Here is a 57,671-nt window from a genome sequence, read left to right as displayed (position 1 = left end):
AAGCTACTATTAACTTGATAGAGTTAATAGTTTAGAAAGGAGGAAAACTAACATAATAGAGTTATATAAGGAGGTTAGATAATGAAAAACAAGGCTATCGTAATTTTCATTGCTCTTCTAATGATTCTAATTTCACCGATGGCGATAGCAGCTTCTGAGAAAGACCCCGACAGACACCAAGACATTACACTGAACGTAATGACCTTTAACATTCATGCAGGAATTGGAAGTAATGGATTGTACGATATCGACCATACTGCCGAAACAATTCGAAGTTCTGGAGCAGATGTAATTGGATTGCAGGAAGTGGATGTCAATTGGGGGTATCGCAGTAACTTTCAGGATCAGGTTGAATACCTGGCTGAAAAGTTGGATATGCATGCCTTCTTCGCTCCAATTTATAATCAAGATCCACTAAATGAAGGTGAACCACGAAGAAAATATGGACTAGCTGTTTTAAGTAAATACCCTATTATCGATTCAGAAAATCACGAAATAACAAGACTTTCGACACAAGATGCTGTGCCTGAACCAAGTCTTGCTCCTGGATTTCCTGGCGTTACGCTAAATGTGAAAGGTATCAACGTTTCCTTTTATGTAACACACCTGGATTACCGAGGAGACCCGTATATTCGAGAAATGCAAGTAGATGACATGCTAAACATTATTTCCGAACAAAAAAATACCTTTCTAGTCGGAGACATGAACGCAACACCTGATGCACTTGAGCTGCAGCCGCTTTTTAACAGGTTTAATGATGCTTGGACCGAAGCGGGAAGCGGAAGTGGCGATACCTATCCAGAGACTTCACCAGAAAAACGTATTGATTATATTTTCACATCCCAAGATCTAAGTCCAACAAACACCCAAGTGATAGACACTGAAGCTTCTGATCACTTACCTGTAATGACAGAGGTAGTCTTAACACGAGATAACTAGATTAAAAGGAGTGAAATTTTAATGAAGAAACGATTGTTTGCGATCCTTTCCAGTTTTATGCTTGTTTTAATGTGTTTTCCAATGACAAGTTTTGCAAATGGCTGGGACGATCCAACCCATCCTGGCTGGGGTGACGGTGAAAAAGTAAAGCATGGATGGATTGTTAACAAAATAAACCATATGACATTGGAAGAAAAAATTGGCCAGTTATTCGTCATTCATATGTACGGTAAAACCCCGACAGACCCTGATTATGAAGACACAAACTTACGGATGAACCGAGGGGCCAAGAATTTTAAAAAAGCCATCGAAAAATATCATATTGGCGGTGTAATCTATTTCAATTGGACAGGTAATATTGGAACGCCGATTGATACAACACAGGTTAATGCGCTATCAAATGGTTTACAAGATATAGCGATGGATCAGCGTATGCCAATTCCGTTATTTATATCGACGGACCAGGAAGGTGGAATTGTACAGCGAATTACAAGTCCCGGTACAGTGTTTCCTGGAAATATGGCACTTGGAGCCACGAGGTCTACCGAATACGCTGCACAATCTGCAGCTATTATGGGCGAGGAATTAAGCAGTCTTGGTATTAACATGAACTTTGCCCCGGTAGCTGATGTAAATGTTAATCCGGAGAATCCGGTTATCGGTGTTCGCTCATTTAGTGAAGATCCGGATCTGGTATCTGACTTAACGGTTGCCCAGGTGCAGGCATATGAAGACCAAAAGGTAATACCAACAGCTAAGCACTTTCCAGGTCATGGAGATACAGCAGTTGATTCTCATTATGGATTGCCGATTATTAACCACGATTTAGAGACGCTCCATAATGTTGACTTAAAGCCATTTCAAGCAGCAATAGACAATGGTATAGATGCAATTATGACTGCCCATATCGTTGTTCCGGCACTTGATGATTCAGGTCTGCCAGCAACGCTATCTAAGCCAATTTTACAGGGGCTTTTACGTGAGGAAATGGGCTTTGAGGGGTTGATAGTTACCGACAGCTTAGGCATGTCAGGTGCCAATGTCGTTGAACCAGACCGAGTTGCTGTCGAAGCATTTAAGGCTGGAAATGATATTTTACTAAACCCACCGAACGTAGAAGTGGCCTATAATGCAGTGCTAGAAGCAGTTCAAAGTGGAGAAATTAGTGAGAATCGTGTGAATCAATCTGTGTACCGAATACTAAAAGCCAAAATGGAGAAGGGCTTATTCGGAGTTACGTATACGGATCCAAGTGAAGTTGAAAACATTGGTACAGAAGAAAATTTGGCAAAAGCAACCGAAATTGCAAATAAAAGTATTACACTTGTCAAAAATGAAAACAATTTATTGCCTTTGCAGGATGACAGCAGTTTATTTATAACGGGTCCTTCTGCAGGAGATCCTGATTACCTCTCTGATCTGCTTAGGGAAAAAGGGTACGATTCTAGTGATTACGCAACAAACACAAGTCCAAGCACTAATCAAATCGCTGAAGCAACTTCCAGAGCAGCGGATGCTGATAAAATCATTGTGACAACGTATACTGCAAATACGAATAATGCTCAACAGCGTTTAGTAGAATCCCTGATGGAAACAGGTAAGCCAGTCATCGTAACAGCGGTTCGTAATCCATATGACATAATGGCGTTTCCAGAGGTGGATGGCTACTTAGCTACGTACGGTAACCGTGACGTATCTATCGAAGCACTAGCCCGAGTGCTAAGTGGTGAGGTTAATCCAGAAGGGAAATTACCGGTAACAATTCCGGGATTATATGAGTTTGGGGATTATCTCAGTTATTAACTAAAAAGGGCTCCCTGTATTTCTAGCTGCAATCTAAACTGTTTAGGGTTAATTTGGACTTTAAAAAAGACTGTCCTTAAAAAAGCACGGATGATCTAAACTAATTCACAAATTTAATTAGTTTTCAATAAAAGGAGTCTTGCACAATAAGACAAATTTGTTGAAGATTAAATTGTAAATTTTAGGGGTGAGTAGTATTCTTCGGTTATAACTATTGATTGGGAAATTTTCAGTAAGTTTTGGTGATGCTTTTAATCTTGATATAGAGCATAATAATGGTATACTAAGAAATATAGGAGAAATATGGAAGGTGGAACTGGATTTGCCAACATACTTGTAATGGTTTAGTAACTAAATAGTACATTTCTTTTTTGAATTATTATTCAACGACGGGAGAAGTGTGCCTATTTTTAGCCATTACAGGGAACGCAGGATAGTCAGTTGTTTTACTTCCAGCGGGATACCTGTAAGGTATTCCGCTTTTTTATGGGAAATTTTCTCCATCAACCGTTTTTTGCGTTCCTCTGAATAAATAGGAGGAACTGCTGTATGAATATTAATAATTTGTTCACTTATGAGATCATTGCTCAGGAAACACCTTATATAAAACGAAATTGCAGTAAATGTAAAACGAACACAGAATTTTATTGTAGTGAGAAATTCAGGGTAAATGCGAATCAGAAAATAGTTGATATATGGCTTATTTATAACTGTATACATTGTGAGGGAACTTGGAATTACCCTATTTTATCGAGAGTAAATATTAATAAAATTGACTCTTGGCTAATTCAAAAATTTATGAATAATGATAACGAGACAATCTGGTACTATGCTTTTCAAATCAATAAGTTAAGAAAACTATGTAGTGATGTAAATACAGATATACGATATGAGTTAAGAAAAGAAAAACTTGATTTACTATCTAACGAGGTTACTATTAGATTTTGCTATAAACATGATTTTGGTCTTAGAATAGATAAGCTAATAGCAAAAATTCTTGGCATTTCAAGGTCAAAATTAAATAGATTGTCTCAGAATGGAACCATTGTACTGAATCCAAACATAAATATGAAGAGCAAAGTTATAGATGATTTACAAGTTACAATTATTGGTGATTGGTACCAAGGTGATCATCAATAGTTCATTATCACTGTTATTAGAAGAAGCTAAAAGTTAAACAAGGCGATTATAAAAACTTGATCCGTAATCGTGCCTATCAGGAATAAGAATCGGGGTTCTATCTTTCGGAAATGGTCATAATTGTGGAGTAAGGAAGGTAATTAGATGAAATTGTAACTTATGCCAGAACAATACGACTGCAAATGAAGGTTTGACCAAAGCGATTATCTTTTAAAGGATTAAATTGGAGGGAATAGAAAATGGATGAAAAGACACTTTTGTTACAACAATGGGCAAGCTGCTTAGATGAAGAAGATTGGTTTCCACCACTTGAAAAAGTGCTAGAGGATATTACTCTAGAACAGGCAATTTGGAAACCAGCTGACGGGTCAATGAATTCCATTTGGGAATTAGTGTGTCATTTGCTTTTCTTTGAAAAGAGATTTCTGATGCGCTTTCTTGGCGAAACAGCGAATGAACCACTGGCAGAAAATAATGATTCTACATTTCAATTACCAAATGAGACGTTAGAAAATTGGAAGGAAACAAAACAAGAATACTTTTATGTTCACCGTGAACTTGGAAAAATACTAGCAGAATCAGACCATGACGATATGTATAGACAAATCCCAAAAGAAGATTATCCATTAGTACTTGAACTGAAGAGTTTAGCAATGCACGACGCATATCATATTGGGCAAATTGTGTTCCTTAGTAAAATGCAAGGAGCTTGGCCAGAGAAACGAAGTTTTTAAAAAAGCTTCACCATTATAAAGCGCTATTTTAAAAGGCGAAGGGCTAGTTTATCAGTTTTCTACTGAGAAACTAGCCCTTTTTAATCTCATGAAATACATACGTATGTTAAATAACACTTCTTTGACGTTATCCCATTGGTGAAAACATTGCAAAAAGTGGTAAACCTCGTGATAATCATGACAAGGACGTCATTAAAATGTTTTTATAAGCTTAGCTGAATCATAAAAATAACTAGAAAAGCGCCCAATCGTTTAAAGTCTTCCCCAAAAAGATTCGTTCTGAGGTACAACTTCAGCTGTCTGTGCAAAATTCAGACCCTTAGCGAACCACGGAAACCTCTGGCACCATAGTAGGATTCTGCTCCATTATGGTACGTGAAAACGTGTCCAAAGCGATAATCACAAAAAAGGGCACCGCCAAGTTCTCTAATATCAGAGGGTGTCTGTACCCAACTCGACGTTTTCTTATCAAAATTTTCAAGTTTCTGCAAATCCCGATATTCTTCTTCTGTTAAAAGTTCAACGCCCATATCGACTGCCATATCAATAGCGTTATTTTCTGGTTTATGTTTTTTCCTCGACTCCAGCGCTTCGCGGTCGTAACAAATGCTTCTGCGACCTTTAGGACTTTCCGTTGAACAATCATAGAAAATGTACTCGTCCTTCTTTTTATCATGACCAACAACATCCGGTTCACCGGCAGTTTTTTCCATTTCATTGAGCGACCATAATTTTTCAGGATTAGTATCCAGCTTTGCTTGGACATCAGTCCATTCAATGCCTTCATGGCGGTGCATGTTTTTCTCGAAGCGCGCTTTCAATGCTTGGAGTAATTCTTCACGTTGTTCTAGTGACAACTCTCGTTTATTACTCATGTTAATTTCCCCCCTTAATCATAATGGTTAATAAGTCATTTAAATAATTGTGTAAGTTCAGTTTACAATAATTGATTAAGTAAATCCATTCCTCCACAATCTGCCCAAAATCGGCACGGTAGATTAAAGTGCTAGGTTCTTACTGCATAAGTGCAACTAAGAAAAGCTTGCACCCCAGAGTATAAGGGGTTCTAAGAAAGCAAAATACGATTTCATAAGAAGCCCTTTAACGAATGCCGAGTTTTCTAAAGGTTTCATTTTGGACCTATTAGGCTAGCAGCCAGGCCAACGATTCCATAAAGTATAAATGAAAGAACAAAACCCCACGCTTCAATAAACATTCCAGCGAATAATGAACCTATTACTTGCCCCACTGCCAAGAGTAAAAATGGAACCCCAATACCTAATGATGCATTCGTAATAAATACACGAATTCCCCAGACGAGAAGGCCCCGGTTAAGAATATATAGGCGCAACCGAAGATTCCAGCCGATAGGTAAGTCATTGTAAAAGAGAGAATTATCGATGATGATGCAATCGACACACTCCCTAACTTGTAAGCTAACGGCAGTCCCCCTTGTTCAATTAGAGAACCAGAAAACCCTCCAAGCACACCAAATTGCCCTATAATGACCTAAAACTCAGAAAGCTGCCAAGTACTATAATCTCCAGCCACTTCAATAAAAGTTCTGGAAAATGTCCAAAAGGCCGCTGTGGAAATTCCCAGGGTAAGCGATGCATGGCTCCTTTAACTCATCGTATAGAGAGGTTCCCTTTTTTAAACATCATACTCGAGCTTGCCTCGACTTTCGGAATCGCTCGGAAATTTCATATCAATATCAGAAATGTCGAGATAGCATAAATCAAATACGTCAGTCTCCAGCTTGGTGCTAGTAAAATTGCTCCCAATCCAGAAAGGACTATGCCAAAACTTGTTACTCCTACAATGTAGTAATTATCGGTCCTTCCTTTGTAAGAATAATTGTATGTTCGTATTGAGCCACATAGCTTTCATCGGTTAGGGAGGTCCATCCATCTTTGGACTGGAAAACTTCCTCTTCAAATGTCGAGATAAAAGGCTCAAAGGCAATTACCGTACCATCTTTTAAAATTTCGTTATCCCAGCGAGAGAAGTAATTGAAAATATGTTCTGGTGCTTCGTGAATCGAGCGCCCAACCCCGTGTCCAGTAAGATTTTTTATAACAGTTAAGCCGTGCTGTTTTGCTACATTGTGTACAGCTTTTCCGAGAGCGCTTTTTTTCGAACCTGGTTTTGCTTTCTCAAGTCCAGTGTCGAATGCTTCTTTAGCAACGTCACATATTTTCTGTAAAATTGCCTCTCCTTTCCCAACAACAAAAGAAATTCCAGTATCTGCGAAATACCCGTTTTTAGAACCTGAAACATCAATATTTACAAGGTTTCCTTCTTGAATTATCCGGTCCCTTGGAATGCCGTGCGCCACTTCTTCATTTATGCTAATGCATGTATACCCAGGGAAATCGTATTCTCCTTTTGGTGCAGATTGGGCTCCTGCTTTTTCAAAAATCTTCCCCGCAATTTCATCGAGTTCTTTTGTAGTAATACCAGGTTTCGTACATTGGACTAATTTATCTCGAATTGCTCCACAAATTTCACCAATTTCTCTTAATCCATTAAAATCTTCTTCAGTTTTTGCAATCATCGCATATTCACCCTTTTAAAAGCATTATATAATTATCATTTCATTTAGGTTCTATCATAAACGGAACGGCTTTTTCTTCAACAAAAAGCCCTATTGCGGTCGACAAAATTTTTGAAAGTCAATTAAGTGTGCCGTCAAGACACCATGCCAAATATTATAATCCCAGCACCTTAATCGTTCTGGCAATATTCTCAGCTAGTTGTTCTGTATACTGCTCTGCATTAGCAAGTGCTGTCTCTAATGGAACCACACTTGGTACAATTGAGTAGAGTGCATCAATCCCGTGGTCATAAACAACTTGATAATCTTCTCCAAGTGAACCAGCTAAACCGATGACAGGAATGTGTTGCTTTTTTGCGATTTTGGCAACGCCAATTGGTGTCTTTCCGTAAATTGACTGATTATCTATTTTACCTTCACCGGTGATGACTAGTGTAGCCTGTTCCATGTGTTTTTCTAAATCGACTGCATCGATGACAATATCAATTCCTCGTTTTAGGTCGGCTTCTAAAAAGGCTAGTAAACCTGCGCCAAGGCCGCCAGCCGCACCTGATCCTGGAATTGTCTCAACGTCTTTATTTAAGTCACGTTTTAGAATTTGTGCGTAATGGGTGAGATTTTGATCTAACGTCGCAATCATCTCTTCAGTCGCACCCTTTTGCTGGCCGAATACAGCAGACGCACCATGCTCGCCAGTCAGAGGATTATCCACGTCACAAGCAACATCAACTTGTACCTGCTGCAATCTTGGGTCCAGGTTTGTGGTGTCGATTGAATGAATTTTATATAATTCACCGCCACCAAAACCTATCGGTAGTCCGTCTGAATCGAGAAGACTGGCACCCAGCGCTTGAGCCATTCCTGCTCCACCATCATTCGTTGCACTTCCACCTATTCCAATAATCAAATGTTTTACACCAAGGTTTAGTGCAGCGAGAATTAGTTCTCCTGTACCTTTTGTTGTTGCGATCAATGGATTTCTGTTTTCTTTTTGTACGAGGTGAAGACCTGAAGCTGCAGCCATCTCAATCACGGCTGTTTCGCCATCACCCGTAAGCCCGTAAAATGCTTCAACAGGGTAGCCAACTGGTCCTGTTACGGTTTCACTGATGATTTTCCCGTTTGTTGTATCTACGAGTGATTGAACGGTTCCCTCACCCCCGTCAGCCATGGGGACTTTCACATATGTTGCTTCAGGAATAATTTTTTTAAAACCATTTTCAATTGCATTGGCAGCAGTTAGTGCTGACATACTTTCCTTGAAAGAATCCGGAGCAATTACGACTTTCATCTTATTCACATCCCTTTGGTAAACAGCAGACACCCAGTGAAAGAGTGGGTGTCTTGTACGTTTTTGCTGGTTATGTATAAAACATTACTATTAAAAAATCTGTATATCCTGCATTGCCCGATCGATCGTAATAGTTTCGGCATGGTGAAAGGAGGCAAAGCTCTCTATTGCTTCCTTTAAATTATTACGCAGTTGTGGCGTCATGTTCACATTATGCTCTATTTGTAGCAGACGAACATTCAAGTGTTGATTTTCTCTGTCCAGGCCTGGATCAATGCGTCCAATTAAACGGTCTCCGGCAAGGATTGGCATGGCATAATATCCATACTTGCGTTTGGCTTTTGGTGTATATACTTCCCATTTATAGGAGAAGTCAAAAAGATCTACCAATCGCTCCCTGCGCCAGAGCAAGTTATCCAGTGGCGGAAGAAATCGGATTGGCACATCGTCTGTTGAGGATTCCTCTTTAGGTGTGAGTTTTTCATGTTTTTTTAGTAAGTCTAAATCATCAGCTAGAATATAATATTGCCGGTGAACATCATCCATTTCTAATGGAATAATTGATCCAGTTTCCACTCGCTTTGTAATCGCTTCTCGACGTTGTGCTGCACTCATTTTTTGCCAGCCCAGACGGGGATCACCCGCATCAAAGACACGATAGGCCTGCATATATTTTTCCAAAAGGGCTTCATTCGATTCAACGCTATCCATCTTGTCAGCTTCCTGTAGCAGGTTCTTCGGTATTGTCCGTTCCGTTAGATCGAAGAAACGTTCACTTCCAACTCTACTGACGACACGGATTATTCCTGTATCAAGGAGCTGATTCAAGGCATGAGAGGTCTCTTTGGTATTTGGAGATTTATTATCCCATGCGCCGTGAACACGATTCTCAGCCTTGAAAGCTCGCGAAGGAAGCGGACCCTCTCGCCGCAGCTTATCGAGCACATCATCCACAACAGATCCTAGTTTATCCAGTTCTTCTTTCGACTGATTTTGGAAGCGAAGTCGGGTCGCTTCAAATTTTGGGTAGTCTTCCATTGGGATCGTACATGCGGCATTTGCCCAGTACTCGAATAATTGACCTTGTGCTAATAAATCATCTAATATTTCTGGCTGATAATCGGGAACTCGAGCGGCTAAGACAAGATGCTGGTTACGTGCAACGGAGGCAACTGCATCAAGCTGTACACATTCAAGCTGCCGGATTATCTGCAATGTCTCTTCTTTAGCGGGATTCTCCTTCTGTGAAAGGAGGTGCTGCTTATCAAGCAGAAAACGGCGGACAGTACGCCGGTTTGTATGGTATGACTTCATCTGATTTCCTCCATTCTAATCATTACTATCAAGTCTTCTGTCACAAACGTCAAACAATGGACACCCCTCACATATCGGAACAGCCTTACAATGAACCTTTGCATGCTCAACCAGCAAAGCATGAAATTCATTAAATAACCCCAGATCTTGTGGAACTACTTCTTCCACCTGTTTTCGAAATGTATCATAGGATCTTGGCATATCGAATCCGATCCGGTAAAAAATTCTTCTGGCATATGCATCGACAACAAATACTGGTTTATCAAAAGCATAAAGCAGCATGACATCAGCAGTTTCACGACCGATACCATTAATGCTGAGCAGTTCGTTTCTTAGCTGATGCTTGTCTATTTTTTTGACCGCGTCAGTATCGTAGTTATAGGATTTATACCATTCCAGAAAAGCCTTAATTCGTTTTGACTTGATATTAAAGAAACCACTCGACCGGATTAACTGGGCAAGCTCTTCTGTTGTTAACTTTTCCATACGATTCGGACCCAAAAAAGGTTTTACCTTTTCCAGTGCTTTTTCCACATTACGCCAGCTTGTATTCTGTACTAGAATCGAGCCAATCATCATTTCAAAGGGCGTATCGGCAGGCCACCAGTTTTGCGGGCCGTAATAGTCTAACAATTTATCATAGACTAATTGATAATTTCGTGTCATCATTAGCTGCTTTCCAGCCTAAGTAATTTCTCTTTCATTGCAATGCCACCACGATAGCCAGTCATTTTCCCGCTTTTACTAATCACCCGGTGACAAGGTACAACAATTAATAAGGGATTCGCTCCAACTGCTGTTCCTACTGCACGTACTGAATCAGGCCTGCCGATAGCTTCTGATATATCTGTGTATGTCTTTGTTTCACCAAATGGTATGTTTTGTAATTCAGCCCATACTGACTCCTGAAACGCTGTGCCAATTAAATCGATGGGTAAATCAATATTTTTCCGTTCACCGTTTAAATAGTCTACTACTTGTTCAGCATATACAGATACTTTATTCCAGTCTTCTACTAGATGGGCTTTAGGCCGTTTACTATTAAACCAGCTCTTCATTTCACTAAATCTTCCATTATGTGAACCAACAAAACAAAGACCGGTGTCTGTTGCCGCAAGATAAAGGCACCAATCATCAGTATTAATGTGGCCATAATATACCACATTTTCTTCATTATATTTCATGACGTAACACCTCATTTTCATTACTTTTTCGGAATTCTCGTGGTGTCTGTTCCGTTCGTTTTTTAAACAATGTTGCAAAATGTGCAGCATTAGGAACTCCTATTAACGTGCAAATTTCATGAATCGATTTATCCGTTTTTTTGAGATAAAATATTGCTTTTTCCATCCGAATTGTTTGCATAAATTCTATTGGTGTAATACCATTTATCCGCTTGAATACGCGATGTAGATGATAAGGACTGCCGTGGCATCCTTCTGCAATAATATTCAATGTTAAGTGTTCAAAAAAATGTTCTCTTATAAATGCCTCTGCCTGAAGGACCCATTCCTCATCCGGCAGCCGGTATCCCGCTGATTTACACCGTTTACACGGTCTAAATCCCGCCGCCAATGCTTCATCCGCATTATAGAAAATCGTTACATTATCAAAATTAGGAATACGAGATTTGCAGGAAGGTCTGCAAAAGATTTTCGTCGTTCTGACAGCATAAAAAAATTGATCATCAAAATTCTCGTCATTTTCACGAATAGCTTTCCACTGCTCAGTTGTTAATACTGAGTTATTAGCTGTAACCATCACGATCCACCTCCACCATTATTATAACTCATATTCGTTACAAAACAGTCTATTTTGAATGGAAAAGCAAGATATCGAAAGTTGTTGGATTTTAATAAGACGGACAGAAAATAATAGAAAAATAAGAATTATGTAGAAAGTGGGGAGGAGGTGAATGTATGCGCATAAGACCATTAGTATATAGTTGCATAATGGTACTGGCGGTATTTCTACTCCCAGCCGATACTTTAGCGAATAATGGTAATTCTCCTGAAAAGGCAGCGTCACAGGCTGATGATAAAGAATCGTCGAGTCCTGTAGCGGAAGATGTTTCGAAAAAAGGTAAACAAACTTCTCAAGCTGCCAAAGAGGCTACTAAAAAGGGGCAAGGATCTTCTGATATTCCTGAAGAGTCGTCGAATCATGATAAGCAAGTTTCTAAAGGGACGACAGTTAAAGAGAAACCGTCGGATAAAGCTTCCGACCACGCGGAATCTCAATTGAAGGATAAGGATTCAAAAACCCTGCCACCTCAGGCAAATGATCAGGCTACTGAACAAACAGAAAAGCTTGAGCGAGAAGTGGCATCAAAAAAGGAAAAAGTAAAGAAGCAGATTGAAGATAATCTGCAAGGAAAAAAAGGGAGGTCAAAAAGTACGGTAGAGAAAAGCTCGAAGAATGATGAAGAGCAAACTACTCAAACGAATGACAACTCTGAAAATGAAGAAGAACCAATGCGTGTTAAAGAATCGCCCCGAACTTCAGTAACCGATTCAGGAGATGAAACAGTTCAAACCAGTAATAAACAAAGTACATCTAAGGATGATATGAGTCCTGATGAAAAAGAACAAAGCGGGAAGTCAAAATCCATTCCAATACCTAACGAAGATTCAGAACGTCAGGAACTAATGATTAAACCTGGTTCATTGCCGTCATCAGCATCAACGAATGGTGGTGATTTCGGTGGACAAACCAGTTCTTCTTCAGTGGTAAAAGGAGATTTGCCAAATTCCCTCATGTTCTTTTCTAAGTCGCAAGTAATCGGCAAGAGATCCGAAGTTCTTCGGGATCAGTGGGTGAATGCACCGCCAGCCGAACCGCCAAAGATTGCTTCTTGATTTTTTAAGAGTGATAAATATATAAAAAATTAATTAAGGAGCGATTAAATTATGAAAAACGTACGGATGAAATCTCTAGTATTAGCAGGAGTTATGACAATAGGAGTATTTGCAGGTGTTCAATCAGCAGATGCAGCTTCTTCTAATGCAAAAAAAGAAGTACCTGTTGAAAAGAAACAAGAAGTAAAAGCTGAGAAAAAAGCTAAATCTCAAGGAAGCGCGAATGCTAGTGAAACAGCAAAAGCAAATGCATCATCAAAGTCATCTATTGTAGCTGAATCTACTGAAGAAGAGGCTAATGTCGAAGTGACAGCTGAAGCAGATGGTGAAGCAACAGAAGAAACTGAAGAAAAAGCAGAAGAAGGAACAGAAGGTACGGAAGAGGAAGTAAATAAATCTCAAGAAAATAAGGTAAACTCACAAGCTGCAGAAAATGCAAGCGATGTAGCTAAAGCGCATGCATCTGAAAACTCAGCTGTACTAGCTGTAGAGGCTGAAGAAGAGGGCACAGAAGATGCTGAAGAAGGAACAGAAGAAACCGAAGAATCAGTAACTGATGAAGAAGCAACAGAAGAGGAAACAACAGAGGAAGAGAACACGGAAGAAGCTGAAGAAGGAACAGAAGAAACCGAAGAATCAGTAACTGATGAAGAAGCAACAGAAGAGGAAGCAACAGAAGAAGAGGGCACAGAAGAAGCTGAAGAAGGAACAGAGGAAACCGAAGAATCAGTAACTGATGAAGAAACAACAGAGGAAGAGAACACGGAAGAAGCTGAAGAAGGAACAGAAGAAACCGAAGAAGAAGCAACAGAAGAAGAGACAGAAGAAAACACAGAAGAAACTGAAGAAGGAACAGAAGAAGAGGAAGTAAATAAATCACAAGAAAACAAAATCAACGCACAAGCTTCAGCAAACGCAAGCGATGTAGCTAAAGCGCATGCATCTGAAAACTCAGCTGTACTTGCAGTAGAGGCGAGTGACGAAGAAACAGATGAAGAAACAACTGAAGAGGAAAACACAGAAGAAGCGGAAGAAACATCTGTGGAAGAATCTGCTGAATTAGAAATGGAAGCAAAATAAATAATTTTTGTTAAAAGCCGGGGGTTTTCCTCCGGCTTTTTCTTTGTTTAGGAAATTATAAAATTTGAGTGCTGAGGATAACTGGACTCCAGAAGGAGAGCAGCCCCTAAACGGGAGAGAGCAGCCCCCAAACGGGAGAGAGCAGCACTCAATCGGGAGATCACAGCCCCCAAACAGGAGAGAGCAGCCCCCAAACGGGAGAGAGCAGCCCCCAAACGGGAGAGAGCAGCATCCAAACGGGAGAGAGCAACCCCCAAACGGGAGAGAGCAGCCCCCAAACGGGAGAGAGCAGCATCCAAACGGGAGAGAGCAACCCCCAAACGGGAGAGAGCAGCACACAAATGGGAGAGAGCAGCCCTCAAACGGGAGAGAGCAGCACCCAAACGGGAGAGAGCAGCCCTCAAACGGGAGAGAGCAGCCCCCAAACGGGAGAGAGCAGCCCCTAAACGGGAGAGAACAGCCCTCAATCGGGAGAGAGCAGCCCGACCATTGGGTGATGCAGAAATTTGTTCATTGGTAAGGTCGATTGAAAAACTGTAATCCATACGTCTGATTTTTTGGGAACCTTTTATAGTTTTGGCCGTATTACATTAGTAAGAACGTCGTGATTGGCGGGTGAAGGTTATCGTTCGTCTTGGAGTTATCTTGTTTCGCTGTGGTGTTGTTCTTGTTGGGATTTTTATTTTAACATTTTTGTTATCTTATACCGTTGATTTTTTTGCGATTAACATTTGGTATAATACTATCTTTTTGATTAGTTCTATTGTGATTGGAATGACAGGTGTTCTGGTAGTGCTCATCGGAGTTATAAGAGACAGAATTAAAGACAAGAAGGAGGAAGATCAACATGATGTTAGTAAATACTGAAACCATTCCCGGGTATGAAATAACAGATGTGAAGGGAATGGTTAAGGGGAATGTTGTGCGTGCGAAACATATTGGTAAGGATTTTGTCGCGGGTTTCAGAAATATAGTCGGTGGAGAAGTGAAAGAGTATACGGAAATGTTAACAGAATCTAGACAAAGGGCTACAGAACGAATGGTTAAGGAGGCGGAGAATTCAGGTGCTGATGCGGTTGTAAATGTTCGCTTTGTAACGTCCCAGATTGCTAATGGTGCTGCAGAACTTTTAGTATATGGAACGGCTGTTAGTATTCAAAAAAAAATAAAATGAGCTAGAATTTAGGCCGCACCTTCAGTTGAAGAACGCGGCTTTTTTCTTAGTAAAGGAAATTATAAAATTTAAGTGATGTGGGTGATTGGACTCCCGAATCAGCGACGTCCAGCTCCGACGTACAGGACGTACTAGTGCCGGTGACGCCACAGGACGTGGCGTTCTCACCGGCCAGTGTCTAGCGCCTAGTGGACTTCCCTCCCCGTGTCTACGATAAGAAATAAAGGATGTTCGACTAAAACCACCACATCCTATGGCAACGTCGAACTACCCCTCGTCCTGTGGGGCAGCTTACGCTCTTCGTGTATCCTTTATCTCAGGGAAAAGGAAGATCGACTAAGACCGCCGCTTTGCGCGGCAACGTCGACCCACCCGCAGCGCTGAGCGCAGTCCATACGGCGCTGAACAGGCGCTTGCGCTTTTGTTCAAGTGATTGAACTTGAAACAGAAAGCTATGAGTTGTTATTTTGCTGTGATATTTCTTTTTTTGCAAAGTATTCATTGGCTGCTTCAAGTTCCTTATGTTCATCAACAGAATCTCCAGCAAAATTGTCTTCCTCGGCAAAAGGATGCTTAGCATCTAGCCCATCTTGAACACTTATCTCACCGTCTGAATTTGCCTCGGTTGGAATGGGAAACTCCTTTTTGCGTTGTTTTTTCATTTTTTCACCTCAGTAATAAATTGTGTTTCGTAAGTATTTTTATACTGGGTAATTCTAGTTTTTTGCGATTGATATAAAGTGCGAAATAATTTGGAATAAGACTTACATTCTTTGTGAAAAGGTCCATTTAATGGAATGTGATTTCTACACTTTATCCTGGTATGAAGTTGTTCTGTTAAAAGCGTAAGGTGTGCATTATAATTGAAACTAAAGCCTAATTTCACACCTGCTACGGCGAGAAATTAGGCTTTAATACAATTCCTTTGCTATGCTTTGTATTACATTTGACTGAGCGCGCAGATTGCTCCGGCCGGATATTCAATTACTGCAAAACTGCCGCAGCCGGATCCTTCTGGTTCCCGCAAAACCTTTCCACCGAGCTTTCGGCATGTTTCCAAGCTATCGTTCAGATCGCTCACTTGGAAGTAGACCATCCATACGGGCGGCAATCCTTCATTGCTACCACCTTGGTGACAAACGCCGGCGACAGGTTTCCCATCCTTGGTGGTCATAATGTAATCGTTGTAACTTCCCATATTGACCTCGCTGTGCTCCCAGCCTATCACTTGCTCATAAAAGTTGCGTACCTGTTCAGCCTCATGAACAGTCAAATCGGCAGAAATAATTTTTCCTTCTTGTTCCATACTATCCATTCTCCTTTTTGTTTACTTCATTTTGAGTATATCGTAAAGAGCCATCTTTAATTTCTTCAAGATTGCGGTTTTATTCGAATTCTGTTGAAGGTTATTTTTTCATTAATAGTGGAAGCGAAACCAAGATTGGAGGGTCTGTACTCTGCCTTGGCCGCATTATAAGATCGATTCCTTCTCTAATATGAAAGTTTTGGTCAAAAATTGATTGGATCACAGTTTATAAGATTCATTGCTTGGAGAAGGCAACTATTATTCAATCGATATAAACCTTATTTATTGACACTAAAGTTTATCAGTATTATATTTATCTTGAATTAAAAATAAATATAACTGATTGAAGATAGAGTTACAGCCACAACTTATAGGAGGAATTTTAAATGAATGGTTTGAAAGGTATGCATCATGTCACTGCCATAACAAGCAGTGCAGAAAAGAACTATGAATTTTTCACATATGTTCTAGGAATGCGTTTGGTTAAAAAGACCGTTAACCAGGACGATATCAAAACATATCATTTATTTTTTGCGGATGATAAAGGAAATGCAGGTACGGATATGACTTTCTTTGATTTCCCTGGCATTCCAAAAGGGTCACATGGAACAAATGAGATTTCCAAGACATCGTTTCGTGTACCAAGTGATGCGGCACTGGAATATTGGGTAAAACGTTTTGACCGGCTTGAAGTAAAACACTCAGGAATTAAAGAACAATTTGGTAAAAAGACACTTCCTTTTGTTGATTTTGATGATCAAAATTACCAACTGATTTCTGATGAAGATGATAATGGAGTTGCTGCAGGTACTCCTTGGCAAAAAGGGCCGATCCCATTAGAGTATGCTATTACCGGATTAGGGCCAATCTTTGTTCGTATTGCTAACTTTGATTACTTCAAAGAAATGATGGAAAAAGCTCTTCTATTTAAAGAAATAGATCATGAAGGGTCCTTCCATTTATTTGAAGTAGGCGAAGGAGGAAATGGAGCGCAGGTTGTCGTAGAGTATAATACAGTTCTACCGCAGGCAAGACAAGGTTTTGGGACGGTTCATCATGCGGCATTCCGTGTTGAAGACCGTTCTGTGTTAGATGAATGGGATAAACGAATGAGAAGCATAGGATTCCAGACATCAGGCTTTGTTGATCGATTCTTCTTTGGATCATTGTATATCAATGTGGCGCCACAAATTTTATTTGAATTTGCTACAGAGGGTCCAGGTTTTATGGGTGATGAACCTTATGAAACGCTTGGAGAAAAGCTGTCGTTGCCCCCAATGCTGGAATCAAAACGTGAAGAAATCGAAAAAATGGTTCGCCCAATTGACACGGTAAGAAGTACAAAAGAATTTACGAAAGAATAATTAAAAGCATTAAAAAGCCCTGTCATGGAATCACTCCATAACAGGGCTTTTTTTTAACTTACTGCCAATTGCTAATAAGCTCATCGGCAGCGTTATTCAGGTCTTCCTTTGCATCTGTTGTAATGAATTTGTTCATTGCTTTGTTATTTAAATGCTTTAGGAATCCTTTCGCTTTTTTGATCGCCTGTTTTTGATGGTCTTTATCCATTTGGTGTTCCGCTTGTTTCAGTTTATTCGTTAGCTGAACGGCCAATGGATGATCGATTTCGCCAGCTTGTTTCAAATCTGCTACGTTCTGCTGAACAGATGAAAGTGTTACAGGCTTAGATAAGTCAATGTTATATTTGGCAAAGCCATTTGTTCCTTCACCGGAATAGCTAATATCCCCGTCTGGCTTGGTGAATTGCTGCGCATCTGGTGATGACTGGAATGTAAGCTTCGGATTACCATCAATTGGTGCAAATGACCAATTCCCGTCAGCTGAAGGATCGATTGTTCCGTTTTCCTGAATATACTGGATAACCGCTTGACGGTTTTGCACCTGTGGAGATAGGACAATTTGACTTCCATCTAGGTTAGGGAAGTTACCCCCTCCACCAGCACGATAGTTGTTTGTTGCAACAAGGAATTCCTGCTCGTCTTTTACTGGTTCACCATTATATTGCAGGTTTACAATCCGTTGTGCATCCGGATTAATCAGCTCACCATCATTGTTATAACGGGATGGTTCCGTCACATCGACCTCATAAGTGACGCCATCAATTATGTCAAAATTATACGTTGAAAAGTCAAGATCGACCAATGACTGTTGTTCTTGGGCATTTGGATCAACCTGATTAAATTGCCCGGCAGACATTTCGAGCCATTGACGAATTTGTTCCCCGTTTAGCTTAACTACCTTCAAGGTGTTCGGATATACGTATAGGTCAGCCACGTTTTTAATGGCAATAGGACCTTCTGGTATATACGTGTAATAGCTAGGTCCACTTCTGCCACCTGCTTTAAATGGTGCAGCTGCTGACAGGACTGGTAACCCTTCATATTCCGTTCCTTCTACTGCGTTTTTTGTATACCATTTCTGTGCATTGGATACAATTTGTACAGATGGATCGTCTTTAACGAGCGCGAAATAGCTGTGAATCGGAGCAGTTGTTTCGCCTACTTCAGAACGTACATAATCTAACGTCGCCTGATGTTCTTCTGAAACAGCATCAATGATTTCTTGATCTGGTTCGACAAGCGCTTCACCTGTTTCTTCGTCGTAAATGGACCGGACTTCCGCACTCGAATCAATCACATCCCAGTCCTCTCCATTTTTTTCGAGTTTCAGATCAACGAATCCAAGGTGGTTCCCCCAAAAGCCCGCTTCTACAGATGGAACACCGTTAATTGTTCCTTTTTCCAGATTCACACCGGGAATTCCAGCAAATGACTCGCTTGGAAAAGCTTCATGAGCGTGTCCGAACAGAATGGCATCGATGCCCTCTACTTCCGTCAGATTGTAAGTAGCATTTTCTTCTCCTTTTTGCAGTTCAACTGAGCCAAGTCCAGAGTGTGGGACTGCTACAATGATATCGGCGCCTTGTTCCTTCATCTTTGGTATAAACTTTTGTGCTGTTTCATAAATTCCTTTGGTAATTACTTTTCCTTCCAGGTTCGTGCTATCCCACTGCATGATTTGTGGAGGAACAAAGCCAATTACCCCAACGTCAACGGTTTGGGTATTACCACTTTCATCTTCCACTTGCTTGTTGATAATCTTGTATGGCTGGAAAAAGTTTTCGTCGTTGGTTGGGTCGCTGTCACCATCATCATAGTAGACATTTGCATTGATATATGGGAAATTTGCATCGTCAATGGATTCTTTTAAGTAGTCGATACCATAGTTAAATTCATGGTTCCCAATGTTTGCTGTGTCATAATCTAAAAGGTTCATGGCTTTGTAGACAGGATGGACTTCCCCCTCTTCAAGACCGTTTCTTGCAACGTAGTCTCCAAGTGGATTGCCCTGAATCAGGTCGCCGTTGTCAAACAACATATGGTTCTTTGCTTCACTACGAGCCTGTTTAATGAGTGTAGCAGTCATAGCCAAACCAAATTCATTTGTTGGCTTGTCCTGGTAATAGTTGTAGTTAACAAGATTAACATGAATGTCCGTTGTTTCCATAAGTCTCATGTTGACTATGCTGCTGTCAGTTGTTGCCGCATGAGAAGAATTATTCTCGCCAAGCGGATTAAACAGAAGCAATGCTGTTAAAAATATAAAAGAGAACTTTACTAAGTTTTTATTTCCCAAATTTGTAACCCCTTTCAATAAATTGTTACTTACTAGATTAAAGGAATGTAACATTTTTTAAAATAGTCTGATTGTTGGGGGCCGAATGAATTAGATGGTGTGATTATTTTTAGTTATGTTAACATGGATGTGAATTTTATGTATAAGGAGTTTCGAAATATGAATATACCTATCCTATATGAGGATAATCATTTGCTGGTGGTTGAAAAACCGGTGAATATTCCTGTTCAGGAGGATCCTTCTGGAGATCGTGATATGTTATCAATGCTAAAAGCAGATTTAAAAGTTCGTTATAATAAACCAGGTAACGTTTTTCTGGCACTGGTTCATCGTTTGGACCGACCTGTGGGTGGAGTGATGGTATTTGCCAAGACCTCAAAAGCTGCCTCTCGATTATCTGATTCGATTCGCAGGAAGGCATTTGATAAAAAATACCTGGCTGTTGCAAGGGGGAATCCTCCCCAAAAGCAAGCAAGGCTGGAACACTTTTTACTGAAGGATCGAAGTGAGAATAAAGTGTCAACCGTGTCGTCAAAGCGTCAAGAAGGAAAAAAAGCATTGCTGGATTATGAAGTGATTGGGGAGAAGGAGCAGTTAAGTTTATTACTGATTGACCTTCATACCGGACGGTCACATCAGATACGAGTTCAGCTGTCTGAAACCGGGAATCCGCTATTTGGTGACCAAAAATACGGACAAAATGTGAATCGTAAAGGACAGCAAATTGCTTTATGGGCTCATACATTGGCATTTGAGCATCCAACTAAAAGAGAAATGATGGAATTTAAATCTTTACCGCCAGAAGAACATCCATGGAACATGTTTTTCAGAGAAGGAGAGATGATGACGTGAGTAAGACACTATTTACTTTTACGATTTCCACGAAGGAAAAACAATCGTTTACAGAGTTGGACCGTTATTTGGACGAAGCGCTAACTAAAAGTGGCATACGAGATGGAATAATGATTGTATACTGCCCGCACACGACTGCAGCGATTACAATCAATGAAAATGCGGACCCAGACGTAAAAACCGATTTAAAACTGGGGCTTGATGAAACGTTTCCGAATAAGTCTGCGTATGTGCATATGGAAGGGAATTCAGATGGACATATGAAGTCTTCTGTTGTTGGAGCGAATGAAACACTAATTATTTCAGATGGCACGTTAATTTTAGGAACCTGGCAAAGTGTCTATTTTTGTGAATTTGACGGTCCAAGAACAAGGACATTTCATGTCAAGGTAATAGAAGGGTAGCTAAAAGTAATTACTGGTTAATAACCCATTCATCAAGTACAATATGACTATGCAATTAAATACTAGTATGGAGGGATTGCAATGATTGAGCTAGAAGAACTGCAATCAAAAGAAGAATTGGAACAAGTTTGGGAGAAATCCAAGCAAAAGCCTGTTCTGTTATTCAAGCATAGTACGACATGTCCAATCAGCGCTGGTGCCTTTGAGCAATATCAATCATTTCTGGAGTCATCTGATGATAAACTGGCTGGCTATATCGTGAAGGTAATTGAAAGTAAGGATATTTCCAATCAGATTGCGGCCGAAACAAATGTAAAACATGAATCACCGCAGATTTTTTTGATAAAAAACAAAGAAGTCTTATGGCATACCTCCCATTCAAAGATAACAGCTGACTCTATCAGCAGAGAGCTTAAGAATGCAGAATAAAATCGGTGCAACCTGCTGCAGTGTTAGATGACTGCGGCAGCTTGTACTAAGATTATAATAAACAACAACCTATTTACCCCACTATAGTCATCATCAATTATCCTCAACAATATTAGTAAACTCGTTATCTTTTGAAACCAATACTTTCTAAATTCGTATCTAGAAATATAACTATCCTAAAATCTATTCAAAACAGTGTGTTTTATCCTTGCTATGTGGTGTATCATCATAAACAAGGAAGTAGTGTGAATAACAGGGGGGCGATAACTTTGGATACTAAAGGAAGTCTTAGTGAAGAACAAAAAGAAAAATGGAAAAAGCGTTTGAATTGGATTGGCTATATATTAGTTGGATTTATTCTGGTTATTATCGTAGGTTTAATAGCTAATCAATGGATTGTAGATTATATTTGGATGAACTCGCTCGGTTTTGAGAATGTATTTACTACCATACTGGGAAGTAAGGTAATGCTCGGCATAGCAGGATTTATTTTGTTTGCGGCGGGTACATTCCTCACGTTGTTCTGGATAAGGCGATCGTACATGAATCAATTTGATAGCAGTCAGCTGTCAAAGGTTATTGTTGATCGCAAAATGAGCTTCCTGATCATATTAGGAATATCTGTTCTAATAGGTCTGTTTGGCAGTAGTATTACACAGGGGTTTGGCTGGGAACGTACACTTAAATATTTAGAGCATGCCTCTTTTGGACAAACGGATCCCTATTTTAATTTAGATATATCGTTTTATATGTTTGTTTTACCATTCCTAAAGTTTATTGTTTATCTCCTATTGGGATTAGGTCTATTTTTCCTAGTGGCAGAGATTGGGGCTTATTCGGTATATAACATGTATCGGTTAAATCGTTCTGCACAATTGCAGCTTGGCGTAACGCTTGGTTTCATAGGGTTGTTGTTGGCGGGTATTCATCTGTTAGCTCCGTATGGGACACTTCTGACGAATCAGGTGAACCTGTTTCAGGAGAGTGTTGTTTACGGTTTAAGTTACACGGATGATATTATCAATATTCCTAAATCATATATATTGGCGGGAACTGCAGTTATAGCAACTGTTTGGATAATTGTAGCCATTGTTCGGGGTAAGCTTCAATCAATTTTAATTCCAGCTGTTGCCTATATTGGATTAGTAATTGCAGGACAGCTGACGTCTGTTGCTGTTCAGAACTTTATTGTATCACCGAATGAATTTTCGAAAGAACAGCCTTATTTAGAACATAATTTGTCTTACACAAGGGCTGCATATGACTTGGACAGTATTAACGAAATGGAGCACCCTGGGAATAGCTCATTAACGAAGGAGATGGTGGAGCGGAACCAGGAGACGATTGATAACATGCGGATAAATGATGTTAGACCGTTACTCGATGTATATAATCAAAAGCAGACTTTCCGTACATATTATGAATTTAATGATGTTGATATTGATCGTTATGAGGTTGACGGCGAGTATGAACAAGTATTCCTAGGAGCAAGGGAATTGAATACGGCTGATCTTCCGGATCAGGCTAAAACCTGGGTTAATAGAAACTTACGGTATACACATGGTTACGGGCTAGCCATGAGTCATGTTAATCAGGTGACAGCTCAAGGTCAGCCCGAGTATATGCTGGAAAACCTCCCACCACAGGGAGTAATGGATATAAATCGCCCGCAAATTTACTTTGGTGAGGAATCGCATCCAAATGTTATCGTCAACAGTTCGGTTGATGAATTTGATTACCCCTCAGGCGATGAGAATATGGATACACGCTATGAGGCAGATTCCGGTATTCCATTACAAGGCATAAACCGTTTGTTGTTTTCATTAAGTGAAGGTTCTTTCCGTATGTTTGTTTCTGATCAGTTAACAAAAGATAGTCAGCTTTTGGCAACTAGAAATATAATGGATCGTGTAAATCGCATCGCGCCATTTTTGTCCTATGATCAGGACCCATATTTGGTGGTCCGTGATGATGGCAATGTTGTTTGGATGATTGATGCGTATCTGAAAGCAGAAAAATATCCATATGCTGAACCATATCAGAAGGATACAAATTATATTCGGAATTCTGTAAAGGTAATGATTGATGCCTATACGGGAAAGGTGAATTTTTATGTAGTAGAACCAGATAATCCGCTATTGAAAACGTATCAAAATATATTCCCTGATTTATTTACGGAGGAGGTCCCTGAAGATATTCGTGCACATTTCAGATATCCGGAAAATTTGTTTTCTATTCAGGCCTCTATGTATGGAACGTATCATATGTCAGATTTAGAAGTGTTTTACAATCGTGAAGATACCTGGCAGTTCCCGACGGAGAAATATTTTGATGAAGATATAGTAATGGAACCATATTATACAACGATGAAACTGCCCGATGAAGAAGAGGAAGAGTTTATGCTCATGATGCCGTATACACCGAAAAACAGACAAAATATGATCGCGTGGATGGGTGTTCGTAACGATGGCGAGCATTACGGCGATACGCTTGTATATCGCTTTCCGAAGCAGCGCAATATTTATGGACCGCAACAAATTGAAAATCGAATTAATCAGGATAGTGATATCTCTCAAGAGTTAAACTTATGGGCTCAAGGTGGATCGGAAGTAATAAGAGGCAATTTGCTTGCTATCCCCATTGAAGATACGGTTCTTTATGTGGAACCGATTTATATCGAATCAGCCAATGAAACATCACTTCCGGAAGTGAAACGGGTAGTTCTTGCACACGGTGAAAACATCGTAATGGAAGCAAACTTTGATAAAGCTCTTGATGAAATGCTGAAGCTAATTAATCCGGAAGAACAAAGTAATGAGAAAGCAGAAGAAGATGAGGAAACTGGGGAAGCGGATGATAACGCAGAAGAACCTTCAGAGGACGTAATTGATGCAGAAGAAAAACTGCGACAGTTTGGAGAATTATTTAATGCCTATCAAAAGGCAATGTCTGAAGGAAACTGGGAAGAAGCTGGTCGAATTATGACTGAAATTGAAGAACAGCTAGCGAAACAAGAATAGTTATGATGAGAAAGGATCTCCAGCGTGTAACGGGTTCTGTTTTTTATCACAAATATTAAATTGTAATGTAAAATGGCCGTCAAATGTATGCTAATTTGATGGCCATTTATTGTTAGTGTAATAGTGTTCTTGTTTTGTGGATTGATTTTAAAAGTATTTTGAATATTTATGTTAAAATAAATACAGAAATTGTGAACATAACACTTTAAACTAACGTAGCAGAAGAGTTGAGGTTAACAGATTTTAACATAAATAATTTATAGAAGTTATGAGAGGAGGACGTATAATGAATGAGAAACAGTGGGAAGAACTTATTAAGTTCGAAAATACTAAACGAAAATTAATTGCTACATTGGTAGTTGGAGTTTATTTAATAGTAATTTTTTTACTGTTCTTTGGTGTTATTATGTTAGCTGAAATCTAAATTCTTCAACAAACGTGTGGATTTCCTTGAATAAGAAATTGCACTTCTTGTTCAACTATAGCAGCAGTTTAGTGGGATAAGCATTAAAAGAGGGGATAAATATGAGCTTAAAAAAAGTGCTGTTTCCTATAATAATTTTGGCTATCGTTATCTCTGTATCAGGGTGCTCTGATTCAGGAACTATTTCCTTAAAGGAAGGTAGTAAAGTTGTACTTATTCCTGATGGAGATGAAGGGTATGCACTAACATTTGCAGCAATTATTGAGAACAATACCAATAGCAAATCAGCACCATTCTATGTGGAGTTTAAAATACAGGATGAATGGCTTAACTCCAAATTAGAGCAGGATGAATTTATTGTAGGTGAAAGTATGGAGGTGAATAATTCGGAAGGTTCTTTGTACAAGATAGACGCCAATTCAGATTTTCATACTGGAAACACCCTTAGAGTCATAGGAGAAACAGAGATAAACAAATTAAAGAAGACAATAGAACAAAATGATTCTGTGAAAGTAAATTTACTAAACGAAGATAAAGAGATTATTCAATCGGATTTCATCAATACTTTCGGGAAGGATTTAACCGTGGATGGAGTTGATGATACGGTACAATAATTACTCTATTTCACTAAAAGGTGCGATTGTTTAACAAGAGAAATTGCTTCTTGTGCTATAGTAGCAGAATAGTGAAAGAAGCTATGTTATTAAAAAGGGGCGTTTTAATGGAATTAAAGTGTAATTCTACGTTTGTGATAGGAAACGGGACTCGCTATCCAGCGTGGAGATCCTTTATTCGCAGCTAAGTCTTGCCGATAAGTCAAGTTTTAATGATTGAATGGTTAACGGCTATAGATCATTCATATCTGCTTTCCATCTTTTTCGCATAATAAGGGTTACGATACCAATAATTGATACGAAAATTAAGCTGATATAAAACCCTGGGCGAATACTTTCATCCATCAACGTTCCAATAACTGCACAAAGAATTAATGTTAAACCAATCAGTGAGATGACTTTATCCAGCATCTTCTTCTCCGTTAGGATGCTGAATGAAGAAATAATGATAAACGACCAATTGTAAAGCAGTAAAATACCTGCAGCAGTAGTAATGTACTCGTAAATCTTACCTGGTAACAACAATGCCGTTACAACTGAGACAAGAAGTCCTAATGCCCCAAGCCCTAACGATGGCAAAGGCAGGCTCTTAAATTTTGTTAGCTTTTTTCCAAAAAAATGAGGAGCGTTTCCGTCTTTAGCTATTGTTACCATAAGGGTTGTAACCCCATATAAAGCAGCTGTCATCGTTGAAAAACCAGCAATTATTATTGCTCCATTAAAGAGGTGCGGGAAAAATGGAAGATTGTAATTAGACAATGCTGTAACAAAGGGACTCTCTTCTTCATGAAACCTATTTATAGATACCATAGTTACTGCAAGGCTGATCGATATAACATATATAGTTGTTAGTCCAATCATCATTACTTTACCAGCCTTTGGAGCATCTCCCTTTTTTCTGAGCTGCATTGCCATCAATCCAATAACCTCTACGCCACCATAAGCATAGAAAGCGTAAATAAGGGAAGCCCAAAATCCTTTTAGACCATTAGGGAAGAGTTTTTCTGCTGAAACAGGCATGCCTGGCTGCTCACTTCCTTCCCCAGGTATCCAACCCAGCAAGGCAACAGTACCTAAAATAATAAAAATGAGAATTGCTGCAGTTTTAATAACTGCAAAGATGTCTTCTATTTTATCAAAGCCTTCTGTTCCCAGAAATACTACAGAAATGGAAAGAACAGCATACCCAGCAGCGAAAATCCATAAGGAAATATTAGGAAACCAGAATTGTGAAAGGATTGATAGGGCTATTAGCTGACTGCCCATGATCAAAACGTTTGAGCACCAGTAATTCCAGCCACTGCTAAAGCCTGCCCAACGACCATAAGCCTTTTCAGCATAGTAACAAAAAGACCCCTCTTGTGGATCTTTGGCTGTCATCTTTGCCAGTAAGTTAAACACAATATAGGTTCCTAGTGAGGCAAGTAAAAATGAAAAAACAATTGAAGGCCCTGTATTACTAATCCCTATACTAGAGCCGAGAAAGTACCCAGTCCCAATGGTGCAACCTGCCCCTACTAAAGAAAGCTGCCACCACTTCATGCCGGATTCTTTTGACCCATTCCCCTTACGATTAGTACCTGATTCTGTTCCACTCATTCATACTCTCCTTTAGCAAATAGTGCATAAGTGTATATTGTCCAAATAAGAGAGCAATTATCGATTATAAGGAAAATCAAATATAAAAAAAGTCCACAGAACCCTTTATCGTCATAAGGATTCTGTGGACTGGACTACTTGTAATATTCAGATGTGGAAAAGTATTTTAATTGCTTGAATACCGAAATATAAGCCGAATCCGCACAGCACAAGTCCTGTGAAAACGGAGATCACCTTTAAAGTACGCTGGGTAAGGAACTTTCTAAAACTACTTGATACCCCAGCCATTGTCAAATCCCATAACATTAAACCGACTAACATTGCCACGCCATATAGGATTAGATGGAAGTTATCATACCGATTAATTGTATTTGCTAATACAGAACCATAGATACCCAGCCAAAATAAAATAGACAGTGGATTACTGATAGATATTAAAAAGCCGGTAGTAAATGTTCTTTTTAAGGATTCCTTTTTCCTGTTTTGATTAATTTGTAATTTTTCTGAGCTGACGATACTTTCAATGCCAGTATAAAATAAAACAAAAGCACCAAATGACCATAAAAATGTTTTCATGAATGGAATCTCTAAAAAATGCACAACTCCAAAGAAGACAGCGGTAATAAAGAAAATCTCTGCTACGATGGAACCTAGCCCTATTAACCATGAATGGAAAAATCCATTTTTAATACCTTGATTAATCTGAGCAGCATTGATTGGGCCAAGCGGTGCTGCTAGGGATAACCCAAGAAATATATAACTGATGAATACACCCAAAGTTTTCACTCCTTAAGGATAAATATGGCTCGTACCATTGATATTCATCAGAAGGAGAATATATAACTTTAACATTAATAAAAAGGCATACTGCATGTTTCGCAGTATGCCTTCACGTTTGGCGATTGGTGGCCTGGTTTGTCTCTTCAATCAGCCTTAGCAGGTCAGTAGCCCGCTGCAATTCTTGTGCATTAACTTTGGTATTAATCGTTGGATTATGTTTTGCTTCATTTAAAATTTCTTCTGCCAGTTTCACCTGTTGTTGAGCCACGCTAAATCCTGTTTGATCTTCTTGAGCCTTTTCCACAGCAAGTTTTGCATTATTCATATACCCCATAACAGTTTCGATGTCTTTGTTGTTTGAATGCATAACTGTCCTCCTGTCTTGTTAACTAATTTTCCATATCTAAAGCTAATTATTCATCAAGGACATTCCATCTAGATGAATCTAAGCTAATTGAAATATCAACCTAAGAAGTAAAAGACAGAAAAGATCAAGTACCCGCCCACAACAATTAATGAGGGTGTAATATATGTGAGTGTATTCTTCGTATTGTTACGCTTTAAAATACTAATTACAATTAATGTCAGCATAAATCCTGCGGCAGCAGTGGAGATGTGTTGATTCGATGCATCAGCCCAAATGCTTCCATTCCGGTAAAAAATATCAGCAATTGGAATGACAAAAACGTTGAAAATGTTGCTCCCAAGAATAGCACCAATTGCTAGATTGACATTTGCGACCCGTAGTGCGACTAATACACTAACGGCATCTGGTAATGAAGTTGAAGCAGCAATTAGCAGGCTTCCTACCGCACTTGCGCTTATACCACTTGATTGAGCGATCACATCACCTGATATCGATAGGGAACTCCCTGCTACGAAAATGATAAGTGAAAATAAAATGAATCGGATAATGGCTGTTTTTACAGGAAAGTCTGTTTTCCCTGTATTATGTGGAGTGGTTTCCTCCCCGTCGATCTCTTGCTGATGCTTTAATGATATAAGCCAAAGCCCGCCTAAATAAACAACAGCAATTGCGAAACTTGGAAGTCCAATACGTAGAAGTTCCTGGTTTAAGTTGAAATAAAGTGACAAAATAATTATTGCGCATAAAGTTAATCCTAGAATTCCTGTGTAAAAGTGGTTGGCTGACACCTTTAGAAATAAACGCTTTTTACGAAAATATAAATCAAAAAGAAATAATGCAAATATATTAAATGTGATACTTCCCAAACCATTTCCTACTGCAATATTGGCATTGTCAATGACAGCGGCAGAGATTGTTGCTGTTAATTCAGGTAGTGAAGTTGCTACAGCGAGCAGTACTGTACCGACAACAAGCCCACCGGTCTTTGTTTTATTACTGATAATATCAGCGTAAGTCGCCAATCGAATTGCAGAAAATACAGATACTGCAGCTGCAATAATAAATATAATGATTGATGTAAGTAGCAAAAAGTGTCTCCTTTCATATTGCATAGACATATATACCCAATAACGATAGTACATAATCATAACATGAAATCAGAGGGAAGGAGAGATCACACGGAAGGTACGGCTGTAAAAACAAGAAAAGCCCTTTCGATTGAGAAGGGCTTTAAAAACTGCTGAAAACTGAAAAAAACGGTTGAAAACTGAAAAAACACGAACGAATACTGAATAGTCTTAGCTGAAGACTGAATAAATGTCCAAAGTCACCGATTAAGCCTGAATAATCACCGCGAAGACTGAATCCGAACCTTCCAATTCGAGCCTTCCCTTGCATCCCATCACAACACTCAATTAATACGGGTCAGCATCATGTGATTTTTTGACAGCTTCTTCAGGTGCTTTCTCGCTATCTTTATTCCCAATTGGGTTTTTACTTGTACCTCCTGTCATCATTTTGCTTGTCTCGGCTAATCCTTCTCGAAGGCGGCGGCCGTATTCTTCATCTGCCTCTTCAGCAAGTGCTACCATTTTATCTTGGATTCGCTGGTCACATTCTGAAATATCACCGACAAGGTTAGCGATTAACTCATCTTTTTCCCAATCTTTAAACATGCGATATGTTTCGCCAGCTTGTTTTGTATTATTTTGGCGGTCAATCGGTTCTCGAACGAGGTTTCCTTCAACTTTTGGTGTATATTCTTTTCCAACCTGCTTTGCTTCTTTTAACCCGCCAAGCGTAGATGGCTCGTAATTAATATGCGGATTTTTTCCTGATGAATTTTCTGCCTCATAGCGCATTTGTCCGCCCTCGTGGTTTGTTGCCACTCTCTTTTTAGCAGCATTAATCGGTAACTGTAAATAGTTTGCTCCGACACGGTAGCGTTGTGTATCTGAATAAGAGAATGTCCGGCCTTGCAGCATTTTATCATCCGAGAAATCAAGTCCATCTACAAGAACTCCTGTACCAAATGCTGCTTGTTCCACTTCAGTAAAGTAATTTTCCGGGTTTTTATTTAATACCATTTTTCCTACTGATAACCATGGGAATTGGTCTTTCGGCCAGATTTTTGTGTCATCAAGCGGGTCAAAGTCTAATTCCGGATGCTCATCGTCGCTCATAATTTGTACGTAAAGCTCCCATTCAGGGTAATCACCTTTTTCAATTGCATCATATAAATCTTGTGTTGCATGGTTGAAATTTGTGGCTTGGATCTCGTTTGCTTCTTTAACTGTCAGATTCTTGATGCCCTGTGTTGGTTCCCAGTGATACTTAACAAGCACAGCTTCTCCGTCGTTGTTAACCCATTTATACGTGTTGACGCCAGACCCTTGCATTAACCGATAATTAGCTGGAATTCCCCACGGTGAATATACAAACGTAACCATATGAAATGATTCAGGAGAATTTGAACAAAAGTCAAAAAAACGCTCGCTATCTTGAATGTTTGTTACCGGATCTGGCTTAAATGCATGAATCATATCTGGAAACTTGACTGCATCACGAATAAAAAAGATTTTTAAGTTATTACCAACAAGATCCCAGTTTCCATCTTCCGTATAAAATTTAACAGCGAACCCTCGTGGATCGCGTAATGTTTCCGGGGAATGTCCTCCGTGAATAACTGACGAAAAACGTACAAAGACAGGTGTTTGTTTTCCCTTTTCCTGAAATAATTTAGCCCTCGTATATTTTGATACGGGATCATCTCCAGCTGTTCCATATGTTTCAAAATAACCATGCGCACCTGCTCCCCGTGCATGAACAATACGCTCTGGTACTTCCTCTCTATCGAAGTGGCTTATCTTTTCAATGTAATCATAGTTTTCCAATGTAGAAGGACCACGGTTTCCTACTGTTCTTATGTCCTGGTTGTTTGTCACGGGGTGTCCTTGTCTGTTTGTTAATGTGTCGTCGTTTTCAATATTTGTTTGATTTTTATGGTCTTGTGCCATGTCCTATCATCCTCCATTCAAATTCTCTACCGTTACGTTGTCCAAAATTATCCTATTTATGAATTTTTTTAATAAATTTGATTTGCATCAAGGTAACCGACGGCATAACAGCTTAAAATGAAGTTAGAAACAGGGAGGGAGCAATTAAAATGAAAACAATTAAATTTCAATTAGAACCATTAACATGTCCATCATGTATCAAAAAGATTGAAGGTAAAGTAGGGAAAATGGAGGGAGTTGAAGAAGCAAAAGTCATGTTCAACTCCAGTAAAGTCAAAACAACATTTGATCAGAATAAGGTCACCTCAGAAGAATTGAGAACAATCATTGAGAAATTAGGCTATCCGGTAGTATCTTAATAATCCAGGACTGCTCTTTATTCAATGTCTTCTGTTATAATAGAGTTAGAGAAATTACTTTGAATGATTGCGGAGGCGGGAAAATGAAGAGTGATAGTCTTGAACATAATGAGTCTGCCAAAAAACTTTGTGTTTCATTAGTGCCAATCTTTAACCACCTTGATCATTCAGAGCAGATTGATGTTGCCCGAACAAGCAGAAGTAAAACATATGAGAAAAAAGAAATCATCTTCCAGGCTGGGGATCCATCCGAATATTTATATATCGTGCATAAGGGAAAAGTTAAAATTTATAACCTATCCGAGTCCGGTAAAGAACAGTTGATCCGAATATTAAATCCGGGAGATTTTATGGGAGAATTGTCAGTCTTTACGGACGAATTGTTGACCAGTTACGCAGAAACCATCGAACGAACAGAGATTTGTGCTATTCATAAAAATGATTTACAGGAATTTCTTGTCGAAAAGCCGACAATCTCCTTTAAAATCCTAGCTGAAAGCAGCAAGCGGCTCAAGGAAGCTGAGAAGTCAATTGAACGGCTAAGCTCGCAGGATGTTGAGAAGCGGCTGGCATCTTATTTGATGGAGCAGGTAGAGAAAAAGAAGAATTCAGGGACTGCTTTTGAAATTATTTTGCCAATGAGTAAGAAAGACCTCTCCTCATATATAGGTAGTACACAGGAAACACTTAGTCGCCGATTAACGAGTTTTGAAGAAAAAGGCTGGATTAAGCAAACAGGTCAGCGAAAAATTAAAATCGTTGATAAACAGGCGTTAAAGGATATTGTTGAGTAATGACTAGAATGCTAAATTAGCTTAAATGACAAAACAAAATGTTAGCGGACATATTAGTGTCCGCTAACATTTTTAGCATTACTTATTTTCTATACCAGAACAACGTAGAACACTGTTATCCAACAATTAAAACAAGGAATATCGAGATTGTAATAATTGAGACTAACGTTGTAGCGAGTATGTATAACGGCACTTGCTTAACCAATGTATTATATTTTTCAGCAAAGACGTATACAATTGCTCCTGTTGGCAACGCGGAAAGAATAATAATTGTAGTTGCCCATAAATCGTCGTCGATTGGGAAAACAAAATAAACGAAAAACATAGCCAGTAAAGGCAGAAATATTAATTTCAAGCTTAATAGCGTGATAAATTCAGAGGCATTGTACGCTTTGCTCTTTAGCACACTTCGTTCACCTGATAGACCTAGCCCAAGTGCAAATAAAGCAGTGGGACCTGCAGCAGGACCAAGTACCTCTGTGAATACATAGACTGATTCAGGCAATGGGATTTTTAAAAAGGCTACGATGATTCCAAATGCTAATGAAGCGTTAATTGGATTTAACAGAATAGGCTTTACGATAGACCCAAACATAGGAACGATTTTCACCTTATTGCCGTTCTTGGTATTCATCGCATTTGCTGCTTCAAAGGAAACGATAATCAGTGTTATAACTGTTAGATCGTATATAAATGTTGCGATTGCGGCTGGTATTGCCGCTTCTTGTCCAAACGCAGCGATTAATAAAGGGATACCGAGAAATCCTGTGTTTCCGTAAGTGGTAATCATGCCATACATCGTTACTTCAGGAAATTTCTTTTTAAAGATGAATTTAAATATAGCTACAGTTATGGAAAAGCAAATTAAAGTAATAACTAAATTTATAATAATAAAATTTGTATTCGCGATTTGCTCAATCGGAGCAGTAGATAACGAGAAAAATAGTAACGCTGGGAGTGCAAAGTAATACACGAAATAGTTTAATGATGATGTACCATGAAGTGGTAATAAGGAAAGCCTTCCAGCTAAAAATCCGCATAAAATGATAGCAAAAATCGGTATGACCACCTGAAACATTGTCCCCATCTGTTTCCCTCCCTAATGCTAGAATACATAGCATTTTCCATCGTAACATAAATGATTAGAAAGTCGTTATCTATAATGTTCACTTTTGTCAGAATCTTATTGACCGGGGTGGTCTAAAGTGTTAATCTGAAATCGACCAACATGGTCTATTTAAGTTTGATTTGGAATAAACTAACGCAAAGGAGGGGGTTGGATATTACAAAAAAATTTGAAAACCTCGATAATGATAAACAACAGCGAATTATAAATGCTGCACTAAAAGAATTTGCTGAAAATGGATATGAACAAGCTTCCACAAATCGGATAGTAAAGAGTGCCGGAATTGGTAAGGGAATGCTATTTTATTATTTTAAAAGTAAAAAAGCACTTTATCACTATCTGACAGATTACACATTAGACATTGTAAAAAATGAATATCTAACCCTAATTGATACAACTGAACCTGATTTTATTGAACGAATGAAGCAGGCATCACGAGTGAAGGCGAAAGCTCTTTCGGATAATCCTGATACGTTTAATTTCATTGGGACGTTACTGTTAACCAGTGAAGAAGAAGTATCAGCTGACCAGTTGAAGAAAATTCAGGAGTTACAAAAACTGGGGAACTCAAAGATTTATGACAATATTGATAATACTTTATTCCGTGCTGATATTGATGTTGATAAAGCGTTCAAGCTGATTCGCTGGTCAATCGAGGGCTACCAGAACGAAATATCAGCTCAACTTGCAGGTCGAAAAATGTCTTCTGTTGATTTACATCCATACTGGGAAGAGTTTTATGAATATCTGGACATCTTAAAAACAAGTTTTTATAAATAAGAGGAGGATTTTATATGAGCTTATTGAAAGTAACTAATCTAACAAAGAAGTTTGGCAAATTTACAGCATTGGATGGCATTAATATTGACGTCAATGAAGGAGAAATTTATGGTTTTATTGGTCCGAATGGTGCTGGGAAATCAACCACCATTCGTGTGTTATTAGGTATTTTAAAGGCGACGGAAGGTGGTGCGGAAATTTTCGGCAAGGATGCTTGGGCAGACGCAGTTGAAATTCATAAACGTATCGCTTATGTTCCGGGGGATGTAAACTTGTGGCCGAACTTAACTGGCGGTGAGGTTATTGATCTTTTTGTGAAATTGCGGGGGGGTAATAATAAAAGTAAACGTGAAGAGCTGATTAAAAAGTTCGACTTGGATCCATCAAAAAAATGCCGCACATATTCAAAAGGAAACCGCCAGAAGGTCGCATTAGTTGCTGCTTTTTCATCAGAAGCCGACCTTTATATTCTGGATGAACCCACATCAGGACTGGATCCGCTAATGGAACAGGTTTTTCAGGAATGTGTAATGGATATTAAAAAAGAAGGAAAAAGCGTCCTGCTCTCCAGTCATATCTTATCTGAAGTGGAAAAGTTATGTGACAGGGTAGGCATCATTCGTCAGGGTAAAATTATTGAAACAGGCTCTTTAAGTGAGCTACGTCATTTAACCCGCACGAATTTACTTGTTGAAACGAAGCAGACAATCACATCGTTAAATGAGTTACAAGGTGTTCACGATATTGTAGAAAAAGATCAAGCACTTTCGTTCCAGGTAGATTCGGAAGAGTTAGATGCTGTTATTAAGCATGTTAGTCAATTTGGAATTGTGCGACTTGAAAGCGCACCACCTAAATTAGAAGACTTGTTTATGCGTCATTATGAAGGTGGGGGACAAACAGAGATAGGAGCAGGAGGTGTATCCTAATGGCTAGTAATTTATATAATAAAACCGGGTATCTTTCGCGGTTAATTGTAAGGCTGGATCGAATCCGTATTCCTCTATGGTTAATTGGACTATCTTTTTTTACTCTAATCGTACCGCCAGCTTTCGCTAATTTATACCCTTCTCAAGCAGATAGAGATGTTATGGCCGAAACAATGATGAATCCTGCAATGACAGCGATGGTAGGGCCTGGTAATTTAGAGAACTATACACTGGGGGCCATGAATACTCACCAGATGCTGCTTATGACGGCATTAGTTGTTGGGCTTATGAGTATCCTGCTTGTAACCCGCCATACCCGGGCCAATGAAGAAGATGGACGAATTGAAATGATTCGTTCCCTGCCAGTGGGACGTCTTTCTAATTTAAATGCAACATTGCTCGTTTTATGTGTAACGAACTTAGCGTTAGCGTTAATAACGGGATTGGGCTTGTACGCGCTAGGCATAGAAAGTATGGGGTTAGAAGGTTCTTTATTATATGGTGCTGCATTAGGTGCAACAGGTGTTTTCTTTGCAGGAGTTACGGGTTTGTTCGCACAACTTTCAGAAAGTTCTCGTGGAACAATTGGATTTTCAATAACAGTGCTGATAATTGCTTATCTCGTACGTGCTATTGGTGATGTGAGCAACGAAACGTTGTCAGGCTTCTCACCTTTAGGCTGGGTCACTTCGACTGAGGCATACTCCTCGAATAATTGGTGGCCGATTCTGTTGTTGACCAGTACATCTATCATATTATTTATTCTAGCAAATTATTTAAATGCTATCCGTGATTTAGAGGCTGGATTTTTGCCAGCAAAACCCGGGAGGAGATATGCTGCGCCGCTTCTGCAAAGTCCTATAGGGATTGCCTTCAGACTGCAGCGAACCGGAACAATCTCATGGGCGATTGGCCTGCTATTAATGGGATTATCTTATGGATCTATTTTCGGCGATTTGGAATCTTTTTTTGAAGGAAATGAAATGCTGGTGAAGATGTTAGCTTCTAAGGAGGGCTTTTCTGTTACGGAACAGTTTATTCCCCAGCTAATGATAGTTATGGCACTCCTGTCAACGGTTCCTCCTGTGATGGCCATGAATAAACTTCATGGTGAGGAGAAGAAAGGTCGTATAGAGCACTTACTTGGCAGAGCTGTTTCACGTACACGACTTATGGCTAGTTATTTGGCCATTTCAATTGTCAATGGATTTGTTATGCTTTCACTTGCTGCACTTGGACTCTGGGGTGCTGGGACAGCTGTTATGGAGGAAGGACTTAGCTTAGGGATGGTTTACGGAGCAGCTATCGTATATTTCCCGGCAATGTTAGTGGCTATAAGTATTGCGGTATTACTGATTGGCTTTGTGCCTAAGTGGATTAGTATCATTTGGCTATACGTTTTTTATTCATTTGTCGTTCTTTATTTAGGCGGGATATTCCAACTTCCAGAATGGGTTGGAAACCTTTCGCCATTTGGTCATGTCCCGCAACTTCCGGTAGAAGATATGAACTTTATGCCGGTTATCATCCTGACCATGATTGCGATTGCTCTGTTAATTATTGGGTTTATAGGATATAATAAGCGAGATATTGAGAGTTGATTTATATAACTTAATAGTGACTAGTATCGGTAATAATGGTACACTTGAATTTGCGATGAGCTGATTTGTGTAAGACGAAGGACAACGTAATTCATGTGGATGTGAACACATGGTCTTTCGCCACAAATTTCGTAAAAGCGCCTGTACATTATATGTATAGGCGCTTTCTTTATTTTAAAAGGTCATGGGAGTAATGAGAACCTGAAATCTGTTCAAACAGCGAGAAAAGGTTACTCATCAGGGTTATGAGGACTCGAAATTAGTTCCAATGCTATGAAAAGGGCACGCATCGATACTTGGCAGAAAGTATAAATCCTTTCTTACTGCATAAGTGCAACTAAGGCTTATCTATATTAAGGCTTGGCGATAAGCCAAGTTTTCTAATAGCAATTGCAACAAACCTTTAGAAAACTATTTTAGAACTTCACAGGAAATGGTAATAATAAGGGGATACCGCGCTTATTCGTGGCAATGAGCTTCATATCCGCAATTAGATGACTGGTATAACCTAATACACAAACAATAAATATATTTTCAACAGGTACACTTAACGAAAATAAATGAGCGATATAACTGAAAAAGGCAAGACCTATTAAAGAATGTGTATATGAGCGATGAGGTAATAAAGAAGCTGCAGCAACATAGATACCGCTAAGCGTTATCCACAATGTGCTGAGCATAATTCCTAATGAAACTGCACCAAGACCAGTTAATAAAAGCATCATTTTTTGCGAAACCATTTTGGAAATCATCATTACGGCAAAGCCAATCCCAACACCAATTAGCTTTTCAATTCCAATTCCGTTAACCCAGGAATAGATTATCATGATAATGCCAGTTAAAATCATAACGTTTTGTAATAGTTTATGCGAAAATGAGATCTTTTTGGCTAAATTTCCCCCTGTATCCAAGTCTGGCACAAGTGCAGCTATAACGCCTGCTAGTGTTAAGGAGCCTATTGTTACATAGTCAGCGCTTGAGAAAATCCCTACTGCAAGTCCGATTCCACTTCCAATTGTTGCATGACTAACTCCATTCATTATTTCTCTCTCCTTTGATTTATGTGGGAAGCAACTTTAATATCATAACGTAAATTAATTTCGTTTTAACAGCAAATTAGAAAAATGTAGACCTTTTTCCTATAGGGGATCACATATACTGAATCCTTTTCATCAAAAATACGTATACTTTACTATAGATTGAATAAGGAAGGTTTTGAAAATGACAGACTATGAATTGAAGGTTTATGAGGAACTGCAAACGTGGCGGAAAAAAGTCTTGAAACAGTCAGGTCTGATAAATCAGCTATCAAAAAAAGCACAAACAAAAGTTAACGGGATGATCCCAGAGCGGGCCCATAAAATCATAACAGATAGTATTAAAAATATGGTTAAGGCAACCTTAATCGGTTCAAATATTACAACTAAGAAGAAACAGCCATCTGAACTTAGTCTTTTTAAGAGGGATGAGATTCTCAAGGAAAAACTTACTTCTTATCGAAAAACAGCAGTTATTGAGGGGGCAGGAACAGGTGCAGGCGGTATCTTTCTCGGACTTGCTGATTTCCCATTACTTTTATCGATAAAAATGAAGTTCTTATTTGAAGCAGCAGCTGTTTATGGATTCGATACAGATGAATATGAGGAGCGTTTGTTCATACTTCATGTATTCCAGCTTGCCTTTTCAAGTGATGATAAGCGCAAAGAAACTTTTCATATTATAGAGAATTGGGAGGCAGAAAAGGTGCATCTTGCTGATATGGACTGGCGGGTTTTTCAACAGGAATATCGGGATTATATTGATTTAGTCAAAATGCTTCAACTAGTCCCAGGGTTTGGCGCCATTGTCGGAGCATATGCTAATCACAACTTGCTCGATACTCTGGGGGAGCATGCAATGAATGCATATCGGCTGCGATTGTTAACACACCAACCACAGGACTACTAGTAGTTGGTTATTTAATGTTTCGATGAATGAAAAGCTGTTATGTTACTATTAAATAAGGTTAGGAGGCGGGATTTGTATGACGTGGTCTTGGGAGTTATTTTTTTCATATGAAGCAGTTAAAGATATTGGCATTTCAATTGGTATTATACTTTTGTTTTTAATCTTTCGGAAAATCTTTACAAAATACGTATTTAAGCTTCTCTTGAAGTTAAGCAGAAAAGCCCCGAATGATTTCTTTTCATACATATTTATAGCGTTTGAGAAGCCTGTTCGATGGCTCTTTATCATAATAGGGGTATATGTTGCCGTTGATTACTTTCCCTATTTGCAACAGGCGAATCCACTATTTCAGAACATCATAAGGTCTTTGGTTATCTTTATGGTAAGTTGGGGGTTGTATAATCTCTCCGCTTCATCATCACTGCTTTTTTTCAAGATTGAAGAGAGATTTGATATTGATATTGACGATATACTGATTCCATTTCTATCGAAGGCGCTGCGGTTTATTATTGTAGCAATCAGTATTAGCGTAATTGCTCAGGAATTTGGGTATAATGTCAGCGGTTTTGTTGCTGGGCTTGGCTTAGGTGGACTAGCTTTTGCTCTGGCAGCAAAGGATGCTATAAGTAATTTATTTGGCGGAATTGTTATTATAACAGAAAAGCCCTTTACAATCGGACATTGGATTAAGACAGAGAGTGTTGAAGGCATCGTTGAAGATATTACATTTCGCAGCACACTAGTAAGGACCTTTGCTGATGCACTTGTCACAGTTCCTAATGCAACATTAGCAAATGAATCGATTACGAACTGGAGTCAAATGAATAAACGGCAAATAATGTTTTATTTAAGGGTGACTTACGATAACCCTCGCGAAAAAATCGAGACAGTTGTCAATCAGATTGAGGATTTACTTAAAAATCATGCCGAAATTCATCAGGAAACTATTTTTGTTTCCCTTGATCAATATAAAGAATATGGATTAGATATTTTGTTATATTTCTTTACAAAAACTACTGACTGGGGAGACTATTTAAACATACGAGAAGAATTAAACTTTAAAATACTGGAGATTCTTGAAAACGAAGGTGTTACCATCGCAATACCAAGCAGAAGATTGTATATGGACTCGGAAAGTGATGGTCAGAGTCCGATTAGACAGGAATCTGAATAAATGTAAAGGAGCTGTACTGAGCAGCTCCTTTTCTAATTCACATCATGTACTAACTTAACATTAACCTGTTGGGTTGGTGCTGAGTTATAACTTTCAATTAATCCTTTTTTTGAGATGGAGTCCTTGTCGACGAGTTTTTGTTTTAAGGTAATCGTTAACGGTCTGTCAAAAAGAATTTCATCCGTTAAAATGGTGTTCTCATCCAGCCAGCGGAAGTTTAATTTATCCCATTTGAACACGCCAATGGATGAGGAAACAGGAATTCCTTTCTGAAAAAAAGGATGTTCCTTTTCTTTTGGAGTACCAGGTTCATTCAAGCAAATATATAAAGACAAATTATCACAAAGCTGAAGCAAGCCATAATGGAAGTTAAATGCATCCTGATCAAAATTTGTTAAGGATTGGATAATCCGTTTCTGACGTTCTTCTTCTTGTTGTACAAAAACTTGAGCTTCTTTAGAGGTATCATCAAGGAGAAAACGTGCATAATGTTTACTGCATAAAAGTCCTGCATAGCTATCATTTTTCTCTACTTCTTCGATGCCATGTTTATAAAACACAGTCTTTGGCAAAACAGGAAAATCGACAAAAGTATATGGTGCTTGGTTTTTGTCATTCCAAAAAGGCTGTTTATCTAACAACTTCCAGCCATCATCATGTTTATAAATAGCATATTCAACAGACTCCCTGAGTTCTTTTTCAGGGGTTAGTGATTCTTTTAAGTGTGCAGCGATTTCGCCTGATAAGTGGGCATGATGGTCCTGTTCAATCATGACAAATTCATTTGTATGTTCTCTTACAATCATGAAACGTCACCCTTTTCAGTTCAGTTGGGATTTGCTTAATAAAAGTATACGAAAAATGAATAGAGGGATAAAGTGTTATGCGTTAAACGTCAATAGTTAAAGGAGAGGTTGACATAAACGAATATATTATATATAATTACTTACATAAAGTAACTTAGTGTTTAATAGTAATTATAAAACGTAATGGAAAGGAACAAATAATATGGAAAAGAAATTCTTCGAGGAGCCAACCATATATGTTGGTGAGGTTAATATAAATGTTACAAATCTGGAAAAAGCGCTTCATTTTTATCAAAATATTATCGGATTCAATGTACTTGAACAAACAGACAGTAAAGCTTTGTTAACTGCAGATGGAAAAACGCCTTTGTTAACATTAGAACAGCCAGCTGACGTTGTGCCAAAAGAGGATAGAAAAACTGGATTATTCCACTTTGCGATTCTTTTACCAAGTCGCGCGGATCTTTCTTCGTTCTTAAATCATATCGTGCAGACAGGAACACGATTGGGAGCCTCTGATCATTATGTTAGTGAGGCACTTTATCTTAATGATCCAGACGGAAATGGTATTGAAGTATATCGTGATCGGCCTTCATCTGAATGGAGTTGGTCAGATGGGAAGGTTGCAATGGCTACCGAACCTTTAGATGGGGAAGGTCTGCTTGCAGAAAGTAAGAAAGAGTGGAATGGTTTGCCTAATGAAACCGTAATGGGGCATATTCACTTGCATGTTGCTAATTTGGCTGAAACAGAGAAATTTTACAAGAATGGCCTTGGATTTGATATTGTTACAACCTATCCTGGTGCACTTTTTACATCGACCGGCGATTACCATCACCACATTGGGTTAAATGTATGGAACGGGGAAGGTGCTAAAGCCCCATCCAGGAACAGTGCTGGAATGAATTGGTTTACACTTGTTTACCCAAACGAAAAAGTAAGGGAAGAAACAGTTGGGCAACTAAAACAGGTTGGAGCTGATGTGAAACAAGAGTCAGACTACTATATAACACAAGATCCATCTGGGAATACAATACAATTGATCCTAAATTAATAAGGCTGTTTTCTTAAATCACGGATTCAGTTTTGAAGTAGAAATAGATGCGAATAACAATAGAAGTATCATACAAATAGCATATATTTCAGTAAGATAATAACAGTATAATTTTCAAATCAAAAAAAGCACAGAATTTAATTTCTGTGCTTTTTCAATGTTAAGATTATTGCCTTTTTCCACAATTGCATCCCGTTTAAGGATTATCATATCGTATAAAATCCCCATAAATACCACCCAATAAAGCAATTCTTGCAAACTAGGATAGGTTGCTTTTATCCGCAATTGCCCAAATTCTGTCCATTCTTCTTTCGTCTACTTTCCGTATCTCTTTAACGTTATATTTTTTGTCGAATATAAAGGCGGTTAGTACGATAAGGGCTACTGGTGCTACTAAAAAGTATATCCAAATCAAGGTTTCCACCTCCCTTAACTTACTTCTTTATACAACTAAATGTTTCGCTTGTTTAATAATACTTCTATACTAATATTAACACAAAAATTTCAGTTCCTTCAAAATATTTCGATAAATCTAATGAAGACACTTAAATTAGCAGTGCGAATCCACGTAAATTAATAAGAGTACATAAATTTATGTGCTTCTGTTAAATGCTATGCTAATTTACATGTTATTTTCCAGCGGCTTCATAGCACTTAGCTAATTTTTCATGTTAGTTCGCAGTTTATATCAATTGCGATGTTATTAACCTAAGAATAGAGCCTTTAAAAAACCGTTCTGCCATATACGTGCAGAACGGTTTCTTTTTTATATATTTTGATACCATTTACTTGCTGCTTCTACTTCACTGTATGCTAACTGGTGACCATTTTTCTCCCAATGGAGCTCTACACTTGCACCAGCATTCTCCAATAATGACTTAAGGTCCTCTGATTCCTGTGCTGGACAGATTGGATCATTTGTCCCTGCGCCGATAAATACATTTTTTCCAGAAAGATCTGGCAAGTCAATTCCTCGTCTTGGAACCATTGGATGATGCAGAATGGCGCTTTTTAGTGAATCTTTATAATGGAATAACAGGCTTGCTGCAATATTTGCGCCATTTGAATATCCAATCGCGATTATATTGTTTCGGTCAAAGTCATTTTCTTCCGCTGCTTCATCGAGGAATTCATTTAATTCTTTTGTACGAGCGATTAAGTCTTCTTCATCAAATACACCTTCAGCCAATCTTTTAAAGAAGCGTGGCATACCATTTTCAGATACATTTCCGCGTACACTTAACACATTGGCATCTTTGTCAACTTCTTTGGCTAGTGGAAGCAGGTCCTGTTCAGTCCCTCCAGTGCCATGCAGTAATAGTAGTGTTGGTTTTGATTGGTCATTTCCTTTTTGGAATATATGTTTCATTGTATTTCTCCTTTCGACTTCAGTTTATTTTTTCTTCACACTGTCTAAGCCTATTCTTTTTAGGATATCGATAACTGATTCCAGCTCTTCAGGACTTACATCTTCAAAAACCTTCTCGATTACCTTCTCGTGTTGTGGGAAGATATCATCCATCAGTTTTTTTCCCTGAATCGTTATTCGAACATGAATAACTCTTCTGTCTTCTTCACTGGTAATCCGTTCCAATAGCCCTCGTTGCTGTAGCTTGTCAATTACGTAAGTCATGGACCCACTATTTATCAGTACTGCATCACAAATCTGATTTACAGTTAGGTCACCTTTATGATACAAAGCTTCCAATATTGTAAATTCAGTGATACTGACACCATAACTTTTTATATCTTTCTTAATACGCTCCTCAACAGACTTTGAAGCCCGCATCAGTACCACAAAAGCGTTTAATGATAAATTTCTATTCATAATACCATCTCTCTTCGGGAGTTTATTCTGAATTAAAGATAATTATAAAGTAAATAACATAAAGAAGTCAAGAATCGGTGCCTGTCACTTCTCGATTTTACTGGCGAATTATCTTTCGGTTGATTCATTCGGTCTAATTAGGTAGTTTGGAGGAAGAAACACTAAAATCCGAACGGAGGGTGATTTAATTGGGAGTATGTAATATCGATCATTCACAAGAATCTGTTGTAAAGAAGCTTAAAAGTCAAGAAGAGTTCCTGCCACAGGATTTAACTGATAAATTGTATCATTTTTTAGATGAAGACCGTTCGCAGGAAACACTAAACGAAATATTCCATCTTTTTAAGAAGTATGATTTGGCTTCAAAAAGTGAACAGGAAGAGAGAGATGGCCAATTAATAAAACTTATAAGCTAAAATATAGATTGAAAAAACTGCCATCCATATATTTGAATTGGATGGTAGTTTTTTAAGCGATAGAATCTGACTTTGACTTAGTATAATCAGCAAGTTTTCCCTGATATACTAACTGAAAGGAAGGTTCCTCCTGTAAATCATGGGGGGTTATCAAAGATAGTGGTTTCCTGAAGTTAAAGTTGTCAGATTCCATCAATACAGAAGCAACAAATTCAGAGCAAAAGAAGGCATTTTCTCTGTTAAATTGTTTATTTAGCAATATGGCAAATAACCCTAATAAATTATAACGGTAGTTTTCTTTTTGAGATTCTATTTTTTGTATATAGGCATTCATTTTATTAATTTGATAGTCATTAACTGTGCAGCAATAAATGGCACACTTGGCATTCGTAAACAACTCTTCCGAAATATTTTCTTTAACAAATCCACCGAAAAAAGGGTTTCTGCGACTTGTTCTCCCAAAACTATAGACTCCCATCAGATTTTTATCAAAAGCTATTGATGCATGATTAAATGGTTTCTTAGTGTATAGCTTTATCATTCTCGTAAATAGTGTACCAGTGTCTGTTAATAGCACGTAGATCTTTTTATTTTTCATCATGAAATACTCCTTATCGTTTTATATAAGGTAATTTTAAAGATTACGTTCAAACATGATAAGCGACCTCGGTAATATTTTACAATAAGTCTTGAGGCGTATTTTAAAAAAAATAACCTGTTCGCCTTTACAAATAAAGATTAATTTTATATAGTATAGATACCTAATAATTCTAGGTAGGTGAAAAACATGTTTAATCGTGAGCTTGTGAAAGGGAGTACGTCCCTGCTTGTTTTGCAATTGTTGAATGAACGAGACATGTATGGTTATGAGCTGGTTAAAGAGATGGACTTGCGAAGTGACCATCATTTCCAAATAAAAGAGGGAACGTTGTATCCTGCGCTACATAAGTTGGAGAAGCAGGAATACATTGATTATTACTGGGAAAATCGGGAAAAGGGCCCGGCCCGTAAATATTATTGTATTACCTCCCAAGGTAAAGAAATTCTTGATGAACGAACGAATGAATGGCATCGTTACGTTCAGGTGATGAACAATCTTATTCGGAGAAATGAATCGTGACGTTAAAAGATCAAAGGTTCTTCCTGGAGTTATCTGAGGAGCTGGGGAATCACCCCGATAAGCAGGAGATCCTGGCAGATTATGAAATGCATGTATATGAAATGCTGCAGGAAGAGTCTATTGATGATAAAAATCTATATAGTGAATTAGTTAAAAGGTTGGGGACACCTCAGGAAATTGCTCAAGTATGGAAGCAAGAGACAACAATTACGCCCAAAAAAACACAATGGTTATTTGTCCTTATTAATGCTGGGATTTTTATTGGTGGAGCTCTGCTCACACTCAGCTACAATATGTTTCATTGGAACTGGGCGGAATTACTTTGGGAAAACCTGATAAATATACCTTTTATTATTATGCTGTTATACATAATGTTCTGGGGACTTTTAGGCTATGAAATAGGAAAAGAATTTGGTCATGGTGGATACAGGTTATTGCAAAAAACGTTTCTTTTTTCAATTGTGCCAAACATATTACTGATGTACTTAATCATTTTTAAAATTATTCCGTATACATGGTTTCAGCCGCTTTTAAGTTTTCGGTTTATTGTAGTTTGTATTGTTTTTACCGCATTTCTTTATCCTGTCAGCATGGTTGGTTATCGGTGGGGAAAGAAAGTATCTGTATAAACGGGCTGATTGTCTTTTGTGGAGTCAGTCCTGATAAGATATATATTTTTTTGCCTATATACATAGAATAACGATGTATATAGAATAACATTGTATTGGTGGGGTATTATGGATATTAAAGTTCAACAAAAAGATTGGTTGTTTTTGCTTGTTTGCTTAGGGTTGGGGATTCTGGCGGAGCTTAGTTTTTTTCATGGAAGTATAGGTGTTTCGTATCTGGTGTTTATCGCTGGATTATATGCTGTCGTGTTTCTTCGCTTTCGTCTGACATTTACCCATCGAAGGATCGGTCTGCTTGTCATGGTGGCCATCTGGCTGTTGGCTGCAAGTTATCTGTTGTACGATAACTTCCTTTTCTATAGCCTTAATAGTTTTATTATACCGGTGTTAGTCTTTTTCCATATTGTTTTAATAACAAGCCCAAATAAATTGAGGTGGAGTACACCAGTATTCGTGACGCTCCTTACAAATAAACTTGGTGAAGGGATTAAATACAGCTTATCTTTTTGTAATAAAGGGTTTAGAAGAATATTTAAGAATATGGATGAACAAACAGCACAAACGGTGAAGCGGATTTTAATTGGGGTAATAATTGGACTTCCGCTGCTTTTGCTAATAACAGGATTGTTAATGTCGGCAGATGCTGTGTTTCAGGATATCGTGTTACGCTTCCCGCGCTATATCGTACAGCTTAATTTCCTGGAAGGAGCCTTTCGATTTGTAATTGTAATCGTTTTGACCTTTGTATTTTTTGGTGTCTTTCAGGTTCTGCATGGACGTCCGAATCCAAAGGCATCTGATTATGATACAGAAGAATGGAATGTGCGCTGGAACAGTGTTACAGCAATAACTATTCTGGTCTTGCTTAATTCTGTGTACGTTCTATTCGCAGCGATTCAATTTAAGTACTTTTTCAGTAATGGGTTGCAGGAGGGCTTAACATTTGCCGAATATGCAAGGCGAGGTTTTTTTGAGCTAATAATTGTTACTTTAATTAACTGGACGATATTAATAAGTTGTTTAAAACTAATAGATGAAAAACGAAAATCATTGAAGATAACCATTAAGATTATGTATTCACTGCTAATCGGGGTAAGCTGTGTTATGCTTGCATCCGCTTATCAACGTTTAAGTATGTATGAGGCGGCATATGGATTTACATTGGACCGGATTCTTGCCCATGCATTTATGGTATTTTTAATCGTAATTTTTGCTTACACACTAATTAAAGTGTGGGTCGAACGGTTATCATTACTGCATTTTTACTTAATTGTAGGATTATTGTTTTATACCGGGTTAAATGTTATCCATATTGAAAAAATCATTGTTGACAACAACCTGGAACGCTATGAACGTACTGAAAAAATAGATATACACTATTTAAATTCGTTATCTTACACTGGCGTGAATGGGTTAATTGAATTATATGAAAAAAATCCAGAATATCCGCAATTGGAAAATGTGCTGGCTAACCGAATAGAGTGGGAAGAGAGACGTTCTGAAGGCTCATGGCAATCCTTCAACTTCATGAAACTAGAGGTAACACAAAAGCTACGGGAACTTGAACTTAAGGAGGAGAGCAGATGAATTCATATGTACCAAAACATGTTGCCATTATGATGGATGGAAATGGCCGGTGGGGTAAAGCAAGAGGACTCAGCCGGAGTGAAGGTCATTTTGCAGGTGCAAAAACAATGGAGAAGATTATTGATGCCAGCATAGAATTAGATATTAAAATACTTACATTGTATGCATTCTCTTCAGAAAACTGGTCACGACCAAAGCATGAAGTTAGTTACTTAATGCATTTACCGGTAAAATTTTTTAATCAAAAGTTGCCTGAATTTATGAGAAGAAATATTAAGATACTAATTTCCGGAAACATGGCAGACCTGCCAGAACTAACGAGAAAGGCACTTGTAAAGGCTGTCGAAGAAACAAAAAATAATGACGGGCTTATCGTGAACTTCGCTTTTAATTATGGTGGTAGAGCTGATATTCTCCAGGCGGTCAGAAAAGTAATTCAAGAGGTTCAAAACGAACATACAGCCTGGGATAATGTGAGTGAAGAAATGATACAACAATATTTATACACGAAGGATCTGCCAGACCCGGAACTTGTAATTCGCACTGGCGGAGAGAAAAGAGTGAGTAACTTTCTGTTATGGCAATCTTCCATGTCAGAACTATACTTTTCGGATGCTTATTTTCCTGATTTTAATAAGGAGCTACTTTGTGAGGCAATTAATGAATTGCAGAGGAAGAATTCAGTTCCGAACTATAGTTAAAAATAAAGCTGTCATCAGATGTGGAATCTGGTGGCAGCTTTTTCGGTTTTTAGGAAACCTAATATGGAGCGCTGTGGATAACTGGACTACAGAATTAGCTACAGCTGATTACAACTAATGAAATATACCATCCGTGACATATTTTTTGGAATCAAAAATTTTGATACTCAATATGATTAGTCTTCAGCAATAGGGCCAGATTTTTGAAGAAAAAAGGGAGTTTTTATGCCGCAGAAATTAACTAAATCATTTACGGACAAAGCGTTATACGGAGTATGACAGACAGGTGCGAATCCGGAATAACGAATGGAACTTTTCCTTCTGGATTTGGCCATATAGTTAATAATTCTTTACGCAGATAATTGGGTTCTATTTTAAAACTATATCTTGGGGAGTGTAGAAGATACACAAAACAACCTTTCAAAAGAAGAATCATTCCCTATAATGAAGATACATTGATTATTCAGTGTATCTTTATTTTAGGGTGTTTTTTTGATCAATTACCGGTAAACTTTGAGGAAACACGGCAGAGAAATGGATGAAAGAATTCTGCAGTTGGTTATGAAGTTTCCTACAGTGCCACATATTTATTTTAACTTGCATCAGTATGAGATATTCCTTGATTGTTAGCGGACTATTTTTAGAAGGTGTTTTATTTACTCCTGATGGAAGAGGGGGAGTACTATTGGATATGAAAAAAAGACTGAACCTTTACCGGTCCACACCATGGTTTTAAATATAATAATCATACTGCTCAATCATGATAGCGTTTGCTAATATTATTTTATAAAGAATTCAAAAAACTTAAATCCTTTATTTTAAAAAATCGTCTTACTATATGAGGTGATAAAAATGCCGGCGGATCAAGAATTAATAGATAGTATTATAAATGGCAACGAAAATGCTATGGAAATTTTGACAAGAAAATACTATCCTAATATCTTTTCATTTGTTTATCGGAAAATGGGTGATAAAGAGGTTGCCTACGACCTAACACAAGAAATTTTTATAAAAATGATTAAAAAGATTCACACGTATTCAAGCAAAAGTACATTTAAAGGTTGGTTATATACAATTGCCGCCAATACCTGTAAAGATTATTGGAGAAGCCTGAATTTCAAAAACTTATCCAAACAGTCAGCGTTACCAGGAAATCTAAAAAGTAAATTTAATATTAGTCATATCCTTGAAAGAAATGAGAAACGAGAAGAAATTAACACAGCTATAAATAACCTTCCGGATTATCAAAAAGAAGCAATTATCCTAAAATATTTTCATGATCTCAAAATTAAAGAAATAGCCAAGATAACCGGTTCCACTATCCCTACCGTGAAGTCAAGGTTAAAACAAGGTTTGGGTAAATTGGCAAAAGTATTAGATGGAGGTGTGAATCATGAGTGACAAGAAAATAAATAATGACAATGTATTTTATGATGAAGATGCGGATCAAGAGTTTAAAGACTTAGAGAATATAGTTGTTACAATGTTTGATCATAGTGAAATTAACTCTCCCGATGAACGGAGAATTACATCAACGATTAATAAGATGAAACCCTTTGTCAAGAAGAAAAAGAGATACCGCTTTTATTTGCGTTTTGCGGCAATTGCTGCCTGTATTGCGATTATCATTCCATTAGCTTTAAATTTTACATCACAGGAACAATTCAACACGGGTGGGCAGGTGTTTGGCAAAGTTCCGTTATACAAGGGCTTGGAATCGTATTTTCACGAAGAGAAGAATGACATTATAACATATGCTTACAGAATTAATGGAGATAAAGATGAGGTGATTAATAATTATTATATGGAAATTTTACCAAAACTTGGATGGAAGTCAAAATACGGTACTCCGTCACGAGAAGACTCAGCACCAAAAGTAAACTCCGCATTTGAAGTACACTGGTATACCACTTACTGGGAGAAACAAGGATGGGATAAGGAATTAGCAATCAGCATTACCACTATTGATCAAAAAACCCTTGTCCTCTTCGGCAAAGCACCTAAAGATTACATGGAAAATCGCAAAAAGTATAAAAATCCGAATTAGTAGTTTAACCATTATTATAAGGGGGATTAATTGCTTAGGTATATTTTAGATAACTGGAGATACCGAATAAGTCTATTTTTCTTAATGATTATCGTATCAATCATTATCAGTATCGGTTTTAGTTATTATCATTAAGTCAAATAAGCGCACCACCCCACGGTTACACAAGAACTTCAAAAGCGACCATCTTTCCATTATTATCTTGGGAGAAAAAAGGGGGAATAATGTTGACACATAAAATAGAATGTACTGAGGTTAATAAGGTATTTGAGGGTGAGGGAGTAAGGACGTTTGCATTAGAAGATATCAATGTTGAGTTTGATGAAAAAGAGTTTGTTGCAATTGTAGGACCATCAGGTTCGGGTAAATCAACGTTGCTTAGCCTGCTAGGTGCATTGGATTTACCAACAAGTGGAACCATCCATTATGGCGGTTCTCCCGTAAACGAGTATTCTTCCAAACAACTCGCGGATTTTCGCTTTGAAAACATTGGTTTTGTTTTTCAGCAATTTCATCTGTTACCTTCTTTAACTTCTTTAGAAAATGTAATGTCTCCGTTATTTGCGCGGAAAGTATCCTATGACAAAAAAGAGCGTGCAGAAAAATTGCTGGACCAAGTAGGATTGGCCGACAACAAATATAATTCATTGCCATCACAACTTTCAGGCGGTCAACAACAGCGTGTAGCGATTGCCAGAGCACTTGTACATGAACCTCATTGGCTATTGGCTGATGAACCAACAGGCAATCTAGATACCCATACAGGCGAAATAATTTTTGATAGTTTAAGCAATTTAAACAGGAATAAAGGGTGCGGTGTGATTTTTGTTACCCATGATTCTGATTTAGCTGCACGTGCTGACCGCATAGTGGAAATGAAAGATGGAAAAATTATAAGTAGTACAGGGAAGATTGCAAATGTTTAGGTTTACTTTGGAATTCGTTGTGGCGAAGTAAAGGACGATAAGTCCCAGTTATGACACACTCTTTAGACACTTATAACGGATTTTTTATCCTCAGTTTTATAAATAGACCATAATAGAAATGTGTAATAACTAATTATGAATAGTTAATACAGGGGGGGAATAGATTATGGTGAAATTTATATTTAAACAATGGTTGCGTCATAGAGAGAGATTACTAATATCTGTAATTGGTCTCATGCTAATCAGTGGTACTTTAATTTATTTGTTCAGCTTAACGGAATCAACAAAAGAAACAGTAAGTGGAAAACTACAGGAAAAGTGGGAAAGCAGTTATGATCTTTTAGTTACACCACCAGATACTGTTATGAATAAGGACAACTTAATGGAACCAAATTTTTCACTTGGAATAAATGGCGGTATTAGCTATAAGCAATATGAAGGGATAAAATCGATGAGTGGTATCGAGACAGCAGCTCCCATTTCAGTTCTGGGCTATGTTCAGCTCCACATAACGATGGATCCCTTCCAACCCGATAAACCAGGTCTTTACAAAACAACAACTAGAAAAACACACGATAATGGGTTGTTCACCAACAAATTTCCAGGTGAAGAAATTTATCGAACGGTTAATTGGACTGTTAACAGATATCCACAATTCGGTGCAGTTCCTTATGATGCAGGCATTACTTTGAGACAGCCGCAATTAATCGTAGGCATTGATCCGAAAGAAGAGGCTGAACTTGTTGGTTTGGATAACGCTGTTGCGAATCAATATTTCGAGACAAGTGATACAGCAAGAAAAGATACGGAATTTGATCGTGTTTTTCATTTGCCTGTTCTGCTTAACAATAGAAGTTTTTCAAATAGTACATACAAAGTAACGTTGGAAAAGTTGCAAATCCCTTTTCAAACATCCAAGGAGCAACGACAGGTTGCAGAAAAAGTAAAGAAAAAGGGATACGAATACTTACATACAATCGGTACAGAACCTGTTGATACGTACAAAACCTCCGGAAAAGAGCTGGAAGAAATTTACTTTGACAATTTAAATAAGCCTAAAGAAGATTCTTCTATACAGGTAGGTAACACAGGATTGTATTATGAAACAAGTACACTTGACTATGCCGAAACAAAAAGTCCATTCCCAAAACAGTGGGCGATAAGTTACAAAATAGCCAGTAAAAAACTCGCAAGTGAAAATGAAATATTGCAAGATACATCACTTGAATACGGTTTTAGAGAAGTAGATTTAGTTGAACATGAGGTAAACGAAGAGGGTGTACCGTTATTACCCATACTAAGGTTTGACGTTGTTGGACAGTATAATCCGGAGAAATTACAAATCAGCAAGGACCCACTTACCAAGCTTCCCATTCAAACGTATCGACCCGCGGAAGCAAATATTGTACTTGGACCAGATAATGAACCAGTGAATCCAATTCAAAAGATGAAAGGGTCCGGCGAGCCGACAGGAATATTATCAAACCCGCCCAATGTATTAACAACAGTTAAAGCTGCTGAAGTAATAAAAGGCGGAAACAGTATTTCAGCCATCCGAATCAAAGTGAAGGGTATTGAAGAAATAGGGAATGCAGCACAGGGAAAATTAGATGAAATAAAACAGGAAATAGTGAAACAGACTGGATTGCAGGTGACGATTACGAGGGGGTCATCTCCACAACCTACAATCACAAAAGTTATTGATAAAGATAATGAGGCGCTCGGATGGATTGAACAACCTTGGATAAAATTGGGTCAATCCATCACAATATTCAGAGAAATCTCCATGGGATATTCCAGTATTCTATTGGCAGTTCTTTTAATCGGAACTATTTATGTGTTCGCTACTTCTTATGTTTCTTATTTAGCAAATAAAAAAGATTACAGTATTTTTTTAGCTTTGGGGTGGCGCACAAATATGCTCCGTAACATGATGATTCTAGAAGCAATCGCGTTCGTTATTCTAATCAGCCTTTTGGCGATTGTTGTGGAATATATCTTATACCTCAATGGTGCCAAATTCAACCTGGCAAAAATAGGGTTAGTTAGCGTAGCTTCCCTTGTAATGTTTGGATTTGGTATGTTAATTCCACTTATCCGAATTGGTAAGCTCAAGCCATACCAGGGAATTAAAAGTGGTGAAATAGGCTTTAAATCAAAACGATTTATAAAAAATAAATCCATAGTCGGAATGGTTGTCAATCAAGTTTTTCAACGACCAGGACGAAATTTATTATCAGTTTTGGCTATTGCACTTCCATCAACATTGCTGTCGTTTTATTTGTTTGTTTCTTTTCGTTTAGATGGGGTTCTGTATACCTCGTATCTAGGGGAGTTTGTTGCTGTTGAAGTGAATGAAACACATTATTTCATTATGGCCGCAGCTCTACTTATTGGCGTATTAACAACGGGCAAAATGATGTGGCAAAATATAATGGAACGACAAAACGAGCTTGCTTTATTTAAATCAATTGGTTGGAAAAACAAAACAGTGAGTCTAGTTATTGTTTTAGAAGGGGCATTCATCGGCTTTATCGCCGGATTAGCAGGACTTCTTCTATCAATCGGTTACATCGGAATTATGTACGACATTTTCCCTTGGGATTCGATAACTATCCTGTTGTTAACAATCTGTATTCCAATATTTATTGGAATGTTTAGTGTATTGATTCCAGTAATTAAAGCCATTAGAACTAACCCCTATGAACTCTTGAAAGCAAGTGCATAATATATACTAAAATTGAATTAGAATGCTAAAAATATTTCGAGGGAAAAGTAAGTAAATACTTATTACTGTTAAGTTTTAAAATATTAAGATCTTGTAGAAGAAAACGAAAAGACGAGTAATAAATTCCACAAAACATATAATTGAAATAAAATAAGAAATAAAAGTGTAATTAACCTTTAGTTTAACGGAGGTGAGAACCTTGATTTGGATATACTTTTTAGTGGCGCCAGTATCTCTTATCGTGCTAATCGCTTTTATATTCGACAAAAAATATAACGTTAAAGAGATACAAAAAGTAGATGAAAGAAAGGAAGACAGAATATGGGCTATTGCAGAAAAAAGCAACCTCTCCTAGTTTGTAAGAAATACGATTAAAATTGATATTTCTAAAAGGGCGAGTAGTTTAGTTAGGCTGCGCCCTGTATTGTGAATTGAGCCGGATTTTTGAACAGTGTAGGAAACTGAATGATAAAGTCAACCAAAGGATTGTTAAGTTTATCAGTAATTGCCGTAGTACTGGCGATTTTCGGCACTTTTTTTCATATTGAATTTACTGGTAAAGAGGAATTTACGTACACCCGTATTTTGATGTGTTTTGCTACACTTCTAGCTGTTTGCGACGCAGAAGTATCGCCTTGGATGTTCCCGCAAATTGGTTTTCAATAAGATTAGTCTTCAGCAATAGGGTCATTTAATTGAATAAGATTACAAAAAAGTCGATTTCCCTACGTAAAGGAAATCGACTTTTTTAGATTAAATTTTTGCCTATTTTAAAGGTTTTACTTTAAGTTTCTTCGATGAACTTAAAAAATGCTGTTGACTATTCAGTTGAACTGTATTACATTATTATTAAGTCAAACTATATAGTTAAACTGAATAAAGGGTGAGATTATGAAACATAAATTATTGCCGTTGTCTGAAACCATGCATTATATTTTACTAGCTCTACGTGAGCCACTCCACGGCTATGCCGTAATGCAGAAGATAGAAAAAATAAGTAATGGTACCGTTATTTTAGCGGCTGGTACATTATACGGTGCGATTGAAAACTTGAATAAACATGGTTGGATTGAAACTGTTGGAAATTCAGGTCGGAGAAAAATTTATATGATAACCACAGAAGGAAGCGCCATTTTGAAAATGGAACAGGAAAGGCTATTGCATATTTTATCCTTGTATGAAGGAAGTGAATCAAATGAAGAAATTTAAGGTATTTTTTGATATTGAAAAAGAAGAGCAATGGTTAAACGAGCAACTGCAAAAGGGATATTGCTGTACAAATATTAGTGGATTGGGAATATACACTTTCGAAAAAACAGACAATAGATATGTTATGCGACTTGATTATCAAGATTATTTACCAAAGAAAAAGTTCAAGGAATACCAAGCGATATATGAAGATTTTGGTTGGACCCATATAGTGGGGTACCGGATGGGTGGAAAACAGTATTGGCAAAAAGAAGATGGTGATCAAAATGAAATCTTCTCGGACCGCGAATCAAAGGGTAATTATTATAAAAGATTAATGGGGTATTCATTTTGGTTGGGTATGCTGTGTTTGTTTTTTTCTTATTCGATTTACAAGGATTCGGGATTATATTTAACTGAAGGTCTTTGGAGTATGAAAGGTTCATTGTTTTGGAAGGCACTGTTATTTGAAACTCCATTTGTTCTTTTGAGGTCTCTTCCCGTACTTTTGGTTGTTTTCTTTGGCAGCAGTTTCTATCGGGCTTATCGAAAGTATTCAATGTTAAAAGTAAAATAATATACTTGGGATTTATGTATGAACTTTTTTAAAGCTATTGTTGAATAGCGAAAGGCTAATTTATCAGTTAAACAATGATAATTCCGACGTATAGGACATACTAGTGCCGGTGACAACACAGGACATGGGTTCTCACCGGCCAGGCCTTTGTTTAATTAGATTATTTCTGTTTCGTGGCTTGGGTCATCTGGTGCCAAATGGATCCTTTGGCTTCTTCCCCGCCTTCAATTCTGGCCAGTGCCATCTTAACTTGCATGCGCACTTCAAATTCCGGGTCCTCCAGAGCTTGATTTAAGGCAGATATGGCAGTTTCGTCACCAACTTCATATAAATACATAGCTGCACGCCAGCGAACAATCCGGCTTTTATCCGTTAGTGAATTGATCATTTCTGGAATTGCATCTTTAAATCCTAAGTCTGACAGACAATCACCGGCAGTACGTCGTACGTTAACAGCTTTATCTTGGAGTGCTTTATACAAATACGGAAGTACTTCAGGTTCTTCAATCATACCCAAATATGCTGTTGCAAGGCGACGGACAGATGCCTTCTCATCATCAAGTGCTTTATCTAATACAGGAAGATCATCAACAATAGGATCCATCCTGTCCAGTGCGGCATAACGATCCTTCCAGTTTGGCTTATCAAGCATATCGAGTGTAACCTTTTTCCGTGGAGCTGAATTCTGACCACTTACTGTTTCATCTGCTTTAGCGAGTTTAACTAGCTCTGCTAATCGCTCGGAATCATAGGTTGCTTCTATTTCGTCAACAACATCCTGACCAATTTCCTCCACTTCGCCATAACGTGGGCTTTGTTCTACCCACTTTCTTTCCATTAACATATTCTCAGAAGCGACTGAAGCTTCCATTGTAGCGTTCATAAACCGTTCAGGAAGTCCAAAGCGGTGCTCATTATCCCCTTCTTCCAGTTTCACTTGCATAGGGATATACCGGAATTTTTGGATAAAAACTTTTACTTCGCCAAAATTTTCATCGCTTGCTGCAGCTTTGTTTGTTAATCTATCTGAATTCTCTTCAGATGATCCTAATACGTTACGAACTTCAGGCAAAATTTCCTCCCATGGAACGCGCGGATTGCGCTCAAGTGCGATAAAATCGATGACACGGTAAATGCCTTTGACCCCGTTTACAGTAAACAGGTTCTGTACATAATCAGGAGCATGGGTAACGTCGTCATTTAGTTTATAATTTTCTGTTTGTCCATCAGCTAACTGTTCGTCCACGTTTATTTTCATAGAATAAGGGCTTGGTGTTGGTTCAATTGATACAATCTTCATTATGCTTCCCCCTTGACAGATTATCCTATGCTGATTCTAACAAAGATCGATTGGATTATCCATTCGATTGAAAAGGCTGTGGCGTAAATTAAAATCAAATTAGTCGAAGTGAATCCTCATTCCGTTATTCAGCAGAAAAGGTGCTTTCGTAAGGGTGAGACGGATCCTCGTTCCGCTAAATGCAGAAAATCAGCCAAATCTGAGGCAAATATGACAAATAGAGGAATGAGGATTCATCCCCATGCTTAAAACGAGGTTTTTTTTCAAGCAAATAACGGAACGAGGATCCGCCGAACAGTCGAAGTGAATCCTCATTCCGTTATTCAGCAGAAAAGGTGCTTTCGTAAGGGTGAGACGGATCCTCGTTCCGCGAGCGTCCGAGCAAGGGCGTACAATTTGGCAGGTGATACTCCTGCTTGGTAAGACTTCAGCCAAGTCGTCAATACCGAGTCTTGGGCTACCTGCAGAGATGCATGGTGCTAAGCGTAGACAGGGAGGTTAATAGGCCTGAAAGTGATAGAGCCTCGAAATGGGATACATCGGGAAGGTTGACGGTGTGCGGAAACTGGAAAACAACATTCCATGTAGCGTGAAAATGGCGAGCTAGGTGGAACTTCCCCGGGGTCAGTGAGCCAGGCATGTTAACAGTAGATTGTGCGGCAACTCGGGAGACCCTGTTAGCTCTTTTGTGG

60 protein-coding genes are annotated in these 57,671 nt (G+C 38.3%); 36 read left to right on the top strand and 24 right to left on the bottom strand.

What is annotated here, in order from left to right; genetic code table 11:
* Positions 1 to 81: 81 nt before the first annotated feature.
* The 4 genes from ACE1TG_RS17040 to ACE1TG_RS17025 all read left to right on the top strand — a co-directional run bounded on the left by ACE1TG_RS17040 (position 82) and on the right by ACE1TG_RS17025 (position 4,616).
* A complete protein-coding gene (locus ACE1TG_RS17040) occupies positions 82 to 939 on the top strand; it encodes an endonuclease/exonuclease/phosphatase family protein (protein ID WP_375053608.1) in 858 nt (285 codons plus the stop codon).
* A 21-nt stretch (positions 940 to 960) separates the two neighbouring features.
* Positions 961 to 2,742, top strand: a complete 1,782-nt coding sequence (locus ACE1TG_RS17035) for a glycoside hydrolase family 3 protein (RefSeq protein WP_375053607.1) — start codon at positions 961 to 963, stop codon at positions 2,740 to 2,742.
* 549 nt (positions 2,743 to 3,291) lie between these two features.
* Positions 3,292 to 3,882 carry a DUF1062 domain-containing protein gene (locus ACE1TG_RS17030; protein WP_375053606.1) on the top strand — a complete coding sequence of 197 codons (591 nt, stop codon included), beginning with the start codon at positions 3,292 to 3,294 and terminating at the stop codon, positions 3,880 to 3,882.
* Between the two features lie 239 nt (positions 3,883 to 4,121).
* On the top strand, positions 4,122 to 4,616 hold the full coding sequence (locus ACE1TG_RS17025) for a DinB family protein (protein WP_375053605.1): 495 nt from the start codon (positions 4,122 to 4,124) through the stop codon (positions 4,614 to 4,616).
* Between the two features lie 311 nt (positions 4,617 to 4,927).
* On the opposite strand, the gene ACE1TG_RS17020 is transcribed toward ACE1TG_RS17025, so the two are convergent.
* The 8 genes from ACE1TG_RS17020 to ACE1TG_RS16985 form a co-directional block, all read right to left on the bottom strand.
* Entirely contained in the window at positions 4,928 to 5,491 is a 564-nt protein-coding gene (locus ACE1TG_RS17020; RefSeq protein ID WP_375053604.1) for a DUF4256 domain-containing protein, read from the bottom strand.
* A 254-nt stretch (positions 5,492 to 5,745) separates the two neighbouring features.
* Positions 5,746 to 5,967, bottom strand: coding sequence for a hypothetical protein (locus ACE1TG_RS17015; protein WP_375053603.1), 222 nt, complete (start codon positions 5,965 to 5,967; stop codon positions 5,746 to 5,748).
* A gap of 465 nt (positions 5,968 to 6,432) precedes the next feature.
* The gene (map, locus tag ACE1TG_RS17010) at positions 6,433 to 7,173 is read right to left on the bottom strand and encodes a type I methionyl aminopeptidase (RefSeq protein ID WP_375053602.1); all 741 of its coding nucleotides are present in this window, start codon (positions 7,171 to 7,173) and stop codon (positions 6,433 to 6,435) included.
* Positions 7,174 to 7,327: 154 nt separating this feature from the next.
* Positions 7,328 to 8,464 carry a glycerate kinase gene (locus ACE1TG_RS17005; RefSeq protein ID WP_375053601.1) on the bottom strand — a complete coding sequence of 379 codons (1,137 nt, stop codon included), beginning with the start codon at positions 8,462 to 8,464 and terminating at the stop codon, positions 7,328 to 7,330.
* A 90-nt stretch (positions 8,465 to 8,554) separates the two neighbouring features.
* Entirely contained in the window at positions 8,555 to 9,778 is a 1,224-nt protein-coding gene (locus ACE1TG_RS17000) for a winged helix-turn-helix domain-containing protein (protein ID WP_375053600.1), read from the bottom strand.
* A gap of 15 nt (positions 9,779 to 9,793) precedes the next feature.
* Positions 9,794 to 10,444 (bottom strand): endonuclease III domain-containing protein, encoded by a 651-nt coding sequence (locus ACE1TG_RS16995; RefSeq protein WP_375053625.1) that lies wholly within the window; start codon positions 10,442 to 10,444, stop codon positions 9,794 to 9,796.
* A gap of 2 nt (positions 10,445 to 10,446) precedes the next feature.
* Positions 10,447 to 10,962, bottom strand: a complete 516-nt coding sequence (locus ACE1TG_RS16990) for a methylated-DNA--[protein]-cysteine S-methyltransferase (protein ID WP_375053599.1) — start codon at positions 10,960 to 10,962, stop codon at positions 10,447 to 10,449.
* Positions 10,952 to 11,539 (bottom strand): bifunctional transcriptional activator/DNA repair enzyme AdaA, encoded by a 588-nt coding sequence (locus ACE1TG_RS16985; protein WP_375053624.1) that lies wholly within the window; start codon positions 11,537 to 11,539, stop codon positions 10,952 to 10,954. Before ACE1TG_RS16985 ends, ACE1TG_RS16990 begins: the two co-directional genes overlap by 11 nt.
* A gap of 158 nt (positions 11,540 to 11,697) precedes the next feature.
* On the opposite strand from ACE1TG_RS16985, the gene ACE1TG_RS16980 reads away from it, so the two are divergent.
* From ACE1TG_RS16980 to ACE1TG_RS16965, 4 genes are all read left to right on the top strand, one after another.
* Complete coding sequence (locus ACE1TG_RS16980; RefSeq protein WP_375053598.1) at positions 11,698 to 12,636, top strand: hypothetical protein; 939 nt, start codon at positions 11,698 to 11,700, stop codon at positions 12,634 to 12,636.
* Between the two features lie 51 nt (positions 12,637 to 12,687).
* Positions 12,688 to 13,716, top strand: coding sequence for a hypothetical protein (locus ACE1TG_RS16975; protein ID WP_375053597.1), 1,029 nt, complete (start codon positions 12,688 to 12,690; stop codon positions 13,714 to 13,716).
* A gap of 645 nt (positions 13,717 to 14,361) precedes the next feature.
* Entirely contained in the window at positions 14,362 to 14,583 is a 222-nt protein-coding gene (locus ACE1TG_RS16970) for a hypothetical protein (RefSeq protein WP_375053596.1), read from the top strand.
* The gene (locus tag ACE1TG_RS16965; RefSeq protein ID WP_375053595.1) at positions 14,564 to 14,890 is read left to right on the top strand and encodes a YbjQ family protein; all 327 of its coding nucleotides are present in this window, start codon (positions 14,564 to 14,566) and stop codon (positions 14,888 to 14,890) included. Before ACE1TG_RS16970 ends, ACE1TG_RS16965 begins: the two co-directional genes overlap by 20 nt.
* Before the next feature lie 452 nt (positions 14,891 to 15,342).
* Here ACE1TG_RS16965 and ACE1TG_RS16960 read toward each other — a convergent pair whose 3' ends face one another.
* The gene (locus ACE1TG_RS16960; RefSeq protein WP_375053594.1) at positions 15,343 to 15,552 is read right to left on the bottom strand and encodes a hypothetical protein; all 210 of its coding nucleotides are present in this window, start codon (positions 15,550 to 15,552) and stop codon (positions 15,343 to 15,345) included.
* A 278-nt stretch (positions 15,553 to 15,830) separates the two neighbouring features.
* Positions 15,831 to 16,196 carry a VOC family protein gene (locus ACE1TG_RS16955; protein WP_375053593.1) on the bottom strand — a complete coding sequence of 122 codons (366 nt, stop codon included), beginning with the start codon at positions 16,194 to 16,196 and terminating at the stop codon, positions 15,831 to 15,833.
* 386 nt (positions 16,197 to 16,582) lie between these two features.
* Between ACE1TG_RS16955 and ACE1TG_RS16950 the strand changes: the two genes are divergently transcribed.
* Positions 16,583 to 17,560: a ring-cleaving dioxygenase gene (locus ACE1TG_RS16950; protein ID WP_375053592.1), complete on the top strand. Its 978-nt coding sequence runs from the start codon at positions 16,583 to 16,585 to the stop codon at positions 17,558 to 17,560.
* Positions 17,561 to 17,618: 58 nt separating this feature from the next.
* On the opposite strand, the gene ACE1TG_RS16945 is transcribed toward ACE1TG_RS16950, so the two are convergent.
* Positions 17,619 to 19,802 (bottom strand): bifunctional 2',3'-cyclic-nucleotide 2'-phosphodiesterase/3'-nucleotidase, encoded by a 2,184-nt coding sequence (locus ACE1TG_RS16945; protein ID WP_483887893.1) that lies wholly within the window; start codon positions 19,800 to 19,802, stop codon positions 17,619 to 17,621.
* A 213-nt stretch (positions 19,803 to 20,015) separates the two neighbouring features.
* Between ACE1TG_RS16945 and ACE1TG_RS16940 the strand changes: the two genes are divergently transcribed.
* The 6 genes from ACE1TG_RS16940 to ACE1TG_RS16915 all read left to right on the top strand — a co-directional run bounded on the left by ACE1TG_RS16940 (position 20,016) and on the right by ACE1TG_RS16915 (position 25,599).
* Positions 20,016 to 20,708, top strand: a complete 693-nt coding sequence (locus ACE1TG_RS16940) for an RluA family pseudouridine synthase (RefSeq protein ID WP_375053590.1) — start codon at positions 20,016 to 20,018, stop codon at positions 20,706 to 20,708.
* Entirely contained in the window at positions 20,705 to 21,112 is a 408-nt protein-coding gene (locus ACE1TG_RS16935; RefSeq protein WP_375053589.1) for a secondary thiamine-phosphate synthase enzyme YjbQ, read from the top strand. The genes ACE1TG_RS16940 and ACE1TG_RS16935 overlap by 4 nt, the downstream gene beginning before the upstream one ends.
* Before the next feature lie 81 nt (positions 21,113 to 21,193).
* Positions 21,194 to 21,541 (top strand): bacillithiol system redox-active protein YtxJ, encoded by a 348-nt coding sequence (gene ytxJ / locus ACE1TG_RS16930; protein ID WP_375053588.1) that lies wholly within the window; start codon positions 21,194 to 21,196, stop codon positions 21,539 to 21,541.
* Between the two features lie 269 nt (positions 21,542 to 21,810).
* Complete coding sequence (locus ACE1TG_RS16925; protein WP_375053587.1) at positions 21,811 to 24,561, top strand: UPF0182 family membrane protein; 2,751 nt, start codon at positions 21,811 to 21,813, stop codon at positions 24,559 to 24,561.
* Between the two features lie 286 nt (positions 24,562 to 24,847).
* A complete protein-coding gene (locus ACE1TG_RS16920; protein ID WP_375053586.1) occupies positions 24,848 to 24,985 on the top strand; it encodes a hypothetical protein in 138 nt (45 codons plus the stop codon).
* Between the two features lie 101 nt (positions 24,986 to 25,086).
* On the top strand, positions 25,087 to 25,599 hold the full coding sequence (locus ACE1TG_RS16915) for a hypothetical protein (protein WP_375053585.1): 513 nt from the start codon (positions 25,087 to 25,089) through the stop codon (positions 25,597 to 25,599).
* A 231-nt stretch (positions 25,600 to 25,830) separates the two neighbouring features.
* Here ACE1TG_RS16915 and ACE1TG_RS16910 read toward each other — a convergent pair whose 3' ends face one another.
* From ACE1TG_RS16910 to ACE1TG_RS16890, 5 genes are all read right to left on the bottom strand, one after another.
* Positions 25,831 to 27,198: an amino acid permease gene (locus tag ACE1TG_RS16910; RefSeq protein WP_375053584.1), complete on the bottom strand. Its 1,368-nt coding sequence runs from the start codon at positions 27,196 to 27,198 to the stop codon at positions 25,831 to 25,833.
* Positions 27,199 to 27,345: 147 nt separating this feature from the next.
* The gene (locus ACE1TG_RS16905; protein ID WP_375053583.1) at positions 27,346 to 27,975 is read right to left on the bottom strand and encodes a LysE family transporter; all 630 of its coding nucleotides are present in this window, start codon (positions 27,973 to 27,975) and stop codon (positions 27,346 to 27,348) included.
* A gap of 112 nt (positions 27,976 to 28,087) precedes the next feature.
* Positions 28,088 to 28,345 carry a hypothetical protein gene (locus ACE1TG_RS16900; protein ID WP_375053582.1) on the bottom strand — a complete coding sequence of 86 codons (258 nt, stop codon included), beginning with the start codon at positions 28,343 to 28,345 and terminating at the stop codon, positions 28,088 to 28,090.
* A gap of 95 nt (positions 28,346 to 28,440) precedes the next feature.
* Entirely contained in the window at positions 28,441 to 29,433 is a 993-nt protein-coding gene (locus tag ACE1TG_RS16895; RefSeq protein ID WP_375053581.1) for a sodium:calcium antiporter, read from the bottom strand.
* Between the two features lie 327 nt (positions 29,434 to 29,760).
* Positions 29,761 to 31,362, bottom strand: a complete 1,602-nt coding sequence (locus ACE1TG_RS16890) for a catalase (RefSeq protein ID WP_375053580.1) — start codon at positions 31,360 to 31,362, stop codon at positions 29,761 to 29,763.
* Positions 31,363 to 31,511: 149 nt separating this feature from the next.
* Here ACE1TG_RS16890 and ACE1TG_RS16885 point away from each other — a divergent pair, with 149 nt between their 5' ends.
* Together ACE1TG_RS16885 and ACE1TG_RS16880 are read left to right on the top strand one after the other, a co-directional pair.
* A complete protein-coding gene (locus ACE1TG_RS16885; RefSeq protein WP_375053579.1) occupies positions 31,512 to 31,721 on the top strand; it encodes a heavy-metal-associated domain-containing protein in 210 nt (69 codons plus the stop codon).
* A gap of 83 nt (positions 31,722 to 31,804) precedes the next feature.
* The gene (locus ACE1TG_RS16880) at positions 31,805 to 32,515 is read left to right on the top strand and encodes a Crp/Fnr family transcriptional regulator (protein ID WP_375053578.1); all 711 of its coding nucleotides are present in this window, start codon (positions 31,805 to 31,807) and stop codon (positions 32,513 to 32,515) included.
* A 115-nt stretch (positions 32,516 to 32,630) separates the two neighbouring features.
* On the opposite strand, the gene ACE1TG_RS16875 is transcribed toward ACE1TG_RS16880, so the two are convergent.
* Positions 32,631 to 33,602: an AEC family transporter gene (locus ACE1TG_RS16875; RefSeq protein WP_375053577.1), complete on the bottom strand. Its 972-nt coding sequence runs from the start codon at positions 33,600 to 33,602 to the stop codon at positions 32,631 to 32,633.
* Positions 33,603 to 33,791: 189 nt separating this feature from the next.
* On the opposite strand from ACE1TG_RS16875, the gene ACE1TG_RS16870 reads away from it, so the two are divergent.
* From ACE1TG_RS16870 to ACE1TG_RS16860, 3 genes are read left to right on the top strand one after another with little or no spacing between them, the layout of a single operon-like run.
* Positions 33,792 to 34,421 carry a TetR/AcrR family transcriptional regulator gene (locus ACE1TG_RS16870; protein WP_375053576.1) on the top strand — a complete coding sequence of 210 codons (630 nt, stop codon included), beginning with the start codon at positions 33,792 to 33,794 and terminating at the stop codon, positions 34,419 to 34,421.
* 14 nt (positions 34,422 to 34,435) lie between these two features.
* Entirely contained in the window at positions 34,436 to 35,350 is a 915-nt protein-coding gene (locus ACE1TG_RS16865; RefSeq protein WP_375053575.1) for an ABC transporter ATP-binding protein, read from the top strand.
* Complete coding sequence (locus ACE1TG_RS16860; protein WP_375053574.1) at positions 35,350 to 36,951, top strand: ABC transporter permease; 1,602 nt, start codon at positions 35,350 to 35,352, stop codon at positions 36,949 to 36,951. The genes ACE1TG_RS16865 and ACE1TG_RS16860 overlap by 1 nt, the downstream gene beginning before the upstream one ends.
* 416 nt (positions 36,952 to 37,367) lie before the next feature.
* On the opposite strand, the gene ACE1TG_RS16855 is transcribed toward ACE1TG_RS16860, so the two are convergent.
* Positions 37,368 to 37,991, bottom strand: a complete 624-nt coding sequence (locus ACE1TG_RS16855; RefSeq protein ID WP_375053573.1) for a metal-dependent hydrolase — start codon at positions 37,989 to 37,991, stop codon at positions 37,368 to 37,370.
* Between the two features lie 181 nt (positions 37,992 to 38,172).
* On the opposite strand from ACE1TG_RS16855, the gene ACE1TG_RS16850 reads away from it, so the two are divergent.
* Positions 38,173 to 38,898 (top strand): EcsC family protein, encoded by a 726-nt coding sequence (locus ACE1TG_RS16850; RefSeq protein ID WP_375053572.1) that lies wholly within the window; start codon positions 38,173 to 38,175, stop codon positions 38,896 to 38,898.
* A gap of 76 nt (positions 38,899 to 38,974) precedes the next feature.
* On the top strand, positions 38,975 to 40,072 hold the full coding sequence (locus ACE1TG_RS16845) for a mechanosensitive ion channel family protein (protein WP_375053571.1): 1,098 nt from the start codon (positions 38,975 to 38,977) through the stop codon (positions 40,070 to 40,072).
* 32 nt (positions 40,073 to 40,104) lie between these two features.
* Here the strand turns inward: ACE1TG_RS16845 and ACE1TG_RS16840 are convergent, their stop codons facing one another.
* Positions 40,105 to 40,878: a DUF3891 family protein gene (locus ACE1TG_RS16840; protein ID WP_375053570.1), complete on the bottom strand. Its 774-nt coding sequence runs from the start codon at positions 40,876 to 40,878 to the stop codon at positions 40,105 to 40,107.
* Positions 40,879 to 41,080: 202 nt separating this feature from the next.
* On the opposite strand from ACE1TG_RS16840, the gene ACE1TG_RS16835 reads away from it, so the two are divergent.
* On the top strand, positions 41,081 to 41,932 hold the full coding sequence (locus tag ACE1TG_RS16835; protein ID WP_375053569.1) for a VOC family protein: 852 nt from the start codon (positions 41,081 to 41,083) through the stop codon (positions 41,930 to 41,932).
* Positions 41,933 to 42,191: 259 nt separating this feature from the next.
* Here ACE1TG_RS16835 and ACE1TG_RS16830 read toward each other — a convergent pair whose 3' ends face one another.
* The 3 genes from ACE1TG_RS16830 to ACE1TG_RS16820 all read right to left on the bottom strand — a co-directional run bounded on the left by ACE1TG_RS16830 (position 42,192) and on the right by ACE1TG_RS16820 (position 43,760).
* Complete coding sequence (locus ACE1TG_RS16830; RefSeq protein WP_375053568.1) at positions 42,192 to 42,347, bottom strand: hypothetical protein; 156 nt, start codon at positions 42,345 to 42,347, stop codon at positions 42,192 to 42,194.
* Between the two features lie 351 nt (positions 42,348 to 42,698).
* The gene (locus ACE1TG_RS16825; protein WP_375053567.1) at positions 42,699 to 43,301 is read right to left on the bottom strand and encodes an alpha/beta hydrolase; all 603 of its coding nucleotides are present in this window, start codon (positions 43,299 to 43,301) and stop codon (positions 42,699 to 42,701) included.
* A gap of 24 nt (positions 43,302 to 43,325) precedes the next feature.
* Positions 43,326 to 43,760 carry a MarR family winged helix-turn-helix transcriptional regulator gene (locus tag ACE1TG_RS16820; RefSeq protein WP_375053566.1) on the bottom strand — a complete coding sequence of 145 codons (435 nt, stop codon included), beginning with the start codon at positions 43,758 to 43,760 and terminating at the stop codon, positions 43,326 to 43,328.
* 188 nt (positions 43,761 to 43,948) lie between these two features.
* Here ACE1TG_RS16820 and ACE1TG_RS16815 point away from each other — a divergent pair, with 188 nt between their 5' ends.
* The gene (locus ACE1TG_RS16815) at positions 43,949 to 44,176 is read left to right on the top strand and encodes a hypothetical protein (RefSeq protein ID WP_375053565.1); all 228 of its coding nucleotides are present in this window, start codon (positions 43,949 to 43,951) and stop codon (positions 44,174 to 44,176) included.
* A gap of 52 nt (positions 44,177 to 44,228) precedes the next feature.
* Here the strand turns inward: ACE1TG_RS16815 and ACE1TG_RS16810 are convergent, their stop codons facing one another.
* Positions 44,229 to 44,777, bottom strand: coding sequence for a hypothetical protein (locus ACE1TG_RS16810; protein WP_375053564.1), 549 nt, complete (start codon positions 44,775 to 44,777; stop codon positions 44,229 to 44,231).
* Positions 44,778 to 44,963: 186 nt separating this feature from the next.
* On the opposite strand from ACE1TG_RS16810, the gene ACE1TG_RS16805 reads away from it, so the two are divergent.
* From ACE1TG_RS16805 to ACE1TG_RS16750, 12 genes are all read left to right on the top strand, one after another.
* Positions 44,964 to 45,296, top strand: a complete 333-nt coding sequence (locus tag ACE1TG_RS16805; RefSeq protein WP_209481625.1) for a PadR family transcriptional regulator — start codon at positions 44,964 to 44,966, stop codon at positions 45,294 to 45,296.
* Complete coding sequence (locus tag ACE1TG_RS16800) at positions 45,293 to 45,925, top strand: HAAS signaling domain-containing protein (RefSeq protein ID WP_375053563.1); 633 nt, start codon at positions 45,293 to 45,295, stop codon at positions 45,923 to 45,925. Before ACE1TG_RS16805 ends, ACE1TG_RS16800 begins: the two co-directional genes overlap by 4 nt.
* A gap of 108 nt (positions 45,926 to 46,033) precedes the next feature.
* Positions 46,034 to 47,512: a DUF4153 domain-containing protein gene (locus ACE1TG_RS16795; RefSeq protein WP_375053562.1), complete on the top strand. Its 1,479-nt coding sequence runs from the start codon at positions 46,034 to 46,036 to the stop codon at positions 47,510 to 47,512.
* Positions 47,509 to 48,213 (top strand): undecaprenyl pyrophosphate synthase, encoded by a 705-nt coding sequence (locus ACE1TG_RS16790; protein WP_209481622.1) that lies wholly within the window; start codon positions 47,509 to 47,511, stop codon positions 48,211 to 48,213. The genes ACE1TG_RS16795 and ACE1TG_RS16790 overlap by 4 nt, the downstream gene beginning before the upstream one ends.
* Before the next feature lie 852 nt (positions 48,214 to 49,065).
* Positions 49,066 to 49,614, top strand: coding sequence for an RNA polymerase sigma factor (locus ACE1TG_RS16785; RefSeq protein WP_375053561.1), 549 nt, complete (start codon positions 49,066 to 49,068; stop codon positions 49,612 to 49,614).
* On the top strand, positions 49,607 to 50,260 hold the full coding sequence (locus ACE1TG_RS16780) for a hypothetical protein (RefSeq protein WP_375053560.1): 654 nt from the start codon (positions 49,607 to 49,609) through the stop codon (positions 50,258 to 50,260). The genes ACE1TG_RS16785 and ACE1TG_RS16780 overlap by 8 nt, the downstream gene beginning before the upstream one ends.
* 224 nt (positions 50,261 to 50,484) lie before the next feature.
* Entirely contained in the window at positions 50,485 to 51,186 is a 702-nt protein-coding gene (locus ACE1TG_RS16775) for an ABC transporter ATP-binding protein (RefSeq protein WP_375053559.1), read from the top strand.
* A 166-nt stretch (positions 51,187 to 51,352) separates the two neighbouring features.
* Positions 51,353 to 53,914 (top strand): FtsX-like permease family protein, encoded by a 2,562-nt coding sequence (locus ACE1TG_RS16770; protein ID WP_375053558.1) that lies wholly within the window; start codon positions 51,353 to 51,355, stop codon positions 53,912 to 53,914.
* Positions 53,915 to 54,113: 199 nt separating this feature from the next.
* Positions 54,114 to 54,269, top strand: coding sequence for a hypothetical protein (locus ACE1TG_RS16765; RefSeq protein ID WP_375053557.1), 156 nt, complete (start codon positions 54,114 to 54,116; stop codon positions 54,267 to 54,269).
* A gap of 110 nt (positions 54,270 to 54,379) precedes the next feature.
* Complete coding sequence (locus ACE1TG_RS16760; RefSeq protein ID WP_375053556.1) at positions 54,380 to 54,580, top strand: hypothetical protein; 201 nt, start codon at positions 54,380 to 54,382, stop codon at positions 54,578 to 54,580.
* 225 nt (positions 54,581 to 54,805) lie between these two features.
* Positions 54,806 to 55,123, top strand: coding sequence for a PadR family transcriptional regulator (locus ACE1TG_RS16755; protein ID WP_375053555.1), 318 nt, complete (start codon positions 54,806 to 54,808; stop codon positions 55,121 to 55,123).
* Positions 55,110 to 55,679: a DUF2812 domain-containing protein gene (locus tag ACE1TG_RS16750; protein ID WP_375053554.1), complete on the top strand. Its 570-nt coding sequence runs from the start codon at positions 55,110 to 55,112 to the stop codon at positions 55,677 to 55,679. The genes ACE1TG_RS16755 and ACE1TG_RS16750 overlap by 14 nt, the downstream gene beginning before the upstream one ends.
* 160 nt (positions 55,680 to 55,839) lie before the next feature.
* Here the strand turns inward: ACE1TG_RS16750 and ACE1TG_RS16745 are convergent, their stop codons facing one another.
* Positions 55,840 to 56,979 carry a conserved virulence factor C family protein gene (locus ACE1TG_RS16745; RefSeq protein ID WP_375053553.1) on the bottom strand — a complete coding sequence of 380 codons (1,140 nt, stop codon included), beginning with the start codon at positions 56,977 to 56,979 and terminating at the stop codon, positions 55,840 to 55,842.
* Positions 56,980 to 57,671: the final 692 nt, after the last annotated feature.

The organism is Virgibacillus sp. JSM 102003, assembly GCF_041949995.1.
GTDB lineage: Bacteria > Bacillota > Bacilli > Bacillales > Amphibacillaceae > Lentibacillus.
The sequence above is the reverse complement of the archived record's forward strand: the minus strand, read 5'-3'. Positions and strand labels throughout refer to the sequence as shown.

Bases quoted from the DNA above. Each gene is read 5' to 3' on its own strand.
- ACE1TG_RS16810 (WP_375053564.1), bottom strand. From the start codon at position 44,777: ATGATGAAAAATAAAAAGATCTACGTGCTATTAACAGACACTGGTACA.
- ACE1TG_RS16760 (WP_375053556.1), top strand. From the start codon at position 54,380: ATGATAAAGTCAACCAAAGGATTGTTAAGTTTATCAGTAATTGCCGTA.
- ACE1TG_RS16975 (WP_375053597.1), top strand. From the start codon at position 12,688: ATGAAAAACGTACGGATGAAATCTCTAGTATTAGCAGGAGTTATGACA.
- ACE1TG_RS16770 (WP_375053558.1), top strand. From the start codon at position 51,353: ATGGTGAAATTTATATTTAAACAATGGTTGCGTCATAGAGAGAGATTA.
- ACE1TG_RS17000 (WP_375053600.1), bottom strand. From the start codon at position 9,778: ATGAAGTCATACCATACAAACCGGCGTACTGTCCGCCGTTTTCTGCTT.
- ACE1TG_RS16850 (WP_375053572.1), top strand. From the start codon at position 38,173: ATGACAGACTATGAATTGAAGGTTTATGAGGAACTGCAAACGTGGCGG.
- ACE1TG_RS16835 (WP_375053569.1), top strand. From the start codon at position 41,081: ATGGAAAAGAAATTCTTCGAGGAGCCAACCATATATGTTGGTGAGGTT.
- ACE1TG_RS16795 (WP_375053562.1), top strand. From the start codon at position 46,034: ATGGATATTAAAGTTCAACAAAAAGATTGGTTGTTTTTGCTTGTTTGC.
- ACE1TG_RS16990 (WP_375053599.1), bottom strand. From the start codon at position 10,962: ATGAAATATAATGAAGAAAATGTGGTATATTATGGCCACATTAATACT.
- ACE1TG_RS16920 (WP_375053586.1), top strand. From the start codon at position 24,848: ATGAATGAGAAACAGTGGGAAGAACTTATTAAGTTCGAAAATACTAAA.
- ACE1TG_RS16885 (WP_375053579.1), top strand. From the start codon at position 31,512: ATGAAAACAATTAAATTTCAATTAGAACCATTAACATGTCCATCATGT.
- ACE1TG_RS16860 (WP_375053574.1), top strand. From the start codon at position 35,350: ATGGCTAGTAATTTATATAATAAAACCGGGTATCTTTCGCGGTTAATT.
- ACE1TG_RS17035 (WP_375053607.1), top strand. From the start codon at position 961: ATGAAGAAACGATTGTTTGCGATCCTTTCCAGTTTTATGCTTGTTTTA.
- ACE1TG_RS16955 (WP_375053593.1), bottom strand. From the start codon at position 16,196: ATGGAACAAGAAGGAAAAATTATTTCTGCCGATTTGACTGTTCATGAG.
- ACE1TG_RS17040 (WP_375053608.1), top strand. From the start codon at position 82: ATGAAAAACAAGGCTATCGTAATTTTCATTGCTCTTCTAATGATTCTA.
- ACE1TG_RS16995 (WP_375053625.1), bottom strand. From the start codon at position 10,444: ATGACACGAAATTATCAATTAGTCTATGATAAATTGTTAGACTATTAC.
- ACE1TG_RS16880 (WP_375053578.1), top strand. From the start codon at position 31,805: ATGAAGAGTGATAGTCTTGAACATAATGAGTCTGCCAAAAAACTTTGT.
- ACE1TG_RS17020 (WP_375053604.1), bottom strand. From the start codon at position 5,491: ATGAGTAATAAACGAGAGTTGTCACTAGAACAACGTGAAGAATTACTC.
- ACE1TG_RS16805 (WP_209481625.1), top strand. From the start codon at position 44,964: ATGTTTAATCGTGAGCTTGTGAAAGGGAGTACGTCCCTGCTTGTTTTG.
- ACE1TG_RS16755 (WP_375053555.1), top strand. From the start codon at position 54,806: ATGAAACATAAATTATTGCCGTTGTCTGAAACCATGCATTATATTTTA.
- ytxJ (WP_375053588.1), top strand. From the start codon at position 21,194: ATGATTGAGCTAGAAGAACTGCAATCAAAAGAAGAATTGGAACAAGTT.
- ACE1TG_RS16985 (WP_375053624.1), bottom strand. From the start codon at position 11,539: ATGGTTACAGCTAATAACTCAGTATTAACAACTGAGCAGTGGAAAGCT.
- ACE1TG_RS16910 (WP_375053584.1), bottom strand. From the start codon at position 27,198: ATGAGTGGAACAGAATCAGGTACTAATCGTAAGGGGAATGGGTCAAAA.
- ACE1TG_RS16900 (WP_375053582.1), bottom strand. From the start codon at position 28,345: ATGCATTCAAACAACAAAGACATCGAAACTGTTATGGGGTATATGAAT.
- ACE1TG_RS17030 (WP_375053606.1), top strand. From the start codon at position 3,292: ATGAATATTAATAATTTGTTCACTTATGAGATCATTGCTCAGGAAACA.
- map (WP_375053602.1), bottom strand. From the start codon at position 7,173: ATGATTGCAAAAACTGAAGAAGATTTTAATGGATTAAGAGAAATTGGT.
- ACE1TG_RS16825 (WP_375053567.1), bottom strand. From the start codon at position 43,301: ATGAAACATATATTCCAAAAAGGAAATGACCAATCAAAACCAACACTA.
- ACE1TG_RS16775 (WP_375053559.1), top strand. From the start codon at position 50,485: ATGTTGACACATAAAATAGAATGTACTGAGGTTAATAAGGTATTTGAG.
- ACE1TG_RS16785 (WP_375053561.1), top strand. From the start codon at position 49,066: ATGCCGGCGGATCAAGAATTAATAGATAGTATTATAAATGGCAACGAA.
- ACE1TG_RS16960 (WP_375053594.1), bottom strand. From the start codon at position 15,552: ATGAAAAAACAACGCAAAAAGGAGTTTCCCATTCCAACCGAGGCAAAT.
- ACE1TG_RS16745 (WP_375053553.1), bottom strand. From the start codon at position 56,979: ATGAAGATTGTATCAATTGAACCAACACCAAGCCCTTATTCTATGAAA.
- ACE1TG_RS17025 (WP_375053605.1), top strand. From the start codon at position 4,122: ATGGATGAAAAGACACTTTTGTTACAACAATGGGCAAGCTGCTTAGAT.
- ACE1TG_RS16940 (WP_375053590.1), top strand. From the start codon at position 20,016: ATGAATATACCTATCCTATATGAGGATAATCATTTGCTGGTGGTTGAA.
- ACE1TG_RS16845 (WP_375053571.1), top strand. From the start codon at position 38,975: ATGACGTGGTCTTGGGAGTTATTTTTTTCATATGAAGCAGTTAAAGAT.
- ACE1TG_RS16980 (WP_375053598.1), top strand. From the start codon at position 11,698: ATGCGCATAAGACCATTAGTATATAGTTGCATAATGGTACTGGCGGTA.
- ACE1TG_RS16890 (WP_375053580.1), bottom strand. From the start codon at position 31,362: ATGGCACAAGACCATAAAAATCAAACAAATATTGAAAACGACGACACA.
- ACE1TG_RS16875 (WP_375053577.1), bottom strand. From the start codon at position 33,602: ATGGGGACAATGTTTCAGGTGGTCATACCGATTTTTGCTATCATTTTA.
- ACE1TG_RS16855 (WP_375053573.1), bottom strand. From the start codon at position 37,991: ATGAATGGAGTTAGTCATGCAACAATTGGAAGTGGAATCGGACTTGCA.
- ACE1TG_RS16840 (WP_375053570.1), bottom strand. From the start codon at position 40,878: ATGATTGTAAGAGAACATACAAATGAATTTGTCATGATTGAACAGGAC.
- ACE1TG_RS16790 (WP_209481622.1), top strand. From the start codon at position 47,509: ATGAATTCATATGTACCAAAACATGTTGCCATTATGATGGATGGAAAT.
- ACE1TG_RS16820 (WP_375053566.1), bottom strand. From the start codon at position 43,760: ATGAATAGAAATTTATCATTAAACGCTTTTGTGGTACTGATGCGGGCT.
- ACE1TG_RS16950 (WP_375053592.1), top strand. From the start codon at position 16,583: ATGAATGGTTTGAAAGGTATGCATCATGTCACTGCCATAACAAGCAGT.
- ACE1TG_RS16865 (WP_375053575.1), top strand. From the start codon at position 34,436: ATGAGCTTATTGAAAGTAACTAATCTAACAAAGAAGTTTGGCAAATTT.
- ACE1TG_RS17005 (WP_375053601.1), bottom strand. From the start codon at position 8,464: ATGAAAGTCGTAATTGCTCCGGATTCTTTCAAGGAAAGTATGTCAGCA.
- ACE1TG_RS16965 (WP_375053595.1), top strand. From the start codon at position 14,564: ATGATGTTAGTAAATACTGAAACCATTCCCGGGTATGAAATAACAGAT.
- ACE1TG_RS16915 (WP_375053585.1), top strand. From the start codon at position 25,087: ATGAGCTTAAAAAAAGTGCTGTTTCCTATAATAATTTTGGCTATCGTT.
- ACE1TG_RS16780 (WP_375053560.1), top strand. From the start codon at position 49,607: ATGAGTGACAAGAAAATAAATAATGACAATGTATTTTATGATGAAGAT.
- ACE1TG_RS16750 (WP_375053554.1), top strand. From the start codon at position 55,110: ATGAAGAAATTTAAGGTATTTTTTGATATTGAAAAAGAAGAGCAATGG.